This window comes from Streptomyces sp. NPDC013157 (assembly GCF_042899865.1).
In the GTDB taxonomy this organism is placed as follows: domain Bacteria; phylum Actinomycetota; class Actinomycetes; order Streptomycetales; family Streptomycetaceae; genus Streptomyces.
Genome location: NZ_JBIBAK010000003.1, coordinates 228,073 through 283,173 on the forward strand (window position 1 = coordinate 228,073; position 55,101 = coordinate 283,173).

55 protein-coding genes, 1 tRNA gene, 2 pseudogenes and 1 riboswitch (2 of these 59 cut by a window edge) are annotated in these 55,101 nt (G+C 71.7%); of the genes and pseudogenes, 17 read left to right on the forward strand and 41 right to left on the reverse strand.

Annotated features, from left to right (window positions below):
* Positions 1–339: the 5' portion of a LysR family transcriptional regulator gene (locus ACFY6U_RS11145; protein ID WP_390036914.1), read on the reverse strand. It extends 693 nt beyond the left edge of the window; the window shows 339 of its 1,032 coding nt (coding positions 1–339); its start codon is at positions 337–339; the stop codon falls past the left edge of the window.
* Between the two features lie 71 nt (positions 340–410).
* Here ACFY6U_RS11145 and ACFY6U_RS11150 point away from each other — a divergent pair, with 71 nt between their 5' ends.
* From ACFY6U_RS11150 to ACFY6U_RS11175, 6 genes and pseudogenes are all read left to right on the forward strand, one after another.
* Entirely contained in the window at positions 411–1,298 is an 888-nt protein-coding gene (locus ACFY6U_RS11150; protein WP_390036916.1) for an SDR family NAD(P)-dependent oxidoreductase, read from the forward strand.
* A 187-nt stretch (positions 1,299–1,485) separates the two neighbouring features.
* Positions 1,486–1,707 (forward strand): annotated as a pseudogene (locus ACFY6U_RS11155) (helix-turn-helix transcriptional regulator); the annotation flags it as partial.
* A gap of 142 nt (positions 1,708–1,849) precedes the next feature.
* Positions 1,850–3,253, forward strand: coding sequence for a glutamine synthetase family protein (locus ACFY6U_RS11160; protein WP_390036918.1), 1,404 nt, complete (start codon positions 1,850–1,852; stop codon positions 3,251–3,253).
* Positions 3,253–4,395 (forward strand): amidohydrolase family protein, encoded by a 1,143-nt coding sequence (locus tag ACFY6U_RS11165; protein ID WP_390036920.1) that lies wholly within the window; start codon positions 3,253–3,255, stop codon positions 4,393–4,395. The genes ACFY6U_RS11160 and ACFY6U_RS11165 overlap by 1 nt, the downstream gene beginning before the upstream one ends.
* Positions 4,396–4,437: 42 nt before the next feature.
* Positions 4,438–4,965 carry an NUDIX hydrolase family protein gene (locus ACFY6U_RS11170; protein WP_181808617.1) on the forward strand — a complete coding sequence of 176 codons (528 nt, stop codon included), beginning with the start codon at positions 4,438–4,440 and terminating at the stop codon, positions 4,963–4,965.
* An 83-nt stretch (positions 4,966–5,048) separates the two neighbouring features.
* Positions 5,049–6,169, forward strand: a pseudogene (locus ACFY6U_RS11175) (IS630 family transposase).
* 83 nt (positions 6,170–6,252) lie between these two features.
* On the opposite strand, the gene ACFY6U_RS11180 reads toward ACFY6U_RS11175, so the two are convergent.
* A complete protein-coding gene (locus ACFY6U_RS11180) occupies positions 6,253–6,612 on the reverse strand; it encodes a nuclear transport factor 2 family protein (RefSeq protein ID WP_390036922.1) in 360 nt (119 codons plus the stop codon).
* Positions 6,613–6,634: 22 nt separating this feature from the next.
* Positions 6,635–7,420: an SDR family oxidoreductase gene (locus tag ACFY6U_RS11185; RefSeq protein WP_390036924.1), complete on the reverse strand. Its 786-nt coding sequence runs from the start codon at positions 7,418–7,420 to the stop codon at positions 6,635–6,637.
* 108 nt (positions 7,421–7,528) lie between these two features.
* On the opposite strand from ACFY6U_RS11185, the gene ACFY6U_RS11190 reads away from it, so the two are divergent.
* Complete coding sequence (locus ACFY6U_RS11190) at positions 7,529–8,035, forward strand: winged helix-turn-helix transcriptional regulator (RefSeq protein WP_390036926.1); 507 nt, start codon at positions 7,529–7,531, stop codon at positions 8,033–8,035.
* A 140-nt stretch (positions 8,036–8,175) separates the two neighbouring features.
* Here ACFY6U_RS11190 and ACFY6U_RS11195 read toward each other — a convergent pair whose 3' ends face one another.
* Both ACFY6U_RS11195 and ACFY6U_RS11200 read right to left on the reverse strand, forming a co-directional pair.
* Entirely contained in the window at positions 8,176–10,272 is a 2,097-nt protein-coding gene (locus ACFY6U_RS11195) for a SpoIIE family protein phosphatase (RefSeq protein WP_390036928.1), read from the reverse strand.
* Between the two features lie 133 nt (positions 10,273–10,405).
* Complete coding sequence (locus ACFY6U_RS11200) at positions 10,406–11,314, reverse strand: TIGR01777 family oxidoreductase (RefSeq protein ID WP_390036930.1); 909 nt, start codon at positions 11,312–11,314, stop codon at positions 10,406–10,408.
* A gap of 415 nt (positions 11,315–11,729) precedes the next feature.
* On the opposite strand from ACFY6U_RS11200, the gene ACFY6U_RS11205 reads away from it, so the two are divergent.
* On the forward strand, positions 11,730–11,906 hold the full coding sequence (locus ACFY6U_RS11205; RefSeq protein WP_390036932.1) for a hypothetical protein: 177 nt from the start codon (positions 11,730–11,732) through the stop codon (positions 11,904–11,906).
* Positions 11,907–12,112: 206 nt separating this feature from the next.
* The gene (locus tag ACFY6U_RS11210; protein ID WP_390036934.1) at positions 12,113–12,574 is read left to right on the forward strand and encodes an aldehyde dehydrogenase family protein; all 462 of its coding nucleotides are present in this window, start codon (positions 12,113–12,115) and stop codon (positions 12,572–12,574) included.
* A gap of 44 nt (positions 12,575–12,618) precedes the next feature.
* Here the strand turns inward: ACFY6U_RS11210 and ACFY6U_RS11215 are convergent, their stop codons facing one another.
* The 6 genes from ACFY6U_RS11215 to ACFY6U_RS11240 are packed head-to-tail and all read right to left on the reverse strand — an operon-like array spanning position 12,619 to position 19,343.
* Positions 12,619–13,629, reverse strand: a complete 1,011-nt coding sequence (locus tag ACFY6U_RS11215) for an ABC transporter ATP-binding protein (protein WP_390036936.1) — start codon at positions 13,627–13,629, stop codon at positions 12,619–12,621.
* Complete coding sequence (locus ACFY6U_RS11220; protein WP_390036938.1) at positions 13,626–14,675, reverse strand: ABC transporter ATP-binding protein; 1,050 nt, start codon at positions 14,673–14,675, stop codon at positions 13,626–13,628. Before ACFY6U_RS11220 ends, ACFY6U_RS11215 begins: the two co-directional genes overlap by 4 nt.
* Positions 14,668–15,636: an ABC transporter permease gene (locus tag ACFY6U_RS11225; protein ID WP_390037618.1), complete on the reverse strand. Its 969-nt coding sequence runs from the start codon at positions 15,634–15,636 to the stop codon at positions 14,668–14,670. Before ACFY6U_RS11225 ends, ACFY6U_RS11220 begins: the two co-directional genes overlap by 8 nt.
* Before the next feature lie 2 nt (positions 15,637–15,638).
* On the reverse strand, positions 15,639–16,679 hold the full coding sequence (locus ACFY6U_RS11230) for an ABC transporter permease (RefSeq protein WP_390036939.1): 1,041 nt from the start codon (positions 16,677–16,679) through the stop codon (positions 15,639–15,641).
* Positions 16,676–18,415, reverse strand: a complete 1,740-nt coding sequence (locus ACFY6U_RS11235) for an ABC transporter substrate-binding protein (protein ID WP_390036941.1) — start codon at positions 18,413–18,415, stop codon at positions 16,676–16,678. The genes ACFY6U_RS11230 and ACFY6U_RS11235 overlap by 4 nt, the downstream gene beginning before the upstream one ends.
* Positions 18,416–18,446: 31 nt before the next feature.
* On the reverse strand, positions 18,447–19,343 hold the full coding sequence (locus tag ACFY6U_RS11240; RefSeq protein WP_390036943.1) for a proline iminopeptidase-family hydrolase: 897 nt from the start codon (positions 19,341–19,343) through the stop codon (positions 18,447–18,449).
* Between the two features lie 321 nt (positions 19,344–19,664).
* Here ACFY6U_RS11240 and ACFY6U_RS11245 point away from each other — a divergent pair, with 321 nt between their 5' ends.
* Positions 19,665–20,375, forward strand: a complete 711-nt coding sequence (locus ACFY6U_RS11245) for a FadR/GntR family transcriptional regulator (protein ID WP_390036944.1) — start codon at positions 19,665–19,667, stop codon at positions 20,373–20,375.
* Positions 20,376–21,023: 648 nt separating this feature from the next.
* Here ACFY6U_RS11245 and ACFY6U_RS11250 read toward each other — a convergent pair.
* A tRNA-Pro gene (locus ACFY6U_RS11250) sits at positions 21,024–21,100 on the reverse strand.
* Between the two features lie 141 nt (positions 21,101–21,241).
* Here ACFY6U_RS11250 and ACFY6U_RS11255 point away from each other — a divergent pair.
* A complete protein-coding gene (locus ACFY6U_RS11255; protein WP_390036945.1) occupies positions 21,242–21,943 on the forward strand; it encodes a transketolase in 702 nt (233 codons plus the stop codon).
* A 41-nt stretch (positions 21,944–21,984) separates the two neighbouring features.
* Positions 21,985–22,896, forward strand: a complete 912-nt coding sequence (locus ACFY6U_RS11260) for a transketolase family protein (RefSeq protein WP_390036946.1) — start codon at positions 21,985–21,987, stop codon at positions 22,894–22,896.
* Here the strand turns inward: ACFY6U_RS11260 and ACFY6U_RS11265 are convergent, their stop codons facing one another.
* From ACFY6U_RS11265 to ACFY6U_RS11305, 9 genes are all read right to left on the reverse strand, one after another.
* Positions 22,897–23,259, reverse strand: a complete 363-nt coding sequence (locus tag ACFY6U_RS11265; protein WP_390036947.1) for an MmcQ/YjbR family DNA-binding protein — start codon at positions 23,257–23,259, stop codon at positions 22,897–22,899. It lies immediately after the preceding gene.
* A 30-nt stretch (positions 23,260–23,289) separates the two neighbouring features.
* Positions 23,290–23,826, reverse strand: coding sequence for a GNAT family N-acetyltransferase (locus ACFY6U_RS11270; RefSeq protein ID WP_390036948.1), 537 nt, complete (start codon positions 23,824–23,826; stop codon positions 23,290–23,292).
* The gene (locus tag ACFY6U_RS11275) at positions 23,823–24,404 is read right to left on the reverse strand and encodes a helix-turn-helix domain-containing protein (RefSeq protein WP_390036949.1); all 582 of its coding nucleotides are present in this window, start codon (positions 24,402–24,404) and stop codon (positions 23,823–23,825) included. Before ACFY6U_RS11275 ends, ACFY6U_RS11270 begins: the two co-directional genes overlap by 4 nt.
* A 46-nt stretch (positions 24,405–24,450) precedes the next feature.
* The gene (locus ACFY6U_RS11280) at positions 24,451–25,353 is read right to left on the reverse strand and encodes a LysR family transcriptional regulator (protein WP_390036950.1); all 903 of its coding nucleotides are present in this window, start codon (positions 25,351–25,353) and stop codon (positions 24,451–24,453) included.
* An 88-nt stretch (positions 25,354–25,441) separates the two neighbouring features.
* A complete protein-coding gene (locus ACFY6U_RS11285) occupies positions 25,442–26,635 on the reverse strand; it encodes a glycine C-acetyltransferase (RefSeq protein WP_390036951.1) in 1,194 nt (397 codons plus the stop codon).
* A gap of 31 nt (positions 26,636–26,666) precedes the next feature.
* Entirely contained in the window at positions 26,667–27,695 is a 1,029-nt protein-coding gene (gene tdh / locus ACFY6U_RS11290; protein ID WP_390036952.1) for an L-threonine 3-dehydrogenase, read from the reverse strand.
* Between the two features lie 177 nt (positions 27,696–27,872).
* The gene (locus ACFY6U_RS11295; protein WP_390036954.1) at positions 27,873–28,244 is read right to left on the reverse strand and encodes a YybH family protein; all 372 of its coding nucleotides are present in this window, start codon (positions 28,242–28,244) and stop codon (positions 27,873–27,875) included.
* Between the two features lie 52 nt (positions 28,245–28,296).
* A complete protein-coding gene (locus ACFY6U_RS11300) occupies positions 28,297–29,010 on the reverse strand; it encodes an SDR family NAD(P)-dependent oxidoreductase (RefSeq protein WP_390036956.1) in 714 nt (237 codons plus the stop codon).
* A 132-nt stretch (positions 29,011–29,142) separates the two neighbouring features.
* Complete coding sequence (locus tag ACFY6U_RS11305; protein ID WP_390036958.1) at positions 29,143–30,072, reverse strand: LysR family transcriptional regulator; 930 nt, start codon at positions 30,070–30,072, stop codon at positions 29,143–29,145.
* 107 nt (positions 30,073–30,179) lie between these two features.
* On the opposite strand from ACFY6U_RS11305, the gene ACFY6U_RS11310 reads away from it, so the two are divergent.
* Positions 30,180–30,482: a muconolactone Delta-isomerase family protein gene (locus ACFY6U_RS11310; RefSeq protein ID WP_390036960.1), complete on the forward strand. Its 303-nt coding sequence runs from the start codon at positions 30,180–30,182 to the stop codon at positions 30,480–30,482.
* Positions 30,483–30,554: 72 nt separating this feature from the next.
* Here the strand turns inward: ACFY6U_RS11310 and ACFY6U_RS11315 are convergent, their stop codons facing one another.
* The 7 genes from ACFY6U_RS11315 to ACFY6U_RS11345 form a co-directional block, all read right to left on the reverse strand.
* Entirely contained in the window at positions 30,555–31,136 is a 582-nt protein-coding gene (locus ACFY6U_RS11315; protein ID WP_293992228.1) for a GAF domain-containing protein, read from the reverse strand.
* Between the two features lie 61 nt (positions 31,137–31,197).
* Entirely contained in the window at positions 31,198–31,797 is a 600-nt protein-coding gene (locus ACFY6U_RS11320; RefSeq protein ID WP_351495158.1) for an ATP/GTP-binding protein, read from the reverse strand.
* A complete protein-coding gene (locus ACFY6U_RS11325; RefSeq protein WP_217552435.1) occupies positions 31,775–32,146 on the reverse strand; it encodes a DUF742 domain-containing protein in 372 nt (123 codons plus the stop codon). The genes ACFY6U_RS11320 and ACFY6U_RS11325 overlap by 23 nt, the downstream gene beginning before the upstream one ends.
* A 2-nt stretch (positions 32,147–32,148) precedes the next feature.
* Entirely contained in the window at positions 32,149–32,583 is a 435-nt protein-coding gene (locus ACFY6U_RS11330; RefSeq protein ID WP_089107225.1) for a roadblock/LC7 domain-containing protein, read from the reverse strand.
* Positions 32,584–32,657: 74 nt separating this feature from the next.
* Entirely contained in the window at positions 32,658–35,045 is a 2,388-nt protein-coding gene (locus ACFY6U_RS11335; protein ID WP_390036963.1) for an ATP-binding protein, read from the reverse strand.
* Between the two features lie 416 nt (positions 35,046–35,461).
* Positions 35,462–36,622: a DUF4037 domain-containing protein gene (locus tag ACFY6U_RS11340; protein ID WP_390037620.1), complete on the reverse strand. Its 1,161-nt coding sequence runs from the start codon at positions 36,620–36,622 to the stop codon at positions 35,462–35,464.
* Between the two features lie 127 nt (positions 36,623–36,749).
* Positions 36,750–37,937 (reverse strand): MBL fold metallo-hydrolase, encoded by a 1,188-nt coding sequence (locus tag ACFY6U_RS11345; protein WP_390036965.1) that lies wholly within the window; start codon positions 37,935–37,937, stop codon positions 36,750–36,752.
* Positions 37,938–38,078: 141 nt separating this feature from the next.
* Between ACFY6U_RS11345 and ACFY6U_RS11350 the strand changes: the two genes are divergently transcribed.
* Positions 38,079–39,257, forward strand: a complete 1,179-nt coding sequence (locus ACFY6U_RS11350; protein WP_390036968.1) for a Glu/Leu/Phe/Val dehydrogenase dimerization domain-containing protein — start codon at positions 38,079–38,081, stop codon at positions 39,255–39,257.
* Between the two features lie 12 nt (positions 39,258–39,269).
* Here ACFY6U_RS11350 and ACFY6U_RS11355 read toward each other — a convergent pair whose 3' ends face one another.
* Positions 39,270–40,418, reverse strand: coding sequence for an MFS transporter (locus ACFY6U_RS11355; protein WP_390036970.1), 1,149 nt, complete (start codon positions 40,416–40,418; stop codon positions 39,270–39,272).
* The gene (locus ACFY6U_RS11360) at positions 40,415–41,026 is read right to left on the reverse strand and encodes a helix-turn-helix domain-containing protein (RefSeq protein ID WP_390036972.1); all 612 of its coding nucleotides are present in this window, start codon (positions 41,024–41,026) and stop codon (positions 40,415–40,417) included. The genes ACFY6U_RS11355 and ACFY6U_RS11360 overlap by 4 nt, the downstream gene beginning before the upstream one ends.
* On the opposite strand from ACFY6U_RS11360, the gene ACFY6U_RS11365 reads away from it, so the two are divergent.
* Both ACFY6U_RS11365 and ACFY6U_RS11370 read left to right on the forward strand, forming a co-directional pair.
* Positions 41,025–41,549, forward strand: coding sequence for a GNAT family N-acetyltransferase (locus tag ACFY6U_RS11365; RefSeq protein ID WP_390036974.1), 525 nt, complete (start codon positions 41,025–41,027; stop codon positions 41,547–41,549). The two genes, ACFY6U_RS11360 and ACFY6U_RS11365, sit on opposite strands and share 2 nt — an antisense overlap.
* Positions 41,550–41,591: 42 nt before the next feature.
* The gene (locus tag ACFY6U_RS11370) at positions 41,592–42,194 is read left to right on the forward strand and encodes a TetR/AcrR family transcriptional regulator (protein WP_390036976.1); all 603 of its coding nucleotides are present in this window, start codon (positions 41,592–41,594) and stop codon (positions 42,192–42,194) included.
* 44 nt (positions 42,195–42,238) lie between these two features.
* Here the strand turns inward: ACFY6U_RS11370 and ACFY6U_RS11375 are convergent, their stop codons facing one another.
* The 3 genes from ACFY6U_RS11375 to ACFY6U_RS11385 form a co-directional block, all read right to left on the reverse strand.
* On the reverse strand, positions 42,239–43,024 hold the full coding sequence (locus ACFY6U_RS11375) for an SGNH/GDSL hydrolase family protein (protein ID WP_351490655.1): 786 nt from the start codon (positions 43,022–43,024) through the stop codon (positions 42,239–42,241).
* A 181-nt stretch (positions 43,025–43,205) separates the two neighbouring features.
* Complete coding sequence (locus tag ACFY6U_RS11380; protein ID WP_390036979.1) at positions 43,206–44,147, reverse strand: peptidoglycan DD-metalloendopeptidase family protein; 942 nt, start codon at positions 44,145–44,147, stop codon at positions 43,206–43,208.
* 4 nt (positions 44,148–44,151) lie between these two features.
* Positions 44,152–44,312, reverse strand: a riboswitch (cyclic di-AMP (ydaO/yuaA leader).
* A 308-nt stretch (positions 44,313–44,620) separates the two neighbouring features.
* Positions 44,621–46,693 carry an alpha-galactosidase gene (locus ACFY6U_RS11385; protein WP_390036981.1) on the reverse strand — a complete coding sequence of 691 codons (2,073 nt, stop codon included), beginning with the start codon at positions 46,691–46,693 and terminating at the stop codon, positions 44,621–44,623.
* A 198-nt stretch (positions 46,694–46,891) separates the two neighbouring features.
* On the opposite strand from ACFY6U_RS11385, the gene ACFY6U_RS11390 reads away from it, so the two are divergent.
* Complete coding sequence (locus ACFY6U_RS11390; RefSeq protein ID WP_390036983.1) at positions 46,892–47,689, forward strand: tyrosine-protein phosphatase; 798 nt, start codon at positions 46,892–46,894, stop codon at positions 47,687–47,689.
* A gap of 21 nt (positions 47,690–47,710) precedes the next feature.
* On the opposite strand, the gene ACFY6U_RS11395 is transcribed toward ACFY6U_RS11390, so the two are convergent.
* The 8 genes in view from ACFY6U_RS11395 to shc are tightly spaced (at most 59 nt apart) and all read right to left on the reverse strand, a layout consistent with a single transcriptional unit that may run on beyond the window.
* Positions 47,711–47,833: a DUF6126 family protein gene (locus ACFY6U_RS11395; protein ID WP_293992196.1), complete on the reverse strand. Its 123-nt coding sequence runs from the start codon at positions 47,831–47,833 to the stop codon at positions 47,711–47,713.
* Positions 47,830–48,453 carry a helix-turn-helix domain-containing protein gene (locus ACFY6U_RS11400; RefSeq protein ID WP_390036986.1) on the reverse strand — a complete coding sequence of 208 codons (624 nt, stop codon included), beginning with the start codon at positions 48,451–48,453 and terminating at the stop codon, positions 47,830–47,832. Before ACFY6U_RS11400 ends, ACFY6U_RS11395 begins: the two co-directional genes overlap by 4 nt.
* A 59-nt stretch (positions 48,454–48,512) precedes the next feature.
* Positions 48,513–49,898, reverse strand: coding sequence for an aspartate aminotransferase family protein (locus ACFY6U_RS11405; protein WP_390036988.1), 1,386 nt, complete (start codon positions 49,896–49,898; stop codon positions 48,513–48,515).
* Positions 49,895–51,892: a 1-deoxy-D-xylulose-5-phosphate synthase gene (gene dxs / locus ACFY6U_RS11410; protein ID WP_390036990.1), complete on the reverse strand. Its 1,998-nt coding sequence runs from the start codon at positions 51,890–51,892 to the stop codon at positions 49,895–49,897. Before dxs ends, ACFY6U_RS11405 begins: the two co-directional genes overlap by 4 nt.
* Before the next feature lie 27 nt (positions 51,893–51,919).
* Positions 51,920–53,077: a flavodoxin-dependent (E)-4-hydroxy-3-methylbut-2-enyl-diphosphate synthase gene (gene ispG / locus ACFY6U_RS11415; RefSeq protein WP_390036992.1), complete on the reverse strand. Its 1,158-nt coding sequence runs from the start codon at positions 53,075–53,077 to the stop codon at positions 51,920–51,922.
* Positions 53,078–53,081: 4 nt separating this feature from the next.
* The gene (hpnH, locus tag ACFY6U_RS11420) at positions 53,082–54,104 is read right to left on the reverse strand and encodes an adenosyl-hopene transferase HpnH (RefSeq protein WP_132887281.1); all 1,023 of its coding nucleotides are present in this window, start codon (positions 54,102–54,104) and stop codon (positions 53,082–53,084) included.
* A gap of 5 nt (positions 54,105–54,109) precedes the next feature.
* A complete protein-coding gene (locus ACFY6U_RS11425) occupies positions 54,110–54,751 on the reverse strand; it encodes a 1-hydroxy-2-methyl-2-butenyl 4-diphosphate reductase (protein WP_351490674.1) in 642 nt (213 codons plus the stop codon).
* Positions 54,751–55,101, reverse strand: partial view of a squalene--hopene cyclase gene (shc, locus tag ACFY6U_RS11430; protein ID WP_390036995.1) — the 3' end only. It continues 1,641 nt past the right edge of the window; only the last 351 of its 1,992 coding nucleotides appear in the window; the start codon falls outside the window, past its right edge; its stop codon occupies positions 54,751–54,753. Before shc ends, ACFY6U_RS11425 begins: the two co-directional genes overlap by 1 nt.

Here is a 55,101-nt window from a genome sequence, read left to right on the forward strand (position 1 = left end):
GGCGTGCGGGACCAGCACGGCTCCCGCGGTGGGGTACCAGCCCAGACGGACCGTCCCGGCCTCTGCGGGCAGCCCGGACAGTTCCCTCGCCGCCGCCTCGATCTCGTCGAGCACGGTCGTGGCGCGCCGCATGACGACCCGGCCGGCCGCGGTGAGCCTTACTCCGTCACGCCGCCGCTCGAGGAGCTCCGCGCCCGAAGCCCGCTCGATCGCGGCGATCTGCCGGGACACCGCGGACTGGGTGTAGCCCAGCGAGGCCGCGGCGGCGGTGAAGGTTCCCTGATCGGCGACCGCGCGGAAGACCCGCAGCGCGGTCAGTGACACATCGTTGAAGTCCATGACGCTCACGCATACTAGCCGTGCGTAACTTTCGTTGGACTCATGGACGCGCCGTTCCTAGCGTGGGATGCATGAACGCTCCCCGCATCGCCCTCGTCACCGGCGCCAACCAAGGACTCGGCCGCGCCCTCACCGAAGGCCTCGCCGCCCGGCTGGGCCCGGACGACCTGGTTCTGCTCACCGGACGCGACCCGAGACGGGTGCCGGACGCCGCCGCCGAGGTCGCCCGCCGGCCCTCGACGCGCGCCCGCGTCGAGGGCCGGGTCCTGGACGTCACCGACACCGACGCGATCGACCGGCTCGCCGACGAACTCGGGGCCCGGTACGGCGGGGTGGACATCGTCGTCTCCAACGCGGTCGCCCGGGTCCTGCCCGAGGACTCGCAGTCCGAGCGGGCCGACGAGTTCATCGACGTCTCGAACACCGCCACCCACGCGGTCCTGCGCTCCTTCGGCGCCGTCCTGCGCCCGCGGGGCCGGCTGCTCGTGGTGGCCAGTTCGCTCGGCACCCTCGGCCACCTCGACCCGCGGCTGCACCACCTGTTCGACGGCGCGAGCCTCGACCAGGTCGAGTACGCCGTCGAGTCCTGGCGCAGCGCCGTCCACAACCGCACCGCCGCCGAGGCCGGCTGGCCCGTGTGGCTGAACGTGCCCTCGAAGGTGGCCCAGGTGGCCGCCGTCCGCGCGGTCGCCGCCGAGCGCCGCGAGCAGGACCTGGCGACCGGCACCCTGGTCGCCTCCGTCTGCCCCGGCATGGTCGACACGGCCACGTCCCGCCCCTGGTTCAGCGACTACAGCGGCGCCCAGTCCCCCGCCGAGGCCGCCCGTGCGGTGCTCGACCTCGTCTTCGCGGCGGATGTCGACCCCGGGCTCTACGGCGAGCTGATCCGCTTCGGCAAGCCGCTGCGCTGGCAGGACGGCACCCCTCCGGTGGAGCAGGACCGCCTCGTCAAGCCGTGAGCGCCGGATCCGGCGCCGTCTGTCGTCGCACGGACCCGTCGGCGCCGACCGAGTCCTCAGCCTCTGCCCAACGGGAAGAGTGCCCGTACCGTCCAGCCGCCCACCGCCCCGGACCCGGACCCGGACCCGCGTCCAGCGTGCCGCCTAGGGCGGTGACGCCATCCGTGATGCCGACGAGGCCGAAGCCGCCGCCAGGCCGGTCGACGCACCACCCGCCGAGCCCCTCACCGGCCGCGAGCTGGACGTGGTGCGGCTGGTCGCCGTCGGCCGCACCAACGCCGAGATCGCCGCCGAGCTGTTCGTCTCGCTGTCCACGGTCAAGACGCTTCCGTCCGGCGTCCAGCTCAAGCTGTCGGCCCGGAACCGGGTGGAGATCGCCGCGTTGGCCTGGCGCGACGGCCACGCCTGAGCGGGCTCCGGCACCGCACGCGCCGCCCTGGACTCCGTGGCCGCCGGGACCGACTCCCCGGCGCCGGTAGCGCAGTTCGGCGCGGTCGGCGTGAAACCCTGGCCGGGACGCGTGCATCCGAGCCCGTCGAGGAGGACGTCGTATGCCACCCCTGGTCGACCCCGTACCCGGCGGGAGCCCCGGCGATCTGGCCCGGGCCCATGCCCTCGCCCACGAGCTGTCCGCGCAGGGCGTGCGCGGGATCGTGCTGGCGTATGTGGACACCGCCGGGATCTGCAGGGTGAAGACCGTTCCCTGGCAGGGGCTGCAGCCTGCGGTGGCCTGGGGCGTGGGCATGTCCCCGGTGTTCGACACCTTCCTGGCGAACGACGCGATCGTGCGCACCGACGTGCTCGGCTCGCCCGACGGCGATCTGCGTCTCCATCCGGACCTGGACCGGCTGGTGGTGCTGGCCGGGCAGCCCGGCTGGGCGTGGGCGCCCGTCGACCGGGTCACTCAGGAGGGTGAACGGCATCCGGGGTGCAGCCGCACCTTCCTGCGCCGTGTCGTCGCCGACGCCGAGGAGCGGCACGGTGTCACCTTCAGAGCGGGCGTCGAGCTCGAGTGGGTGCTCGGCCGGGCCGCCGCGCCGGCCGACGAGTTCGCGCCGGCCACGTCGGGTCCCGCGTACAGCGCCGCCCGGCAGATCGAACTGAGCGACTACACCGCCGACCTGCTCGCGGCCCTCGAGAAGCAGGAGGTGCCGGTCGCCCAGCTCCACCCCGAGTACGCGCCCGGCCAGTTCGAGCTCTCCACCGGTGCCCTGGACCCGGTGGCGGCGGCCGACCAGAGCGTGCTGGTCCGGCAGACCGTCCGCGCGGTCTCGCAGAAGTACGGCCTGCGCGCCTCCTTCGCCCCGGCCGTCGTCGAGCGGGGCGTCGGCAACGGCGGCCACCTGCATCTCTCCCTGTGGCGCCATGGGGTCAACCTGCATGCCGGGGGCGATGCCCGGTACGGCATGACGGCCGCGGCGGAGTCGTTCATCGCCGGGCTGCTGACGCACCTGCCCGCGCTGACGGCGGTGACCGCGCCGAGCCCGGCCAGCTATCTGCGGCTCAGGCCCGCCCAGTGGGCGGGGGTGTACACGGCCTGGGGCCGGGAGACCCGCGAGACCGGGATCCGGGTCATCACCGGCACGGCCGGCCACCAGAGCCAGGAGGCCAACCTGGAGGTCAAGCCGGTCGACCTGGCCGCCAACCCGTACCTGGCGCTCGGCTGCGTCATCGCCGCCGGACTCGACGGGCTCGCCTCGGCCGCGCCGCTGCCCGAGGAGGTCACCGACGACCCGGCCCGGCTGATCCCGGACGAGGCGGTGGCCCGGGGCGTGCGCCGACTGCCGACCTCCCTTCCCCAGGCCGTCGAGGAGTTCCGCGAGGACGAGGTGCTGCGCACCGCGCTCGGCCCGGTCCTCGCGGACGCGGTGATCGCCGTACGCGAAGGCGAGACGGCGGCCGTCGCGGGGCTCGACGACGCCGGGGTGGCGGCGGCCTACCGCTGGAAGTACTGATGCCGGGTCAGGTCCGGGAGGCGCTCGACGCGCTCCCGCTCGTCGACCACCACTGCCACGGCGCGGTCACCGCCGACCTCACCGAGCCCGAGTTCGCGTCGCTGCTGACCGAGGGCGAGGCGTGGCCGGGCGTCTCGCCGTTCGACAGCCCCGCCGGCATCGCCGTACGCCGGCACTGCGCACCCCTGCTCGGCCTGGACCGGCACGCGCCCGTCGCCGACTACCTCGCGCGCCGGGCCGAACTGGGCTGGCAGGAGGTCAACCGCCGGTTCCTGACGGCCGCGCACACGGAGGCGTTCTGCGTGGACACCGGCTACGCCCCGCACCCGGTCACCTCCCCCGCCGAACTCGCGGCGGCGGCCGGCGCGCGTGCGTACGAGGTGGTACGGCTGGAGGGCGTCGCCGAGGCGGTGGCCGCACGGGGCATCGACGCGGCCGAGTACGCGGGCGCCTTCCGGGCGGCGGCCGAGGAGGCGGTACGGCGGCCGGGTGTGGTCGCGGTCAAGTCGGTGGCCGCCTACCGCACCGGCTTCGCGCTGGACCCGGCGCGGCCGACGGACGCCGAGGTGACCCGGGCGGCGGCGCTGTGGTTCTCCGGGGGCGGCAGGCTCACCGACCCGGTCCTGATGCGTCATCTGCTGTGGACCGCCGTCGGGCTCGGGCTGCCGCTCCAGCTCCACGCCGGTTTCGGGGACTCGGACCTTCGGCTGCACCACGCGGACCCGGCCCTGCTCACCGACTGGCTGCGGCTGACCACCGGCACCGTCCCGGTGCTCCTGCTGCACTGCTGGCCCTACCAGCGCCAGGCCGCCTACCTGGCGGCGGTGTTCGAGCACGTGCACCTCGATGTCGGGCTCGCGCTGCACCATGTGGGTCCGGCCCGGGCGGGCGCGGTGCTGGCGGAGGCGATGGAGATCACCCCGTTCCGCAAACTGCTGTACAGCTCGGACGCCTATGGTGTGGCCGAGTTCCACCACCTCGGTGCGCTGTCCTTCCGGCAGGGGCTGGCCGGAATGCTCCAGGCCCGGGTGGACGCCGACGAACTGAGCCCGACCGACGCGGTGCGGATCGCCGCCTGGACGGGACGCGGCAACGCCCGTCGTCTCTACGGACTTCCCGCATCCGACCCCGGCCGCGACTGACCGCGCGCCCTGTCCGGAAAGTATGATCAAGCAATGTCTGACATGACCGAAACCACGCCGGGTTGGCTGTCCTCCGACGAGCTGGAGATGGCGCGCGCCCGCATGCCGATCCTGTACGTGGAGGCCGTGCCCGTCCGCGTCGACGACAGCGGCGAAGTCACCAGCATCGGCCTGCTGCTCCGCATCGGCCCGGACGGAACGGTCAGCCGGACCCTCGTCTCCGGCCGTGTCCTGCACCACGAGCGGGTCCGTGACGCCCTGCTGCGCCATCTGGAGAAGGACCTCGGCCCGGTGGCGCTGCCCCGGGTGCCGGCCTCCCTGCAGCCGTTCACGGTGGCCGAGTACTTCCCGACGCTGGGCGTCACCCCGTACCACGACCCGCGTCAGCACGCGGTGTCGCTGGCCTACATCGTGCCGGTCACCGGTGACTGCCGGCCCCGGCAGGACGCCCTGGACCTGGTGTGGTTCAGCCCGCAGGAGGCCATGCTGGAGGCCGTGCAGAGCGAGATGCCAGGTGGTCACGGGGTGTTGCTGAAGCAGGCCCTGGCCCATGTGGGGTTCGTGAGCTAGTGCTCTGACCGCATAGGTTCGCCGGGTCGGCCGTCGTGGCGGTTGGATGTGCGGTGACGTCCGATCCGACCGCTGGAGGCGCGGTGGCCGAGCCTGTCCGCGTGCGCAGACTGACCGACCAGGAGGGGCAGAAACTGCAGCAAATCGTGCGCCGTGGCAGCACCAACTCGGTGCGCTATCGGCGCGCGATGATGCTGTTGGCCTCGGCCGGCGGGAACCGGGTGCCGGTGATTGCTCAGCTGGTGCAGGCTGACGAGGACACCGTGCGCGATGTGATCCACCGGTTCAACGAGATCGGTCTGGCCTGCCTGGACCCTCGGTGGGCGGGAGGCCGTCCCCGCCTGCTCAGTCGTGACGACGAGGACTTCGTCGTCACGACGGCCACCACCCGCCCCACCAAGCTCGGCCAGCCTTTCACCCGCTGGTCGCTGCGCAAGCTCGTCGCCTACCTGCGGAAAGTCCACGGCCGAGTGATCCGCATTGGCCGTGAGGCGTTACGCGGCCTGCTCGCCCGCCGTGGTGTCACCTTCCAGCGCACCAAGACATGGAAGGAATCCCCCGACCCGGACCGCGAGGCGAAGCTGGACCGGATCGAGGAGGTCCTTGGCCGCTTCCCGGACCGGGTGTTCGCCTTCGATGAGTTCGGCCCGCTCGGGATCCGGCCGACTGCCGGCTCGGGCTGGGCCGGACGGAAACATCCCGACCGAGTGCCGGCCACCTACCACCGCACTCACGGGGTGCGCTACTTCCACGGCTGTTACTCGGTCGGCGACGACACCCTCTGGGGCGTCAACCGGCGCAAGAAAGGTGCCGGGAACACACTGGCCGCGCTGAAATCGATCCGCGCCGCCCGGCCCGACGGCGCCCCGATCTACGTGATCCTGGACAACCTGTCCGCCCACAAAAGCGCCGACATCCGACGCTGGGCGAAGAAACACAAGGTCGAGCTGTGCTTCACCCCGACCTACGCCTCCTGGGCGAACCCGATCGAAGCGCACTTCGGACCGCTGCGGCAGTTCACCATCGCCAACTCCAACCACTCCAACCACACCGTTCAGACCCGGGCCCTGCACGCCTACCTCCGGTGGCGCAACGCCAACACCCGCCACCGCGACGTCCTGGCCGCCGAACGCAAGGACGCGCCCGCATCCGCAGCGAGAAAGGCATCCGCTGGGGCGGACGGCCCCTGCGATTGGCGGCCTGACCTGGCAGGGAGGCGAGTCGCCGAGATTGCGAGGCGAGCGGGGCTTTTCGCCTGAGGCGGCAACGGGTGGCGCCGGCAGGGACTCAGGGCTCGATGACGAGGCGTTCGATGAGGCCGTCGCGGAGTGTGAACTGGTAACGAAGATCGATGGTCCCGCCAGGGAAGTTGCCTTCGAGGTGGTGGGCGGCGATGTAGCGGGCTGCGCCGGTCTGCTGGGCGCCGGTGAGGTGGATGGTGTAGGTGAATTCGGTGGCCGATCGGTCGAGCCACTCCCTGATCGCCTCGATGCCCTCGTAGGTGTTGCCGTCGTCGATCACTGTGGCCTCGCGGGTGAACGCCGTGAGTGCGGTGGCGGTGTCGTGGGCGCGGTGCGCTGTCAAGTAGCGGGTGATCACCTCGGGCAGGGTGTCCGGGGTGCTGGTGCGGGGCTGGTTGTCGTTCATGACGCTCCTTGGGGTGGCGGGTTCAGACGGTGGGGGTGGTGCCGCCGTCGATGACGTGTTCGGCACCGACGATGGCCGAGGCGCGGTCCGAGACGAGGAAGGCGACGAGCTCGGCCACTTCCTCGGGCCGGTTGGGACGGCCCAGCGGGATGCCGCCCAGGGAGTCCATGAGCCGGCCCAGCGCCGCTTCCTGCGTGATGCCTGCGTCGTGGGCGATCCGGGCGACGAGGTTGTCGGCGGCCGAGGTCTGCACGAAACCGGGCGAGACGGTGTTGACGCGGACACCGTGCGGGGCGACCTCGTTGGCCAGGCCCTTGCTGTAGGTGGTCAGGGCGGCCTTGGCGGCGGCGTAGGCCAGGGTTCCGTTCCACAGCGGCATGCGGCGCTGGATCGAGGTGACATGCACGATCACGCCCTTACCTGTGGCGATCATGTGCGGCAGGAGTGCGCGGTCCAGGCGGACAGCGGCCAGCAGGTTCGTGTTCAGCTCCCTGGCCCAGTCGTCCTCGCCGAGCGCGGCGAACCCTCCAGCCGGCGCCTCGGACCCGCCGAGGGTGTTGACCAGGATGTCGACGCCTCCCACGCGGGCGTCCACCTCGGCGGCCACGTGGGCTGCGCCCTGGGCGCTGGACAGGTCGGCGGGGATGAACGCCTTCTCCGCGGCGTCGTCGGGGCGGCTGCGGGCCGTGACCAGCACGGTCGCGCCGGCCTGGGCGAGACGTCGGGCGATGGCGGCTCCGGTGCCCTTGGTGCCGCCGGTGACCAGAGCGCGTCGGCCTTCGAGGGATTCGCTGATGGATGTGGTCACGGTGTGCTCCGTTCCCGGGTGCGGGCGCAGAAGGCGCCACTCCCATTATTACTGCTAAAATAGAAGCTACTAACTTCGACTTTAGCAGTGACTGAGGGGATGGCCACCATGGCAAGCCGGATCAGGCTGGAGGACCGGGAGTGCCCACTGTCCACGACGGTGGAACACGTAGGCGAGTGGTGGACGCTGCTGATCCTCCACGACGCTTTCGACGGCTACACGCGCTTCGACCAGTTCCAGGAGAGTCTGGGTATCTCCTCCAGCATGCTCACCACCCGGCTGAAAACCCTCGTCGCCGACGGACTGCTGCAGCGCCGGCCCTACCAGACCAACCCCGTACGCCACGAGTACGTCCTCACCGAACTCGGGCGTTCCCTGCGGCCGGTGATCGTCGCCCTGGCCGCGTGGGGCAACTCCCGCCTCACACCTGCCGAACGCAGCATGATCCTCATCGACGCGGACAGCGGCGAGGAAGTCGAGCCTGTCGTCGTTGACGCCAAGACGGGCCGCCGGCTCGACGACAGCGACAGCTACGTCTTCACCGCAGGCCCTGCAGCCAGCGACGCCATGCGCCACCGATATGCGACACGACCGACCACCCCCGCGGGGGCGTAATGCCGCTCCAAGCCAGCAGCGTGGCCCAACCGGTGAACCTTCCCGGTCACAGCACTAGGGAGCCGCCCGCGACCCGGCCGGTGGGCCGCCGAGGGGGTTCGACGTCGACGGATCCGGCAGGACATCCCGGCTTCGGCCTGTCACCTGTGGAGTATCGACGTGGCCCGGCCCCGGACTTCGGCCTGCCCGGAGCCGTTCGGGATGTCCTGCTCGGTCCAGATGCACTTGGCGTCGCTGAGGTAGCGGGCGCCCCAGCGCCGGGACAGCGCGGCGACCAGCTGGAGGCCGCGGCCGCCCTCGTCGGTGTAGGTGGCGTGGCGGATGCGCGGGGTGGTGAGGCTGCCGTCGTAGACCTCGCAGGTCAGCATGCGGCTGCGCAGCAGCCGCATCCGCATGGGGCCCCTGGCGTGCCGGATCACGTTGCCGACCAGCTCGCTCACCAGGAGCTCGGTGGTCGTCGACAGGTCGTCCAGGCCCCACCGGGAGAGCTGGCCGCGGACGAGTTCACGGGCCTGGCCGGCCGCCCGGGGGTCGTCGGGCAGGCCGAAGGAGGCGATGTCGTCGGCGGGCATGGCGCGGGTGTGGGCGATGAGCAGGGCCGCGTCGTCGGTGGTCCGCTCCCGGTCCGGGAGCAGCTCCGAGACGACCGTGTCGCACAGTTCCGCCAGGCCCCGGGCGTCCTCCTCCTGGTCGGCGCCGGTGAAGCGCGCGGGCCGGACCGCGGCCCGGCGCAGGACGCGCAGCAGCTCGGCCAGTCCCTGCTCGGCGTCCTGGGCGTCGGACTCGATGAGCCCGTCGGTGCACAGGACGACCAGGCTGCCGTCCGGGAGCACGAGTTCGTGCACGGCGAACGGCGGGGTGGCGGCTCCGAGCGGCGGATCGGGGCTCACGACGGGGCTGAGCACGGTGCCGTCGGGATGCACGAAGACCGGCGGCGGATGCCCGGCGAGGGCGTAGCAGCAGGTCCGGCCGACCGGGTCGTAGACGGCGTAGAGGCAGGTGGCGTAGAAGTCCTCGCCCAGGTCGCTGACCAGGTCGTTGAGGTGGCCCAGCAGTTCGTCCGGGGCCATGTCGAGGTCGGCCAGGGTGCGTACGGCGGTGCGCAGCCGGCCCATGGTGGCGGCCTCGGCGATGCCGTGGCCCATCACGTCGCCGACCACCAGGGCGACCCGGTCGGCGGAGAGCGGGATCACGTCGAACCAGTCGCCGCCCACCTGCTCGCCCCGGCCCGCCGGCAGGTAGCGCGCGGCCGCGACGGCGCCGGGCAGCCGGGGCAGGGTCCGGGGCAGCAGGGCGCTCTGCAGTTCCTGCGCGCGGGCGTGTTCGAGGTCGTACAGGCGGGCCCGCTCCAGTGCCTGGCCGACCAGAGCACCGAGGCCGGTCAGGCGGGTGCGTTCCTCCGCGTCGAAGGGGCGCGGCTGGTTGTAGGACAGGATGGACACACCGATGGCCCGCCCGGAGGCGATCAGCGGCAGGAACGCCCACGCCATCTTCGGCGAGGTCCCCATCAGGATCCTGTCCGTGACGGCGGGATAGCGCTCGTACATCTGGGCCGGCGACTCCATGAACTGCGGCCTGTGGGTCCGGAGCACGTCGGTGACGGGCAGGCCGGCGTTGAGCGGGCCCTCGAACCGTTTCAGGTAGTCGGCGGGGTAGCCGACCTCGCCGACCCTGGTCAGCCGGCCGTTCTCGAACACGGAGACGACCAGTCCGTCGGCGCAGAACGGTGACAGGACATGCTGCGCCACGGCCTGTACGACGTCCTGGACGGTCACGGCCTCGGCGAGCGTCGCGGTCAGCTCCTCCGTCCGGACCGTGCGCTCGCGCCCGGGCGCGGGTTCCCCGTGCGGAGGCTTCCCGTCGGCGTGCTCCAGGCGCTCCGCGGTCCAGGCCGCCACCGCGTGCAGGAAGGACAGCTGCACGTCGTCGGGCCCGCCGCTGCCGGACAGCAGCACCGAGAGCGCGCCGACTGGCCCGTGGGCCCCGGTCAGGGGGACCGCCACCGTGCCGGCCGCGCCGGTCCCGAGGCTGTCCCCGGCCACCCGGACGAGGACACCGCGGCGCAGCGCGCGGGCCGGCGGTACGTCCTCTTCCTCGTCCAGCTCCGCCCAGGCCCGCGCCGTCCCGGCGTCGACACCGTCCACCGCCACCAGGGTCAGCCGGCCGGCGCCGGGATCCCACCGGTGCAGCAGGGCGCCTTGTCCGCCGACACCTGCCGTCGCCTGCCGAAGGGCCAACGCCAGTGTCCGCGCCCGCGCACCCGCGGCCGGGGACGGGTCGGGTTCGACCCCTTCCGGACGGTTCGGGCACATAACGACAGGTTAACGCGGCAGGTCGGGGCGACCACCGGGGCCGGGTATGGCCGCCTGGCTAGCCCTGGTGCAGGGCGGCGCGCAGCGCCTCGTCGATACGGGGCTGCCGGAACGTGAAGCCCGCCTTCAGCAGGCCCTCCGGGACGGCCCGGCAACTGCCCGTGATGCCTTCGGCGAACTCGCCGAGGACGGTGCGCAGCGCGAAGGCGGGGACGGCCGCGAGGGCGGGCCGGTGCAGGATCCGGCCCGTCGCACGGGTGATCTCGCGGTTCGTCAGCGGTTCGGGGGCCGTGAAGTTGAGGGGGCCGGCGACGTCCTCGTGGTCGATCGCGTGGCGCAGGGCGGCGATGTGGTCGGGCAGCGAGATGAACGGCCAGAACTGGTCACCCGAGCCGAGCCGGCCGCCGAGGCCGTACCGGAAGAGCGGGAAGAGCTTGCCCCAGGCGCCGCCGTCGGCGGAGACGACGAGACCGGTACGCGGGTGCACGACGCGGACGCCGGCCCGCTCGGCCGGCGCGGCGGCGGCCTCCCAGCCGACGCAGACGGAGGCCAGGAAGTCGTTTCCGGCCGGGTCGGACTCCGTGACGACACGGTCGCCGGTGTCGCCGTAGTAGCCGGTGGCCGAGGCCGAGATCAGCACCCGGGGCCGCTCGGCGGCCTCGGCACAGGCGTCGGCGATGGTCTGCGTCCCCTGGAGGCGGCTGAGCCTGATCTCCTGCTTGTACGCCGCGGTCCAGCGCCGGTCGCCGACCCCGGCACCGGCGAGGTGGACCACGGCGTCGACGCCGTCCAGGACGGCCGGGTCCAGCCGGGCGCCGGGCTCCCACGCCGCGGATTCGGTGCCGTCCGCCGCCCGGGCCACGGTCCGGCCGCGGGTCAGACGCAGCACGCGGTGTCCGTCGGCGAGGAGGGAACGGGTGAGGGCGGAACCGATGAGTCCGGTGGATCCGGTGATCGCGACGCGCATGACGTTCTCCGATGAGCGAATGTTTGAGAGTTCAAACTCCCGGTCGTCATACTACTCCGGCCGGATGTCCGCACGGCGTAAGCGACCGGGCCACCGAGGTCGGCCCGGAGGCCCTGTCTCTCCCCCGACGGCCGCTCGACCGGACAGGCGCGCTGCCCCCTCCACCCCGAGTCGGTCGGTCCGCACCCCGAGGGTGGGCCCTCTGCGCGGGTGAGGTCATCCATGGCCTGGATGGCCGGCTATACGGGATTCGGATCGCGCGGAGGACGGCGGGCGGCCGGCGGACCGCCCATAGTCGTGCGTACCCCGCACGCCGCTGTCCGGACAGCCGCTGTCGTGCGGCCGTCCCCTGCATGCCGTGCACCTCTCGGCGCCCGCAGGCATGCCCGCTCCGCTCACCGTTCCTGGAGTCGTGATGCCCGGTTCCGTTCCGCCGCCGTCCGCCACCGCGGCCGCCGACACCGCCCCGCCGCCCATGGCCGTCTCCGCCCCCGCCCATCTGCTGCGGGTGGCCCTGCTCCTGGATCATCGCCACCCGCCGCGTGCCCTCGACCATGATGGAGGGGAGCTGTTACACGCTGAGCCGTGCTGAGCTGTGCTGAGCGGTGCGGTGTTCGCCGGCGTCGAAGGCCGTCCAGCAGTCGGATGCGGGGGCGCACGCATGGACGATCGCCAGCAGCACTCGTCGCCGAGGTCGCGGACGCCTTCCGCTCGGTGCGGGTGGGGTTGTGGAACCAGCCGGTCGACATGGGCCCCTGATCAACGCCCGGCAGGAGAAGAGGGTGCTGGACTACCTGGTTGATCAGCCGGGAAGAGGGCGGCGAAGTGGTCGTGGGGGGCGGCAAGCTCACCGGCGAGCTGTACGACAGCGGATACTTCGTCGAACCCGCCCTCTTCGACCGGGTCACCCCTGGGATGCGCATCGCCCAGGAGGAGATCTTCGGCCCGGTGCTCTCCGTGCCCGCCTACGAGGACGAGGAGAAAGCGGTCGCGGTCGCCAACGGCACCCGGTACGGACTGACCGCCACCGTGTGGACGCGAGACATGACCGAGCGGGGACATCGGCGCTTCCTTCGGCGGCTACAAGCACAGCGGCTTCGGCTGCTCCATGGGCCCCGACTACCTGGAGGACTGGGCCCAGGTGAAGCCAGTGGTCACCAGCGGCGGCTGCAGGGCCACTCGGGAGGGTATCCGCATCGCCGACGGGACCGACGCCCCGGACGAGGTCCGCGCGATGGCCGCCAGGCACCACGACGATGAGCAGCTCTTCGCCCTGGTGTCCCTGATCGCGGCCATCGCTCCGTTCAACCGGCCAGCGGGAAGTGGCAGGCCACCTGGCGGCCGGCGGCGCCCGGTGCGAGCCGTGGGCGTTCCGTCGCGCACCGCTCCTGGGCGTAGGGGCAGCGGGTGCGGAACGGGCAACCTGTGGGTTTGTCCACCGGGTTGGGCACCTCCCCGGTCAGGACGATCCGCTCTCGGGGCGGCCCGTCGTCCGCGAGCGTCCCGTCGTCGATGTCCGGGACCGCCGACAGCAGGGCCTGGGTGTACGGGTGCGCGGGGGCCGTGTACAGCGCCTCCGTCGCGGCGAGCTCGACGATCTCGCCGAGGTACATGACGGCGATCCGGTCCGACACGTGCCGTACGACTCCGAGGTCGTGCGCGATGAAGACGTAGGTGAGGGCGAACTCCTCCTGGAGGTCGGCGAACAGGTTCAGCACCTGGGCCTGGATCGACACGTCGAGCGCGGACACCGGTTCGTCTGCGACGATCAGCTTCGGGCTGGTGGCCAGGGCCCGCGCGATGCCGATGCGCTGGCGCTGGCCGCCGGAGAACTCGTGCGGATACCGGTCCAGATGGGCCGCCGCCAGTCCTACGACGTCGAAGAGCTCGGCGACCCGCCGGCGCACCGCGCCCGCGTCGCCGTACCGGTGTACGAGCAGCGGCTCGGCGACGATGTCCCCGGCGCGGCGGCGGGGGTTGAGGGAGGCCTGCGGGTCCTGGAAGACCAGTTGCATGCCCGGCCGCAACGGGCGCAGGCGGCGCGTGGAGAGGGTGGAGATGTCCTGCCCGTCGAACTCGACCCGCCCGCTGGTGAGTTCGGTGAGCCGGACCAGACAGCGGGCCAGCGTGGACTTGCCGCAGCCCGACTCGCCGACGACACCGAGGGTCTCGCCGCCGCGCACCTCCAGAGAGACACCGTCGACGGCGCGCAGGACCCGGCGCGCGCCCCGGAGGGGGTAGTGCTTGGTGATGTCCGTGGCGCGCAGCAGTACGTCGTGCGCGGGGACGGTCGTACCGTCCTGTGCTGTCGTCACGACGCCACCTCCGCGTCCTGGTCCCTGCCTTGCTTCCCGTCGGCCGCTCGTGCGGTCAGCCGCAGTCCCGCGCGGTCGTCCGGTGCGAGCCAGCACGCGTCCAGGTGCGAGGCGTCCTCGCCGCCGGGAGTCAGCACGGGCCGCTCCGCGCACCGGTCGTGGCGAAACCGGCAGCGCGGGGCGAACGCACAGCCCTCCGGAAGGGCACCGGGCGAGACCGGCACGCCCGCGATGGTGGGCAGCCGCCGCAGCCGGGGGCCGCCCACGCGGGGCACCGAGTCCAGCAGGCCCCAGGTGTACGGGTGCCGCGGGCCGTGGAACACCGCCCGCCGCGGGCCCTCCTCGGCCACCCGGCCGCCGTACATGACGAGGACCCGGTCGGCGATCTGCGAGACCACGCCCATGTCATGGGTGATGAGCACCATGGCCGAGCCGCGGGCGTTCAGCTCCCGCATCAGATCGAGGATCTGCGCCTGGACGGTGACGTCCAGCGCCGTGGTCGGCTCGTCGGCGATCAGCAGCGCGGGATCGCAGGAGAGGGCCATCGCGATGACCGCGCGCTGGCGCATGCCGCCGGAGAACTCGTGCGGGTAGGCATGCGCCCGGGAAGCCGCGTCGGGGATGCCCACGTCGGAGAGCAGCCGTACCGCGCGGGCCCCGGCCTCCTTGCGGGAGACTTTCTCGTGTGCCCGGATCTGTTCGGCGATCTGCCAGCCCACGGTGTAGACGGGGGTCAGGGCGGTCATCGGGTCCTGGAAGACCATGGCGATCTCCCGGCCGCGCACCGCCCGCATCTCCTTGTCGGGCAGGGTCATCAAGTCCCGTCCCCGGAAGCGGACTTCGCCCGACACAGTGACGTTCGGGTTGGTGAGCAGCCGCAGCACGGCCAGCATCGACACGCTCTTGCCCGAGCCCGACTCGCCCACCACGCCCAGGACCTCGCCGGGCGCGACGGAGAAGGAGAGTCCGTCGACGGCGGTGACCAGGCCTTGGCGGGTGCGGAACCGTACCCGCAAGTCTCGTACGTCCAGCAGGGGTTCAGGCATGGCGGGCCCTCGGGTCGAGTCGCGCGTACAGGATGTCCACCAGGGCGTTGGCGAGGACTACGAAGAACGCCGCGTACAGCACGGTCCCCATGATCACCGGCAGGTCGAGGTTCTGGAGGGCGTCGTAGGTGAGCTTGCCGATGCCGGGCAGTCCGAAGACCACCTCGGTCAGCAGCGCGGCCCCGCCGACGAGCGCACCGAAGTCCAGGCCGAACAGCGACACGATCGGGATGAGGGAGCAGCGCAGCGCGTGCCGGAGCAGGATCCGCCGTTCCGAGAGGCCCTTGGCACGGGCCGTGCGGACGTAGTCCTCGCCCAGCGCGGTGACGACCTCGCCGCGCAGCAGCCGGGCGTAGATCCCGGCGTACAGCAGGGCCAGGGTCAGCCAGGGGAAGAGCATGTGCAGTGCCCACTGACCGGGGTTCTGGCTCAGGCCGACATAGCCGGGCGGCGGTACCCAGGAGAAGAGGGAGTCGTGGAACTGCCTCTGGGTGAGGAGGTTGACGACCTCGCCGAGCCAGTAGGCCGGCAGGGAGACGCCGACGACACCGACCAGCATGATCAGCGGGTCGGCGGCCCTGCCGCGCAGGGTCGCCGCCGCCGTGCCCATGAGGATCCCGGCCGTCATCCAGATCAGGGCCGCGCCGATGACCAGAGAGAGGGTGACCGGGGTGGCCTGCAGGATCTGCGGGATCACCTTGGAGCCGCGGTTGACGAACGACTCCAGGTCCCGGTCGATCAGCAGGTGCCGCATCATCAGCAGATAGCGGACGGGCAGCGGCCGGTCGAGGCCGAAGGAGTGCCGCACCTGGGCGAGGGTGGCCGCGTCCGCGTTGCGGCCCGCGATCCGGGCCGCCGGGTCGACGCCCGGGGTGGCGAAGAAGATCAGGAACACCATCACACTGATCGCGAACATCACCAGCAGGGCCGAGCCGAAGCGTTTGAGGGCGAAGACGAGCATGGTCACACCCCTCCGCGCAGCCGGGCGCCCGGGTCGAGGGCGTCGCGCACCCCGTCGCCGAGGACGTTGAGCGCGGCCGTGGTCAGCGCGATCAGCAGACCGGGGGCGATGGTCACGGTGGGACGGGTGTAGAGCAGTCCCAGACCGTCCTGGATGATCGTGCCCCAGCTGGCGTCGGGCGGCTGGACACCCACCGACAGGAAGGACAGCGCCGACTCGGTCAGCATCGCCAGCGCGGTCATCAACGGCACGAAGACGATGGCCGTGGGGACGACGTTCGGCAGCACCTCGCGGCGCAGGATGCGCAGGGTGGGGGCGCCGGAGCCGATGGCCGCCTGGATGTACTCCTTGTTCCGCAGCACCAGCACCTGCCCGCGCAACGGCCTCGCGATGTACGGCACGTAGATCGCTGCGATGATCGTGATCGGCAGCCAGAGGCTGCCGGCCTCCACGGTGACAGGGCCCAGCTTGAGGCCGTTCGTGAGCAGGACCACCGACAGACAGATCGCCAGCAGGTACACCGGGAACGCCCAGATGACATCCAGGATCCGGGAGATGACCGAGTCCACGACCCCGCCCGCGTACCCGGCGACCACACCGACGGCCGTCCCGACGGCGCAGGACAGCAGGGCCGCCGTCACCCCGATGAACAGGCTCGTGCGGCCGCCGTACAGCAGGCGGGCCATGACGTCGCGGCCCTGGTTGTCGGCGCCGAGGAAGTAGTGGGCGGGGTCCCAGGTCGGGCCGATGGGCGTGACGCCGAGGCCGAGGCCGGTGCTGCTCGGGGTGAGCACCGGCACGGTCTTGCCGTCGATGACCGTGGTGCCGGAGACATGGGACTGGAACGGGTCGGTGTGGGCGATGTGGTCCGCGTACAACGGTGCGCACAGAGTCGCCAGCACGACGAGGAGCAGGACCGCTGCGGCGGCCAGCGCCGACCTGTTGCGGAGCAGGTCGGCGGCGGCCGTCCGCCAGGGGCCCTGCGAGCGCCGGGCCCCGGTCGACGGGGCAGGGTTCACCGCGGGGGCGGCTGCGAGGGTCATTTCACCCACAGTTGCCCGAGCAGCATGTAGAACTGCTTGCTGAACTGGTAGTTGCCCACCCGGGTCGAAGTGAAGTCGATCAACTTCGGGTTGATCAGCGGGACCACCGGCGACTCACCCATGATCTCCTGGTCGATGGCGCCCCACTGCTTGTCCGCGGTCGCCTGGTCGGTCTGCGCGGTCTTGATCGCCGTCTGCATCTTGGCGTCGACGCCCTTGTCGCAGAACCCGGAGATGTTGATGCTTGAGTCGCTGCCGGGGTGGTAACTGGCGCAGGACAGCAGGACGTTGAGGAAGTCGGAAGGCGCCGGATAGTCCTGGTACCAGGACGTGAGGGCCAGCTGCACCTTGTTCTTGGTGTTCTGGATGTAGGTGAACTGGATGTTCGCCGACAGCGGCTTGAGCGTCGCCTTGTAGCCGAGTTGGGTGAGCAGGCTCTGGAGGTACTGCCCGATCGATTTGTTGACGTCGTCGTCCTGGACGACGATCCCGACCTCCTGACCGGCCGTACCGGACTTCTTCACCAGCTCCTTGGCCTTGGCGAGGTCCGCGGCCTTCCAGGTGGTGCCGCCGCCCTTGGTGTAGTCGCACGTGTCGACGTGTCCGGGGAAGCCCGGCGGGAGGATCGTGCAGGCGGGGGAGGCGAGGTTCGCGCCGCCGTACAGCCGGACGACGGCGGACCGGTCGACCGCGTAGTTGATCGCCTGGCGGGCCAGTTTGTTGTTGAACGGCGCCATGTTGACGTTGAGAGTGGCGTACCAGAACGCGGTCAGCGGATTCACATGCGCCTGGGAGGCGTACTTGGTCCCGATCTCGTTGAGGCGGTCGGCGGGCGGCGGGTCGTACATCCAGTCCGCCTGGCCGTTCTCCACGGCGGTCACCTCCGACTCGACCGTCTGGCCGAAGGTGTAGTCGATGTCGTCCGGGTAGCCCTGCGGCTGCGCCTCGCGCGACCATTCCTTGAAGTGCGGGTTACGCACCAGCTTCAGCGCCCGGTTGGGGTCGTACGACGCCGCCATGTACGGGCCCGTCGTCGGGAGCGGCTTGGTACCCGCGTCCTTCGCCGGCGAGTCCTTCGGGACGATGCTGGCGTGCGGGACGGCCAGCTTGTACGCGAACTCCGGGTCGGCGGCGGTCAGGTTGATGGTGACCGTGCCCGTTTTCGCGTCGCCGACCACGCCCTTGGGCAGGGTGCAGGAGGCCGGCGTCTTCAGACAGGCGTCGGCGCCGACGATGCCGTTGTAGAAGGTGCCCGCGGTGGGGCTGGAGACCTTGAAGATCCGTTCGAAGGACGCCACCACGTCGTCGGTGGTCAGGGCCTTGCCGTTGGAGAAGGTGACGCCCTTGCGGAGCGTGAAGGTGTAGGTCTTGCCGCCGTTGCTGACCTTCGGCATGGCGGTGGCCAAGTCCGGGACGACGGTGAAGGACTCCTGCCCGTTCACCTTCTTGAAGGCCAGCAGTCCGTCGTACATCGACTGGTACAGCTGCCAGTACTGAAGTGTGTAGTTGACCTGCGGGTCGAAGCTGCCCGCCGCCGCGTGGGCGACCAGCTTCAGAGTGCCGCCCTTGTGCTGTGACTGGAAGGCGGCGGAACTCGAGCCGGAGGCGGAGCTGCTCGGGTCGGAGGAGGATCCGTCGTCGGAGGACGAACAGGCGGCGGCGGTCAGGGCGAGCGCGACGGTGGCGGCGGCGAATGCGCTCCGTCTGGCGCGGTGCAGTAGGGCGCTGCGAGGCATGGCTGTGAACTCTCCCGGTCTCGGTCGGGGATCAGTCGGTGGAGTCGAGGAACTCGCCGACGACCCGGAGGTAGAGCTCCTCCTCCTCGACGTGCGGCATGTGGCTCGAATGCTCGAACATGTGCCAGCGCACATCGGGGATGCGGTCGGCGAAGGGGCGGAGGGTCTCGGGAGTGGCCTCGTCGAACCGTCCCGACACCAGCAGGGTCGGTGCCTCGATCAGGTGCAGCCGGTCGATGACGGACCAGTCCTTGAGAGTGCCGACGACGTGGAACTCGTTCGGGCCGTTCATCGTGTGGTACACGGTCGGGTCGGCCTCGATGTTGTCCCAAGTCGCCTGGACCTCTGGCGGATTGGGGGTGAGGCGGCAGACATGGCGGTTGTTGAAGACCTGTTCGGCCGCCCGGTAGTCGGGGTGGTCCGTGGTCCCGGCCTCCTCATGGGCGAGCAGGGTCCGCCGGACCTCCTCCGGCAGTTCGGCGCGGAGTTCGGCCGCCGCCTTGAGCCACAGCTCCATGGACGCGGGGGAGTTGGCGATGACCAGACCTCGCAGCCCGGGTGGGCGGCGCACCGCGTGCTCGGCGGCGAGCATGCCGCCCCAGGACTGGCCGAGGATGTGGTACGCATCGGCGATACCCAGTTCCCTGAGCAGGTTGTCGAGTTCGTCGAGGAAGAGCTGGACGGTCCAGAAATCGGCCCCCTCGGCGGGCAGATGGGTGGAGTGTCCGGTGCCGAGCTGGTCGTAGTGGATCACAGAGCGGCCCTGTCGGGAGATGCCCGCGATGCTGAGGGTGTAGTTGTGCCCGGCGCCGGGGCCGCCGTGCAGGACCACCAGGGGTGTCCTGCCCGGTTCACCGGTGATCCGGTACCAGGTGGAATAGCCGTTGAAGTCGGCGGTTCCGGTGTGGTTCGGTTCGGGGATCGCCACGGGAAGCCTCCCAGACCGGCCGGAATCAGCCGACCGCTGTCTGAAAACGTCGGGGGTGACGGATGAGTGAGATAGTGATGGGGAAAAAGGTCAGCCCACAAGACCTTTTGGTCGGGCCAGGGCAAGACGTAACGGCGGGTTTACGTGGGTCGCCTGCGTTTACAGAAGCGACGATTTTCGGGAGGACACCTGACATCCGCATCAGAGCCGGCAGAGTCACCTGACTCGCTCGGGCCTTCGGGAAGCGGTGATGAGTACGCGCGCCTGATCGACCGCGTCCTCCTCGGCGGCAGCCTCTCGTCCACGCTTCGCCCGGTACGGGTGACCTCGGCCGTCGACGAGGTCGCCGACCGGCTCCTCACCGCGATCGCCGTGGGCGACTTCCTGCCCGGCGAACGGCTCCCGGCCGAGCGCGAGCTCACCGGGCTGCTGCACGTCAGCCGCCCCACTGTGCGCGAGGCCGTCGGGCGGCTCCAGGCCCTCGGGATCATCGAGATCCGCCGGGGCCGCAACGGCGGGGCGTTCGTGCAGGACAGCTGGAGCGAGTCCTCCGGGGCCGCGGTCCGACGGACCCTGCTGCCCCGCTGGGAGGAGTTCGAGCAGCTCTTCGACCTGCGCGGGCTTGTGGAGGGCATGGTGGCCGCGACGGCCGCCCGGCGCCGGCGGCCCGAGGACCTGGCGCCGATGCGGGAGGCCCTGTCCGCGCATCTCTCCGCGAGCACGCCCCGCGAGGAGCAGGCCGCCGACAGCGCCTTCCACCGCGCCATCTGCGAGGCCACCCATAACGCCCAGATCACCCGGCTCAGTCGCGAACTGCTGACCCGGATCAGCCTCGGCTTCCCGATCGAGCCGTGGGGAAAGGGCGAGCGCAGCCACTTCCACCGGGCGGGTGAAGGGCACGCCGCCCTCTACGAGGCGATCGCGGCGGGAGAGCCGGAGCGGGCGGAGGAGATCGCCCAGGAGCACTTCATGATCAGCGCGGAGATGATCCGGGGGGTACTGGCACGGGTGAGCGGGGAACGGGCTGGGTGAGGGAAGGGCGTGGCGAGGCCGAGCGGGCGGAGGGGACGGTCACGTCCCCGAAGACGAGGAGCATCGTTCCCTGTACTCGCCCTTGCCCGCGCACGACGCCGCACCATTGCTCTCCGACGTACCCGGACCCGCGCGGAACGTACGCGCGTGCCCCGCCCGTCTGACGGCCTGCCCACGGTGACCGCCCATGACACCGCCACCGGCCATTCGGGCTCGCCACAGCCGGGAGCGGACCTCGCTCACCCCTGAGTCCCTAGCCGCCACCCTCACCATCGCCGCCGGCGTCCCCTCACCGAGGTCGCCAAGACACTGCGCCACTCCACCCTGTTCACCACGGCCAACACATACAGCCACCTCACCCAGCTAGCCGCCCGAAAAGCCGTCGACACCATCGAGCGGACCCTCACACAAGCCGAACAGAGAGCCGGCCGGCAGGCCCGGCAGAAGCAGCTGCGATCACCACGCACCACATCCAACGGCTCCGTGAAGCCCTCCATCGGCTCCGCTCCCGCGCCCCGCCGTCCTTCAGCGCCACCGCAGCCCAGCCCCGAACCCGGCCTGCGACCACACTGCGACCACCAGCCGTCCAGAAACGCGAAAGGCCGCCCTCCCGCAAACGAGAGAACGACCTCCGACCTGCAACAAAGCTGGTCGGGACGACAGGATTTGAACCTGCGACCCCTTGACCCCCAGTCAAGTGCGCTACCAAGCTGCGCCACGTCCCGATGCCCGTCTGACCTGGGGTTTTCCTGGTCGAAACGTGCAGGGAAAGAATACCGCACTCGGCTCGGTGGTCGTGCACGCATTTCGTCCGGGGCGGGTGATCGCTTGACCTCAAGTTTGGTTGAGGTCGCACGATCCACGGTATGACGACCACCGAGGAACAGACACGCGGGCATGCCGGTCTGCCCGTCCTGATGAGCCTGATGACCGGCGACGAGAAGCACGGACCGGCCGCGACCTCCACGCTCGACGTGCTGTGGGTGCTCTACGACCGGGTGCTCAGGGTGACCCCGGACCGGATCGACGACCCGGCCCGGGACCGGTTCCTGCTGAGCAAGGGGCACGGGCCGATGGCGTACTACGCGGTGCTCGCCGCCAAGGGCTTCGTCCCGGTGGGGTGGCTTTCGGGCTTCGGCTCCTACGACTCCCCCCTCGGTCACCACCCCGACCGCACCCTCGTCCCGGGCGTCGAGATCGGCAGCGGTTCACTGGGGCACGGGCTGCCGATCGGGGTGGGGACGGCTCTCGGCCTGCGCCTCCAGGGGGTGGACGAGCCCCGGGTGTGGGTGCTGACCGGGGACGCCGAGCTGGACGAGGGCAGCAACCACGAGGCGATCGCCTTCGCCGGGCCCGCCGGTCTGGAGCGGCTGCACACCGTCGTCGTCGACAACTCCTCCGCCCGGCACGCCCGGCCCGGCGGGATCACCGCGCGCTTCGAAGCGGCCGGCTGGTCGGCGATGACCGTCGACGGACGCGACCACGAGGCGCTGTACGAGGCGTTCACCGCCCCGCATCCGGGCCGCCCGCACGTGGTGGTGGCCCGTGTCGAGTCCAAGTCCCTCTGACCGGCCGTCCGGCACTTCGCACAGGAAGGGCACTGTTTTCCATGGACACCATGCGTGACCGTTTCGTCCCCGTCGTCTCCCGGCTCCTCGACGAGGATCCGCGGGTCGTGGTCGTCCTCGCCGAGATCGGCGCGGCGACCCTGGAGGAGACACGCCGGCGTCATCCCGACCGGGTGATCAACGTCGGCATCCGCGAGCAGTTGCTGGTCGGGGCGGCGGCCGGGCTGGCGCTGACCGGTCTGCGGCCGGTGGTGCACACCTTCGCCAGTTTTCTGGTCGAGCGGCCCTTCGAGCAGGTCAAGCTGGACCTCGGCCACCAGGACGCCGGTGCGGTGCTGGTCAGCGCGGCCGCCTCCTTCGACTGGCCCGCGGGCGGCTACACGCACATGGCGCCCGGTGACGTGGCGCTGCTCGACACCCTCGACGGCTGGACCGTACACGTGCCGGGGCATCCCGACGAGGCGGAGACCCTGCTGCGGCACGCGGTGGCCGCGGGCGACGAGAAGGTGTACGTGCGCCTGTCCGCGCAGGCCAACCGGGAACCGCTTCCGGTCGACGGACAGCGTGTCCGTACCGTCCGTCAGGGCCGCTCCGGCGTGGTCGTCGCCGTCGGCCCGATGCTGGACGCCGTCCTGGACGCCACCGGAGACCTGGACGTCACGGTCCTGTACGCGACGACGGTGCGTCCCTTCGACGCCGCCGCGCTGCGCCGGGCCACGGAGTCGGCGGGCACGGACGTCGTGCTGGTCGAGCCGTACCTGGCGGGGACGTCCACGCCCGCCGTGAGCGAGGCGCTCGCCGAGGTGCCGCACCGGGTGCTCGGGCTGGGCGTGGGACGGCGCGAGCTGCGGCGCTACGGGACGGTCGAGGAACATGTGGCCGCGCACGGGCTGGACGCGGGGAGCCTGCGGGACCGGATCACCGCGTTCGTCGGGGCACCGGCCCGCGGGTGATCAGCCTTCCTCGCCGAGCAGCCCCAGCTCCGGGTAGGAGTCCAGGAGCCGGGGCGGGGCGGCCTGCCGCCAGGAGTCGGCGAGGATGTCGCGCAGCTCGCCCTCGTCCTCCAGTGCGGCGAGCCGGACCCGGACCCAGGCGAACTGGGCCTCGTGATCGGCGATCCAGAACTTGCCGGGCTCGGCGAGCACCAGTTCGTCGCGCTCCTCCTTGGGGCAGCGCACGGCGATGGAGGTCTCGTCCTCGGGCAGCGTGGCGAACATCTTCCCGGCGACCCGGAACGTGGGCATGCTCCAGGCGATCTTCTCGCTGGTGTCCGGCAGGGACAGGGCGACACGGCGTACGTCTTCGGCTTCCGGCATGCCCCGAACCGTAGCCCGCGCCACTGACAGTCACCTGCCCGGAGCGTCCACGTGCTTGTAGTAGAGGGTCGTCGGGCGCAGTACGCCGGTGGGGTCGAGGGCGTAGTCGGGGATGACCCCGGCGCGGGTCCAGCCGGCCGAGCGGTAGAGGTGTTCCGCGGGGCTGTCCGTCTCGGTGTCCAGATGGAGCAGGGTGATCCCGGCGGCGGCCGCGGCCTCCTCGGCGACGGCCAGCAGCCCGCGTCCGATGCCCTGGCCCCGCGCCTCGCGGTGGACCATCAGCTTCACCAGCTCGGCGCGGTGCGGGCTGTTGGGTTTGCCGGGGTAGGGGAAGGCGAGGCCGACCGTGCCGACGGTCCGGCCGGTGCCGTCCAGCGCGGCCCAGACGGCGAGCTGCCCTGCGGCCACGGCGGCCACCCGCTCCCGCCACCAGGCGACTGCCCGCTCCCGCTCGAAGGGGGCGAGGAAGCCGACGGACGCCCCACCATTCACGGTGTCGGCCAGCAGCTCGGCCAACTCCCCCACCCGCTGGGACAGTTGATCCGCCTTCAGACGCAGTGTCCTCATGGCCGCACCACCGCCAGCACGTACCGCGTCTGCGCCGGTCCCGCGCACCGGAACCGGGTCGGCCCCCACACCCGCAGCCGCAGGCAGTCCCCGGCGTCCAGGAGATGCTCGGCTCCCTCCGCCGTCACCGCCAGGCACCCGTCGAGCACCCAGATGTGCTTCTCCAGGCCGGGCAGCGGCGGCCGGTCGTAGGCGATGTCCGCCCCTGCAGCGAGCCTCCCTTCGACGAGTTCGCCGCGCAGCCCGCCGTGCGGCGGCGACACGGACCGGCGTACGAAACCGGAGGCGCGGTCCTCCCACACCTGCTGCTCGGCGGCGCGCAGCACAGGCGCGGGTGCCGCCTCGACCTCGCTGAGCAGCTGTGACATGGTCCGGCCGTAGACGTTGCAGAGGCGATTGAGGAGGGCTGCCGTCGGGCTGGTCTCGGCCCGTTCGGCCCGGGACAGGGTGGACTTGCCGACTCCGCTGCGCTCCGCCAACTCGCCCAGGGACCAGCCGTGTTCGGCCCGCAGTTCGGCGAGGCGGCGGCCGAGCCGGGCGTCGACAGGGTCGGGGGCGACCGTCGCTTCACGTTCCATATCCGGGACGATATCCCTGATATGGAACGCCGGCGTTAAGGAAGGCTCACAGCCCCGCCGCCTCGCTCAGGGCGTCGAGCACCGGGCGGATCAGCGGATGGTCCTCGGCTCCGCGCCGTACGGCCGCAAAGACGCGGCGGGTCGGGGCGACGCCGTCGACGGGGCGTACGACCACACCGGTCAGGTCCATGCCGCGCAGCGCGCTGCGCGGGACGAGGGCCACCCCCGCGTCGGCCGCGGCGAGGGCCACCACGGCCCGGAAGTCGTCGGAGGAGTGTTCGAGGCGGGGCTGGAAGCCGGCGCTCTCGCAGGCCAGGACGACCACGTCGTGGCAGGGGTTGCCGGGGTACGGGCCGATCCAGGCGTCCTTGGCCAGTTCGGCGAGAGGAACCTCGCAGGCCTCGGCCAGCCGGTGGTGGAGCGGGACGACGGCGTCAAACGGCTCGGCGTACAGCGGCACGTGGGTGAGCCGGGGGTCGTCGGCGGGCGGGGCCCCTCGGTACTCGACGGCGACCGCGACGTCGACCTGCCGGTCCAGGACCATCGGGAGGCTGGCGTCGCCCTCGGCGTCCTGGACCCGGATGCGGATGCCGGGGGCGATGCGGGCGAGGTGGGCCACGGCCGGGGCGACCACCTCGGCGATGCCGGTGGCGAAGGCGGCGACGGTGACCGTGCCGGCCTCGCCGGATCCGTAGGCGGCCAGCTCGGCCTCGGCCCGCTCCAGCTGCGCGAGGACCGCGTTGGTGTGGGCGAGCAGGATCTCGCCGGCCGCGGTCAGCCGTACGCCCTTGGCGCTGCGCTCGACCAGGCGGTGGCCGGTCTCCTGTTCGAGTGCCGTCAGCTGTTGGGAGACGGCCGAGGGGGTCAGATACAGCGCGGCGGCAGCCGCAGTCACCGTGCGGTGGTCGGCCACCGCACGGAGGATGTGGAGCCGCCGCGCTTCGATCATGAGGTTGATTATCGCAATATGTCCGAGCCACCCGGACCGTCGGTGCCGTTCAGCCCTTCGGTGCCGCTCAGCCCGCCAGTTCCCTTGTTCAGCCCGCCAGCTCAGCGCGGGCCGCGACGAAGGCGTCCACCGCGCGGTTGACGTCGTCCGTCGAGTGGGCGGCGGACAGCTGGACGCGGATCCGGGCCTGCCCCTGCGGGACCACCGGGTAGGAGAAGCCGATCACGTACACGCCCCGCTCCAGCAGCAGCTCGGCCATCCGGCCCGCCTGTGCCGCGTCGCCGATCATCACGGGGGCGATGGCGTGGTCGCCGGGGAGGATGTCGAAGCCCTCCTCGGTCATCCGGCGGCGGAACAGGGCGGTGTTCTCGGCGAGCCGGACCCGCAGGTCGTCCGCCGCCTCCAGCAGGTCGAGGACCTTCAGCGAGGCCGCCGCGATCACCGGCGCGAGGGTGTTGGAGAAGAGGTAGGGGCGGGAGCGCTGGCGGAGCAGGGCGACGATCTCGGCGCGGGCCGCGACGTAGCCGCCGGAGGCGCCTCCGAGGGCCTTGCCGAGGGTGCCGGTGATGATGTCGACGCGGTCCATCACGCCGTGCAGCTCGGGGGTGCCGCGGCCGGACGGGCCGACGAAGCCGACGGCGTGCGAGTCGTCGACCATGACCATCGCGTCGTAGCGGTCGGCGAGGTCGCAGATCTCGCGCAGCGGGGCCACGTAGCCGTCCATGGAGAACACGCCGTCGGTGACGACCAGCCGGCGCCGGGCGCCCTGCGCCTCCTTCAGCTGCCGTTCCAGGTCGGCCAGGTCGCGGTTGGCGTAGCGGAAGCGGCGCGCCTTGGAGAGGCGGATGCCGTCGATGATGGAGGCGTGATTGAGGGCGTCGGAGATCACCGCGTCCTCCTCGCCGAGGAGGGTCTCGAAGACACCGCCGTTGGCGTCGAAGCAGGAGGAGTAGAGGATCGTGTCCTCCTGGCCGAGGAACGCCGACAGGCGGGCCTCCAGCTCCTTGTGGACCTCCTGGGTCCCGCAGATGAAGCGGACGGAGGCCATGCCGTAGCCCCAGCGGTCCAGTGCCTGGTGGGCGGCGGCGATCACCTCGGGGTGGTCGGCGAGGCCCAGGTAGTTGTTGGCGCAGAAGTTGAGGACCTCGCCGGGGCGCCCGCCCGCGGTGACGGCGACGGTCGCGGACTGCGGGGTGCCGATCACGCGCTCGGGCTTGTGCAGGCCGGCGGCGCGGATCTCGTCGAGGGTGGCGCGCAGGTCGTCGCGCACGGAGTCGAACATGCCAGAAGCTCCCAGGGAATGACGCGAGGAATTACACGGTCCAGTCGAGGATGACCTTGCCGCCGCGGCCGCTCGCCGCGTCGGCGAAGGCCGCCTCGAAGTCGCGGTAGCCGTAGCGGCCGGTGATCACGGGGGCGAGGTCGAGTCCGCCTTCCAGGAGGACCGACATCGCGTACCAGGTCTCGAACATCTCACGGCCGTAGATGCCCTTGATGGTGATCATCGAGGTGACGATCCGGGCCCAGTCGACGGGGAACTCCTGGGCGGGCAGACCGAGCACCGCGATACGGCCGCCGTGCGTCATGTTGGCGATCATGTCGCGCATGGCCTCGGGCCGGCCGGACATCTCCAGGCCCACGTCGAAGCCCTCGCGCAGGCCCAGCTCCCGCTGTCCGTCGGCGATATCGGCCTGCGACACGTTCAGGGCGAGGCTCACGCCGATCTTGCGGGCGAGGTCGAGGCGCTCCTCGCTGACGTCGGTGATCACGACGTGCCGGGCACCGGCATGCCGGGCCACGGCGGCGGCCATGAGACCGATCGGCCCCGCGCCGGTGATCAGGACGTCCTCGCCGACCAGCGGGAAGGAGAGGGCGGTGTGCACGGCGTTGCCGAACGGGTCGAAGATCGCGGCCACGTCGAGGTCGACGGGGACCCGGTGCACCCAGACATTGCCGGCGGGCAGCGCGACGTACTCGGCGAACGCGCCGTCCCGGCCGACGCCCAGACCGACCGTGGCCCGGCACAGGTGGCGCCGCCCGGCCTGGCAGTTGCGGCACTTGCCGCAGACGAGGTGGCCCTCGCCGCTGACGCGGTCGCCCGCCTTGATGTCGGTGACGTCCCGGCCGGTCGCCACGACCTCGCCGACGAACTCGTGCCCGACCACGAGCGGGGTGGTGATCGCCTGCCGGGCCCAGCCGTCCCAGGCCCGGATGTGCAGGTCCGTGCCGCAGATGCCGGTCCGCAGGACCTTGATCAGTACGTCACCGGGACCGACCGTGGGCTCCGGCACGTCCGTGAGCCACAGCCCGGGCTCCGCCTTCTCCTTGACCAGCGCCTTCAACGCTACGGCTCCTGTGCGTGAGGTCCCGGCCGCGGGGACGCCGAAGCGGCCCGCGGCCGGGGAGGGGGGTGGAATCTCACAGCAATCTGCCGCACCCCGGCGCATCGGTCCATCGAGGATTTCTTAAGCGCCGCCACAGCTCGGCTTCACACCCCCGGAACACCCGGCAGGAGACGGCTAGTCGAGCCGGGAGACCTGGTAGTGGGCGATGTGCCAGTCCTCGCCCGTCCGGGTGACGAGGACGGAGAGTTTCACGTCCAGCGGGGGCCGGTCCGTGAAGGAGAACTCGACGGCCAGGTAGCCGAGGACGACGCCGTCGGCGGGCCGCCGGGTCTCCAGGACGCGGTACGCCGCCTTCATCCCGAGGGGCTGCGAGTCGTAGTAGGCGGCGACGCCCTGCCGTCCGACGCTGTAGGGGTGCAGGCCCTGGAAGACGGCGTCCTCGGTGAACTGGGCCGCGACGCGCTCGGGTCGGTGTGCGTCGACGGCCGCCTTCCACCGGTCGAGGACCCCGGTCAGGATCGCCGTGTCGTCCGCCGTGCTGGTCATGTCCGCTCCTTTGGGTGTTTCCGGGCGAGGTGCTGGGTGACGTGCCGTGCCGTCAGTGTCCGGCGCTCATACCGCCGTCGACGTGCAGGATCTCGCCGGTGACGAACGGCGCGGCCTCCAGGAAGAGCACCGCGTCGACGATGTCGCTCACCTCACCCATCCGGCCGACCGGGTGCAGGGCGGCGAGGAACTCGTGGGTCTCCGCCGGGTGCATGGGAGTCTTGATCGTGCCGGGCGACACCGCGTTGACGCGGATGCCACGGGTGGCGTACTCGATCGCCAGGGACTTGGTCGCGGACTGCAGGCCACCCTTGGTCAGCGAGGCCAGGACGGAGGGGACCCGGGCGTCCGCGCTGTCGACCAGGCTGGTGGTGACGCTGACGACGTGCCCGCCGCCCTGGGCCAGCAGGTGCGGGACCGCCTGCTGGGTGAGGTGGAAGAAGCCGGCGATGTTGATGCCGGTCACGGCGGCGTAGTCCGCGGCGGTGTAGTCGGTGAAGGGCTTCGCGACGAAGATGCCCGCGTTGTTGACCACGGTGTCGATCCGGCCGAACCGCTCGACGGCGGCGGCCACGACCCGCGCGGCGGTCGCCGGGTCCGCGATGTCGCCCTGGACGGTCAGGACGTCGGCGTCGTCGGCGGGGGCGATGGTGCGCGAGGTGGCGACGACCGCGTAGCCGAGCTTGCGGTAGCCCTCGACGAGGGCGGCGCCGATACCCTGGGACGCACCGGTGACGATCGCGACCTTCTGCTGCTGCGTGCTCATGATGATGACCTTCTCCGTAGTGGCTGACCGGTCACTAGCCGACCGGTCGACTATTTGGAAGGTAGGCCGGGCCCGTCGCAGGTGCCAGGATCGGTTTCCTCCTGGCTGGGAGGCGCAGCCTCCCAGCGCAGCTCAGCCGTGGAGCGCGTACGGGTCGCCCGCGGGCAGCCAGGCGTCCGGGGCGTGGATCCCGAGGTCGCCGACGCCGTCGCACAGGGCGTCGACGGCGGCCAGGACGCCGGCCCGGTCCTCGCTCGCGCGCCAGACCAGGGACCAGGTCCAGTACACCTTCGGCGCGACGATCTCGCGGCGGACCAGGTCGGGCGGGAGCGGAGCGGTCTGGCCCTTGGGCGAGTTGAGGACGGGCCGGGTACAGCGCCGGACGTGGTCGAAGTAGGCGGGGCCGGTGACGGCGCCGTCGGAGATGCGCACCGGACGGGCGCCGACGGCCTGCGTGAGCTCTTCGGCGTACACGTTCCAGGAGGCCCAGGAGGTGACGTCCTCGTCGATCAGGATGTCGGTGTCCCGGGCCGGCAGGTCGCTCGTGTCGGTGCCCTTGGCGACGGCGTACAGCCGGTCCGCGCCGATCAGCCGGGCCCGCAGCCCGAGCCGTTCGAGGTCCTCGGCACGCACCCAGCAGACGGCCAGATCCAGGCTGCCGTCGGCGACCCGGGCGGCCTGGGTGTGGGACGGCGCGACCCAGGCGTCCACATGCACCCGGGCCACCGCGGCCGTCCGCGAACCCAGGTCCGGTGGCAGCCAGTTGACGTAGCCGAGCCGTACCGCCTGGGAGCCCGAGAGGCGGCCCGCCCGGCGCTTGAGGTCGTCGGCCCGCTCCAGCAGGTCCCGGGTGTGCGGGAGCAGCGCGGCGCCGGCGGGGGTGAGGGAGACCGAGCGGCGGTCCCGGTCGAACAGCCGGACGCCCAGGTCCCGTTCGAGCGCCTTGATCTGCTGGGAGAGGGAGGGGCCGGCGATGAGCAGCCGCTCGGCGGCCCGGCCGAAGTTCAGCTCCTCGGCGACCGCGACGAAGTACCGCAGCTGGCGCAGTTCCACGCGCGTCATGCTACGCGCGCTGGGAGGCCGCGCCTCCCAGCAGCGAGTCGGCCGGTCGTGGCGGGGGTGCCGGCGGCGGCGCACGATGGACTCACCAACGACGGAGGGAGCACATCGTGCGAGAGTTCCTGGTCGAGATCACCACGCACATCCCCGAGGGCACGGGCCAGGACGAGGTCGACCGGCGGCGGGCCGCGGAGGCCGTGCGGGCGGGGGAACTGGCCGCGACCGGTCACCTGGCCCGGCTGTGGCGGCCGGTGGGCGAGTTGCGCAGCATCGGCGTCTGGCGGGCCGCCGACGAGGAGGAACTCCACGAGAAGGTGCTTGGCACCCTGCCACTGCGCCCGTGGATGTCGGTCACCGTCACTCCGCTGGAGTCCCACCCCAACGACCCGGGCCGGGTCGAGGACGCCCGATGACCCCCGCCGCGGGCATGGGTCAGGACACGGAGGTAATAGACCAGTCGGCTGGTAGAAGGGCTGTTCCCGTCGTCACAGCAGCGGCAGACCGTCTGCCTCGCGGCGCTCGATGCGGGCCACCAGCTCGGCCGCCGACGACTTGATGGTCTCCAGACCGGGCCGGCCCCAGGGCCGCGGCTCCACGTCGACCACGCACACGGTGCCGAGCACCGTCCCCGTGCTGTCGATCAGCGGGGCGCCCAGGTAGGAACGGATGCCGAACTCGTCGACGACCGGGTTTCCCGCGAACCGCGGGTAGTCGCAGACGTCCTCCAGGACCAGCGCCTTGCGCCGGACCACCACATGGGGGCAGAAACCATGGTCGCGGGGCAGCTCACGGCCGAGGACCGGGGTGCTGCCGTCGGGCCGTACCACGGGCGGCGCCACGTCCGGCAGGTGCAGGCCCGCGAAGAACTGACGGTTCAGGTCGATGAAGTTGACCATGGCGTACGGCGCCCGGGTGACCTCTGCGAGCCGGTCCGCGTAGGCGTCGAGGGCGGGGTCCGGGTCCGCGCCCAGGCGCAGTTGGCCGAGGCGCCGGGTGCGCTCGGGGGCCTCCTTGTCCTCCGGCGTGAGCAGCAGCCGGCCGGCCGGGCGCGGTGGGTCGTACCTCATCCGCGGGCTCCGTCGCAGTGGACGTGGGTCATATACGGGCTCCGTGAGGGGTGTATGGGGTTCACATGTGGGCGCCGTGGCTCGGCGCGGAGACCGGAGCGTGGGCGATGAGATGGCGGACGAGGGTGAGCAGGGTCTGGACCCCGGAGCTGGAGATACGGGCGTCGCAGCGGACCACCGGGACCTCCGGGTCGAGGTCGATGGCGGCGCGCACCTCCTCGGGGTCGTAGCGGTAGGAGCCGTCGAACTCGTTGATGGCGACGATGAAGCCGAGGCCGCGCTCCTCGAAGAAGTCGACGGCCGCGAAGCAGTCCTCCAGGCGCCGTGTGTCGGCGAGGATGACCGCACCGAGCGCGCCCTCGGACAGCTCGTCCCACATGAACCAGAACCGCTCCTGTCCGGGCGTGCCGAACAGGTAGAGCACGTGCTCCGGGTCCAGGGTGATGCGGCCGAAGTCCATGGCCACGGTCGTCTCGACCTTGTTCTCGATCCCGTCGAGGCTGTCGGTCGCGGCGCTGACCGTGGTGAGGAGTTCCTCCGTGGACAGCGGCGCGATCTCGCTGACCGCGCCCACGAAGGTGGTCTTGCCGACCCCGAACCCACCGGCCACCAGGATTTTCAGCGCGGTGGGGAAGGGATCAGAGCTGTCGTCGTAGTCCATCGAGCACTGCCTCCAGGAGGGACCTGTCAGTGGGGTTGTGGTGGAACACGGGGGGCTTGGCGGTCAGCGCCCCGCAGTCGACCAGGTCGGAGAGCAGCACCTTGGTGACCACGGCGGGCAGTTTGAGGTGCGCGGCGACCTCGGCGACCGAGACGGGGGCCCGGCACAGGTCGAGGGCCTGTGCGTGTTCGAGGCCGAGGTAGCCGAGGGGCGTGGACCCGGTCGCCATCACCTGCGACATGAGGTCGAGGGCGATGCTGGGCTCGGTCCGGCCGTTGCTGACCGTGAACGGGCGCACGAGGCGTCCGGCCGCGTCGTCGAGCCAGGGCCCGTCGCCGGCTGCCGCCACCCTCAAGGCCTCATCGCCGTGGATTCGACGGCGTGCTGCCGGGGCGCGGTGACGAGGTACGGGCGGACGCTCTTGACCAGCATCGCCATCTCGTAGCCGAGGACGGCGGCGTCGGCCTCCCGGCCCGCCAGCACGGCGAGACAGGTGCCGGAGCCGGCGGTGGTGACGAACAGCAGCGTCGAGTCGAGTTCGACGACGACCTGGCGGACGTCCCCGCCGTCGCCGAACCTGACGCCCGCGCTGCGGCCGAGCGAGTACAGGCCGGAGGCGAGCGCCGCCATGTGGTCGGCGCTGTCCGGGTCTAGGCCGTGGACGGACTTCACCAGTCCGTCGCAGGACAGGAGCACCGCACTGGTGGTGTGCGGCACGCGCTGCACCAGGCCGCTCATCAGCCAGTCGAGGTCGGATACCTGGGCGGTCGGCGCATCGCTCGCCATGGTGGATCGACTCCTTGGGGTACGAAGATCAGCGGGAGCGCTGGGGGTGGGGGTGGGGGTGGGAACGGTGCTGGTCATCCGGCCGGTGCGCTCCCGTCGGGCCGGGCGGTGAATTCGGAGGTGTGCACCGGGCGCAGGGCCTGGGAGTACGACTGGGACCGGGACGCGGACTGGGTGTCGGCGGGGTCCCGGTGTGCTCGGCTCATGTGCGTGGGGGCCATGTGGTCTGTGGGGGCCATGTGGTCCGTGGCCGCCGGGTGGCCTGTGGCCATGTGGCCCGAGGTCGTGTGGCTGGAGGCCATGTGCCCCGGGGCCAGGGGGTTCGGGGCCAGGGGGTCCGGGGCCAGGGGTTCTGGGGTCATGCGGTCCCGGGCGGACTGGTCCGGCGCCGTGTGGTCGGGAGCTGTGTGGTCGGAAGCGGTGTGGCCCGGGGTCAGGTACCCGGACTCCACGTGTGCCGCCTCCATATGCGCGGCCTCCATGTGCGTTGCGTCCATGTGCGTGGCATGGGACGTGTTGGGCGGCCGATCGCCGGATCCGTCACCGGCGCCCATGTCGGCGAAGCCCACGGTGGTGAATCCGTTATGGGGGGACGCGCCATGTGCCCCGCCCACAGGCTGGGCGGCGGTCGGCTCCCCCTCGGTGGCCTCCAGGTGTTGCTGGGCCTCGGCGAGGCCGATGCCGCGCTGGAAGGCCGCCATCAGGCCGGGGTCGTGCCCGGCCGGGTTCTCGTTCTCCTGGCGGGGCGCGGGGCCGCCGCGCAGCTGGGGAACGATGTGCTCCTGCGCGCGCCGGCGCGGCAGTTGGGGCTTGCCCATCGTGCCGCGCACGGCGCCGACCCGCGGTACCGGCGGGGCACCGGCGTGCTCGGCGACCGCCGGCCGGTCCTCGGGCCGGATGCCGGGCAGCGCCTCGGCGGGGTTCGGGCGTGTCTCCTGGGCACCGCGCACCGGCAGCGGCGCGGGCGCGCTCCCGTGCTGCGCGTGCCGGCGCCGTCCGCCGGCGGCAGCCGTGGCGGGACCCTGCTGCTGCCCGGGCCCTCGGCCGGCCGGCGGCCCGCCCGCGGTGGCCCTGCTTCCGGCTCCGGTGTCCGGCCCGGCGGCGGCGCCTCCCGGGACGCCCGCCGGCGTCCCGGTGCCGTCGGACGGCCGGGCTCTCCCGGCTCCGGGCGCACCGGTCGGCGCCCCCGGCGCACCGCCCCCGTGCGCCGGGTCGCGCGGCTGCGGTACCGAACCGGGAGTCCCGGGTAGGCCCGGTGCCGTACCCAGCAGGCCCTGCGGGACGACGAGTACGGCCTGGACGCCGCCGTAGATGTTGGTCTGGAGACGGACGTTGATGCCGTGGCGGCGGGCGAGCTGGGAGACGACGAAGAGGCCGATGCGGCCGTCGGCCAGCAGGCTGGCGACGTTGACCTGGTCGGGGTCGGCGAGCAGGGCGTTCATCTTGGACTGTTCACCGACCGGCATGCCGAGTCCGCGGTCCTCCACCTCGACCGCGAGGCCGGAGGTGACGAGGTTGGCGCGGAGCAGCACCTGGGTGTGCGGGGCGGAGAACACCGTGGCGTTCTCGACGAGTTCGGCGAGGAGATGGATGACGTCGGCGACGGCGTGCCCGCGCAGTTCGCCGTCGATCGGCGGGACGAGCTTGACCCGGGAGTACTGCTCGACCTCGGCGATGGCGGAGCGCAGCACCTCCGTCATGGAGACGGGGTTGCTCCACTGCCGCCGGGACACGGCGCCGCCGAGGACGGCGAGGTTCTCGGCGTGCCGTCGGATCCGGGTGGCCAGGTGGTCGACGTGGAAGAGGCCCTTGAGGAGGTCCGGGTCCTCGATCTCGTTCTCCAGTTCATCGAGGATCGAGATTTCCCGGTGCACGAGGGACTGAAGCCGCCGCGCCAGGTTGACGAAGACCTCCAGCTTCTGTTCGCTGCCGGCCTGGCTGGAGAGCTGGGCCGCCTGGACGACGGCGGTGACGGCGCCGTCGTGCGCGCGGGACAGGTCGGCGGCGAGCAGCTCGAAGTCGTCCGCGTCCCCGGGCGGTCCTCCGCGCGGCTTGCGCGGGGGCGGGGTCTCGCCGCGGCGCAGTGCGTCGACGAGGGCCAGCAGATCTGCCTCGCCGCGTGCGGCGTTGCGGCGCAGGACGCCCACACGGTCGCTGACCGAGCGGGCGGCACGGCCCGCGGCCACGGCGGCGATCACGATGCCCGCGGCCGTCACCGAGACCGCTCCGGCGAGCACGGCCAGCAGGGTGAGGCTGGGCCGGGCGCCGGTGGAGCGGACGGTGAACAGGACGGCCGCACAGCCGCTGAGCGCCACCGCGACCGGGGGCAGCACCGCCAGTCGCATAAGCTGAGGCCGTATGTGGGTCTCGGGCAGCGCGGGAACGGGTCGGGCGACCGGTCGTCCATGCCGGCCGCCCTCACGGCGGTCGGCACGGGCGGCCGGTGCGCGGAGGTGAGACATCTGCGTCCTCGTACTGGTCCGTCGGGCCTGGTTTCTCGCGCGGGTCGCGCGAGTCGGGCATGCGCCATCGCGGTGCCGGGCGTGGGGACCGCAAAAGAATTCGGCCCCGTGTCGTCCGACGGACACTCACAGTAGTCGCCGACGCATCATGTGCGGTGGGCAGTTGACAAAGTCCCCCGGAGATGGTCCCGCTCTGGTATGAGCCGTCGTACGAAAGACCGATAACCCCCTCACCGCCCCACCCTCGAACAGTCAACCGACGATCCGACCTGCTCAGAAACGGTCAGACACAGAAGATGCGGGTCGCGGCTTCCGGCGCTCCGCCCCACCCGCCTCCCCTCGGTGCGCGCACCCTCGGCCGGCCCGCCGGGGCGGCCACAGGGTCGTCCGCACCCCCTCCACCACCCCCCAGAGCGTCACCCACGGTGACCGTCTTGGCTCCGGCGGTCCTTCGTCGGGGCGCGGGGCGGGCCGTCGTGGGTGTCGATGCCCGTCACGGCGTCGGTCGCGGCCCGGGCCAGGTCCGGGCGGCTCAGGAGGTCCGCGCTGTCGATGAACTGGTCCACCGCGCCGGCCCTGCGCAGCTCCCGTATGTCCGGGTCCTTGATGCGGGCGGTGAGGGCCCGGGTGAAGCGGTCGGCGCGCAGCACCCGGTAGGGGCGGGAGTGGTAGGGGCGCGTGGCCGGGTCGACCCGGTCGGTGAGTTCCAGTTCGTTGTGCAGGTGGGCGACGATCTCGTACGCCTGCGCCAGGTGACGCTCGCGCAGGTGCCAGTCGGTGGCGGCGAGAACGGCGGTGAGTTCGGAGGTGAGCCGCGGGGCCGCGGGGGTGCGGGCGAAGGCGCTGCCGAGCCATTTGCCGTACGGCGGGTAGCGCCGGTCCATCAGCAGGCAGAGCCTCATGAGGTCGCGGACCAGGCGCGCGGCCTCGACGGCGGAGCCCAGCTCGTCGCCGACCTCGCCGCAGCGGCCGACGAAGGCCTCCTCCTGGGAGACGCGCTGCCACTGGCAGGCGAGGACGTGGAGCCAGAGGTCGTGGGGGTACCAGCGCAGGGCGGCGCGGGCCGGGGTGAGCGTGTGGAGGCCGTCGTGGAAGACGGCGCCCGCGGTGACCTCGGCGAGGAGCTGGGTGGGCAGGGCGAGCCAGTCGGTCGGGGTGACCCCGGAAGCGGGGTCGAGGCCGAGGGTGGCCCGGAACCAGGAGGAGACACCGGTCACTTCGACGCGGTGGTGTACGGGACCGTCGGTGACCCGCATGACGCCGATGTCCCGGTCCCCCGTGGCGGCGAAGTGGGTGGGCCAGCCGTGGAAGGTCTTGGGGAGGTGTTCGGCGAGCACATGTCTGATGCGTCCGGCGTGGCGGTTCACATCGTGGGAGTGGAGGAAGAGCTGGAGCCGCGGGCCCCATTCGTGGTCGGCGGAGCGCTCGGTGTCGTAACCGAGCACCTCGGAGCCCGCGCCGATGCGGGCGGCGGAGTGGGGTATGCCGGGAGCGGCCTCCTCCAGGAGAGGACGGACGACCTCGGTGTAGAAGCGCCGGGAGAGCTCGAGTCCCGGTAAAAAAGCGGGACTTGGCATATGTGCATGGCTCATGACGGTGCCCCTGCCCAGGTTGTGCAGGGGCATGCACGCCACTTTCACGTCACCACCACAGCGGTGCCGAAATCACCGGTCTTTCGTCACGTTCCTCACCGACAGCCAGTCGTCACAGTTCGCCCGCGAGACCGAGGTCCCCCTGCCCGGGGGCGCCCTCCGGCCGCTTCTCGCGCTGCCAGGGCCTGGCGACCGGCGCCGAGACCGCACGCCACCAGGGGTCCGCGGGCAGCTTGCCGGACGGCTCGAAGGGCTCGCCGGGACGCGGCAGCGCGACCGCCTGGCCCGCCTCGTCGCCGGCGTCCTTGGTCCACTCCCCCGGCTCGGCCCAGGCGTGCGGGGCGAGGTTGAAGGTTCCCCAGTGGATCGGCAGCAGCACGCCGTGCGGCTGGCCGCCCTGGAGGTCGAGGTGGGCGCGCATGCCCTCCTGGGGCGTCATGTGTATGTCGGGCCAGAACTCGCTGTACGCACCGATCTGGATCATCGTCACGTCGAAGGGGCCGTGGTCGGCGCCGATGTCCTTGAAGCCGTCGAAGTAGCCGGTGTCACCGCTGTGGTAGATCCGGTGCTCCTCGCCCGCGACGGCCCAGGACGCCCACAGGGTGTGCTGGGTGTTGCGCAGTCCCCGGCCGCAGAAGTGGCGGGCGGGGGTGGCCGTCAGGGTGAGTCCGCCGACCTTGGTCTCCTCGTGCCAGTCCAGCTCGCGCAGCCGGTCGGCGGGCACTCCCCAGTGTTCGAGGTGGGCGCCGACGCCGAGCGGCACGGCGAACACGGTGTCCGTGTCTGCCAGCGCCTTGATGGTCGGTAGGTCGAGGTGGTCGTAGTGGTCGTGCGAGATGACCACGACGTCGACCGGGCCGAGCGCGGCGAGCGGCAGCGGCACCGGGTGCAGCCGCTTGGGCCCGGCGAACGGGAACGGGGAGCAGCGTTCGCCCCAGACGGGGTCGAACAGGACGCGGTGTCCGTCGATCTCCGCGAGGACGCTGGAGTGGCCCATCCACGTCACCCGCAGGCCGGTGGCGGCGGGCCGGCCGAGGTCGGCGACGGTGGTGGGGTGCACCGGGACCGTGCCCCGGGGGGCTCTGCGGGCGCGCTGCTCCTTCTCGAAGTAGGTCTTGGCGAACTCCAGCATCGACCCCGAGGGCCGCATCCGGGTGGTGCCGCCGGGGTTCTGGAAGACACCGTCCGCGAAGTGCGGGGAGCCCTGGATACGGGCCAGGCGCGCGCCGCCGGGGTCCGCGCCGAAGGCAGCGGGCCGCAGCACGCGGAGCCCGGAGCTCAGGGAACGCAAACCGGTCACGGTACCTCCAGTGGTGTCGCCGAGGTCCCCATTATGGTCGGCCTTTCGGACAGTCGGCGTTGACACCGCACCGTCCACCTCCCGATACTGACCCACTGTTCAGTAACACCGCTTCTTCACACCGCTCCCGAGGAGCCCCCCGTGACCGCTCCCCTGATGTCCCTCGTCTGGACCGACCACGTCACCGGCCGCCAGGGCTTCCTGGTCGTCGACCGGCTGGTGCGGGGCGTGGCCAGCGGCGGTCTGCGGATGCGGCCCGGCTGCACCCTGGAGGAGGTGACCGGGCTCGCGCGCGGCATGACGATGAAGGAGGCCCTGCACTACAACCCCGAGGGCCGCTACATCCCGCTGGGCGGCGCCAAGGGCGGCATCGACTGCGATCCGCAGGACCCGGGGTCGTACGCCCTGCTCGTCCGCTACCTGCGCGCCATGCGGCCGTACGTGGAGGGTTTCTGGACCACCGGCGAGGACCTCGGGCTCACCCAGGACCTGGTGGACCGGGCGGCGGCCGAGGCGGGGCTGGTCTCCTCGATCCAGGCCGTGTATCCGCTGCTGGACGACGAGGCGGCGGCCCGGCGGCGGCTGGCGGACGCCTTCGCCGTCGAGGTGGACGGGATCGGTCTCGACGAGCTGGCCGGCGGCTGCGGGGTCGCCGAGTCGGCGCTGACGGCGCTGGACCGGGCCGGGGTGCCGTACGCGGGGACGCGGGTCGCCGTGCAGGGCCTCGGCACGATGGGCGGGGCCACGGCGCGGTTCCTCGCCCGCGCGGGGCTCACGGTCGTGGCGGTCGCCGACATCAAGGGCACGATCGCCAACCCGGCGGGTCTGGACGTGGAGGCGCTGCTGCGCGCGCGGGACGCCTACGGCACCGTCGACCGCGCGGCGCTGCGCCCCGGGGACGTGGAACTGCCGGGCGACGCCTGGCTGTCCGCCGACGCGGAGGTGCTGGTGCCGGCGGCGGTGTCGTACGTGGTCGACGCGGCCAACGCGCACCTGGTCACCGCCCGCTGGATCGTGGAGGCGGCGAACATGCCGGTGCTGCCCGAAGCGGAGGAACGGCTCACCGCGCGCGGGGTGACCGTGCTGCCGGACGTGGTGGTCAACTCGGGCACCAACGCCTGGTGGTGGTGGACCCTGTTCGGCGACGTCGGCCCCGACGCCGACGAGGCGTTCGCCCACATCCGCCGCTCGATGCGGGCTCTGGTGGAGCTGATGCTGGACCGTGCGGAGTCCGACGGCACGACTCCGCGGGCCGCGGCCCACGCCCTGGTGACCGACCGGCTGCCGGTGATCGCGGAGCGGTTCGGCTGGTACCGGTGACGCGACACGCCGTCAGCGGCGTCCGAGAGCGGCGGCGAGCAGCAGCGCGCTCAGGACCGTGAGGCTGGTGCCCCGCCGTTCGAGCGCGGCGAGCAGGGGCGCCGCGACGGCCGTGCCGAGGGCGCCGATCGTGAAGTACACCACGAGGTAGACGCTGCTGAGGCTGCCGGAGCGGGCGGAGTCGAGGGCGATCACGCGGCTCTGGTCGGCCGCCTGGGCGGCGAAGCAGCCGGCGTCGAAGAGGGCGAGGCCGAGGGCGGTGCGCCAGGGGGTGTCCAGGCCCGTGGCCAGCAGGGCGGTGCCGGCCGCGGCGGCGAGTACGGCGGCGGTGATCACCGTGCGCGGGCCGTACCGGTCGGTGAGGCGGCCGGTGAGCGGGTGCGCGGCGAGGCCGAGGAGCCCGGCCAGGCCGTAGAGGCCGATGGCGTCCGGTCCGAGCGAGTGCGGCGGCTGGGCCAGGGCCAGGGTGGGGCGATCCAGACGAGGTTGAAGGCGAAGTACCAGAGCGCGCCGGTGGTCACCGCGCGCCGAAGCCCCGGCTGATGCAAGAGCAGCGGCGGGAGGGCTCTCAGGGGGGGCGCGGTAACCGCGGGAGGCGTCCGGCCGTTGCCGGGGCGGGAGCGTGGCGGCGGCGAGCGCGCCGAGCAGCGCGACGGCGGCGAAGACGAGGAGCATCCGCCGCCAGCCGAGGGCGTCGGTGAGGGCGCCGCCCGCCGGCCGGCTGAGCAGGATGCCGGCCGACATGCCGGCGGCGACGAGGGCGACGCCGGTCCCGCCGCGGCCCCGCGGGGCGTGCCGGCCGGCGATGTTGCCGGCCTGGGCGGCCGCACTGGCGGCGGCGCCGACGAGCAGGTAGGCGGTCAGCAGTACGAACTCGTCGTGCGCGGTGGCGGCGAGCCCGAGGGCGGCGGCCAGGGCCGCGAGCTGTGCGGCGACCAGGCGGTTGGGGGCGACGTGGTCGGTGAGCGGGAGCAGCAGGGCGAAGCCGGTCATACAGCCGGCGAACGCGGCGGTCGGCACCAGGCCGATCACGGAGAGCGGCACGTCCAGGTCGGTGGCGACCGCGGTGAGCGCGGGCTGCACGGCGTAGTTGTTCGCGATCGCCGTCCCGGCTGTGGCCGCCGGCAGCAACGTGCCGCCACGGGGCAGCGGCCGGCTCACGGCCGGGTGTCGCGGGTGAGGACGACGGCGTAACGGCACTCGGCGTCGGTGGTGTTGGCGAAGACGCGCTCGGCGGGTGCGCCGAGTTCGACGGTGTCGCCGGCGTCGAGTTCGTGGACCGTGTCGCCGTCGTGGAAGGTGAGCTTGCCGTCGAGGACCCAGACGAGCTGCCGTACGAAGGCGAAGGCCGCGGCCGGGTAGGGCACCCGGGCTCCGGCGGGCAGCCGGATCTCGGCGATCTCCGCCGGGAAGCGCGGGCCGGTGATCTGGCGGCGCCGGTAGCCGGTGCCGGGGTCGCGCCACTCGGCGGCGTCGGCGCCGCGCCGCACGCCCGGGGTGTCGGCCAGGGGTTCCTGTGCGCCCTGCATGCCCTCGGCGAGGGCCAGCAGCGAGGCGACGCCGATCTGGAAGGCGGCGGACAGCTTGCCGAGGACGACCGCGGTGGGGCTGCTCTCGCCGCGTTCGATCCGGCTGATCATCGCCGGGGAGACACCGGAGGCGTCCGCGAGCTGCGCCAGCGTCCAGCGGCGGCGCTCCCGTTCGGTGCGGACCCGGGCGGCGATCTGCCGCACCAGCGGGTCCACCGGTGGTTCTACTATGTTGGACATGAATCCAATATACGAGAGATGCGTGGTGGCGGTGCGCCCGGCCCGTCCAGGTGACGAGGAGGCCGTCCGCGCGATCCGCAATCACGCGATCGAGCACTCGACGGCCCTGTGGACCGAGACCCCGCAGTCACCCGCCGAGGGCGCGGCCTGGTTCGCCGCCCACCTCGAACGTGGCTCGGCGCTCGTGGCCGAGGTCGCCGACGCGCCGGGAGAGGTGGCCGGGTTCGCGGTCTACGGCGCGTGGCGCGCCCTGGACGGCTACCGGCACACGGTGGAGGACTCCGTCTACGTCCGCGAGGGCAGCCAGGGGCTCGGCATCGGCTCCGCGCTGCTTGGCCCGCTCATCGCCGCGGCGCGCGAGGCCGGCCACCATGTGATGATCGCCGGCATCGAGGCCCGGAACGCCGCGTCGATCCGGCTGCACGACCGGTTCGGGTTCGAGCACGTCGGCACGGTCCGGGAGGTGGGCACCAAGTTCGGCCGCCGGCTGGACCTGACGATCATGCGGCTGCCGCTGGCCTGAGACGGCGACGCGGACGGGGGAACGACCGATTAGGGTGACCGCGTGGCGAGAGTGCGGTTGAGCGTGGCCGAGCGGCGGGAGGAACTGCTGCGGGCCGCCATCGAACAGATCGAGGCGCGGGGCGTGGCGGCAGTGCGGATCGCCGATGTGGCCTCGGCGCTCGGGGTGAGCAACGCGCTGGTGCTGTACCACTTCTCGACGAAGGAGAAGCTGGTCGCCGCCGCCTTCACCTACGCCGCCGAGGACGACCTGGCGCATCTGCGCAAGCTGCTGGGCCGCCGTACGTCGGCGCTGCGCCGGCTGCGGGCCGCGGTGCGCTGGTACGCGCCGACCGGGCAGGCCAAGGGCTGGCGGCTGTGGATCGAGGGCTGGGCGGTGGCGTTGCGCGAGCCCGCGCTGCGGGACGTCACCAAGGGCCTGGACCAGCAGTGGAAGGCGGCGATCGCCGAGGTCATCGCCGAGGGGGTGGCCGCGGGCGAGTTCGGGTGCCCCGACCCCCCGGCTGCGGCGCTGCGGCTGACCGCGCTGCTCGACGGGCTCGCCGTCCAGCTGACGTCGTATCCCGGTGCCGTGGCCCGGTCCAGAGCCCAGGAGTGGGCCGACGAGGCGCTGGCGCGCGAACTGGGGCTGCCCGGGCAGCAGTAAGGGGCGGCCCGCAATGCGGCCACCCCTTACCCGCCGGTTCCGCCTCAGGCCACGGATGCGATCCGCATCTTGATGTCGTCCGGGGAGAGCGCTCCCTTGGCCGTCACGTGGTCGCCGGACGACTCCCCGCGCAGCCGGCGCCCGATCCAGGGGACGAGGTACTCGCGGGCCCAGTGCACGTCGTCGCGGCGGACCTCCAGGGTGCCGCGGGGCGGCAGCGGGGGCCACGGCTGGTCCGGGTCGGCCGGCACCTCGACGCCGAGCACCTGGCCCGCACGCAGCGCCACGCGTGTGTGCCCCTCGGGAGAGAGGTGCAGCCGGTCGTCGTCCCAGGCCCGCCGGTCCTGAATGGTCTTCAGGGACCACAGGTCCAGGACGGGGCAGCCGTACCGGTCGGCGATGGCCCGGACATGTCCGTTGTACGTGGCGATCTTGCCGCGCATGTGCTTGAGGACGGGCACGCCCCGGGTGTCGAAGCCGGTGGTCACCAGCACCGTACCGACGGCCTCGGTCAGCCGGGCCACGGCCCGCTCGAACCGCTCGGCCACCTCGTCGGGGTCGGTGCCGGGGCGGATGATGTCGTTGCCGCCCGCACAGAAGGAGACCAGGTCCGGGGCGAGTTCCAGGGCCTGCGGCACCTGGTCCGCCACGATCTGGTCGAGCAGTTTCCCGCGCACGGCGAGGTTGGTGTAACCGAAGTCGCCCTCGGGCCGCCGGTCGGACAGCAGTACCGCGAACCGGTCGGCCCAGCCGACGAACGCCCCGTCGGGGCCGGGGTCTCCCACGCCCTCGGTGAAGCTGTCCCCCACCGCCGCGTACGACCCGATCACTGATGCATTGTCATTCTTCGAATCGTCTCCCACGTCGGACCATGATTCACCTTCGGTTGTGACCTACGCGACCGTAATAAGGGGTTGACGCTCGGTGAGATAAGACACCTTTAAATACTTTGCCAACCTTGGAATAAGGCCCTGAACACCGACGTTGAAGCGTCGGTCGCGGGGCCCCGGGTCAGCCGACGGCGACACCCTTGGAGCGGAGATAGGCGACCGGGTCCACGTCCGAGCCGTAGTCGGGGGTGGTGCGGATCTCGAAGTGCAGGTGCGGGCCGGTCACGTTGCCGGTCGCGCCGGAGAGACCGACCTGCTGGCCCGCGGTCACGGTCTGGCCGACCGAGACGGAGAGGGCGGAGAGGTGGCCGTACTGCGCGTAGTAGCCGTCGGCGAGCCGGATGACGACCTGGTTGCCGTAGGCGCCGCCCCAGCCGGCCGTGACGACCGTGCCCGCGCCGACGGCCTTGACGGGGGTGCCGGTCGGGACGACGAAGTCGACGCCCGTGTGGTAGCCGCTGGACCACATGCTGCCGGCCACGTGGTAACCGGTGCCGACGGCGCCGGCGGCGACCGGGAGGTTGAAGCCGGAGGTGGTCGCGACCGAACCGTCGGAGCCGTCCGCGGAGGAGGCCGAGGACGAGGAGGAGGCCGAGGACGAGGAGGGGGAAGACGACTGCGGGTTCGACTGCGTCTGCGGACGGGAGCCGGAGTCCGTCGTCGTGGCGTGCCGGCCACCGAGGGTCAGCTTGAGTCCGGGGTGGATCAGCGAGGGGTTGTCGCCGACCGCCTGCCGGTTGTCGGCGTAGAGCCGGTGCCAGCCGCCGCGGACGTTCTGCTCGCGGGCAATCTTCGAGAGATAGTCACCGGGCACCACCGTGTAGATGCGGTGCGCGAAATGCGCGGCGCCGGAATTCCCCGCGGGCGCCTCCTTCACCGCGGTCTTCCCGATCACGGGAAGCGTCTGGGTGGCCTTTTCGGAAACGGACTGCGTAGTGGCCGCGTGGGCGCCGGTGGCCCCCATGAGCGGCAGAGCCAGCGCGGCGCCACCGGTTCCGGCGACGGCCATCGAGCGGGTGAAACGCTGGGACTTGGGGCGGCGGTGCTTACCCTTCGCGGGCATGGCGCATTCCTCTCCTGCGCCTGCGAGGTGAGCTGTCGGGTTCGGGCTGGAGCTGCCCGGCCACGGCGGAAAGCGTGGCTGCACCCCTAGCCGTCCCGGGAACCGGAACAGGCGGTCTTACCTGGTGGGTCCCCCGCTCCTGCCGGGCACGGGTGAGTGTGTGTGGGGACTCCGGGCGGCGGCAGGATTCGGCGTTCCGACCGGATGTGTGGCGAACGTAAACGAGTAGGACGGACGTGGACAAGCATCCGGTTTCCGGCCGTCCGGGTTTCACTTGATCCGTTACCGGAAATCCCGGTCACCCTCCGTGAATTCCGGTCTGTTCGCTTTTCCAATCCGCTTACGGAACACCAGGATTACGTGAGCATGACGCGCGACGGACGGTCACGAATATGACGCTCCTCACGCACGTCATGCCACGTCCCCTTATTACACGCCGAGTTGTAATGAAGACGCCAATTCGGGTATACGTGTCAGATCCGGCGAAGCCGGATGACTGCCGCATCCAGGTCGCCCTTCAGTCCGGTGCGCAGCCCGTGGTGCAACAGGACGGCACCCCGGTGCACTTCGCCCGTTTCGCGGCATTCGTATGACGCTGTCGGATCGAGCCCCTGCAGCCTCAGCGCCGGCGCCGGCTCGCCGTAGCTCTGGGCCTGCAGCCAGGCGAGGACGACGGTCTCGTCGCCGAGCGTGTACTGCACCGCGCTGAGCCCGCCGGCCGGCGGCCGCAGCCGGAACTGATCGCCGCGCTGCACCTGGGGCCGGATCTCCTTGTAGAGCTCCACCCAGCGGCCGGCCTCGGCGAGCTCCTCCTCGGTCCACTGCGAGAGGTCGCCGCCGATGCCGAGCGCACCGGCCATGGAGCTGACGAACCGGAAACGCAGGCTGCTGACCCGGCCGTTGAGCTGGTGGTTCGGGCTGTCGGTGACCCAGGCCGACATCACCCGGGCGGGGTGGATCTGGCTGAAGCCGTGCTGGATGGCGAGCCGGTCCAGCGGGTCGGTGTTGTCGGAGGTCCACACCTCGTCGGTACGGCTCATGATCCCGAGGTCGATCCGCCCGCCGCCGCCGGAGCACGACTCGATGGCCACGTTCGGGTGGGCCGCCCGGATCCGGTCGAGCAGGGCGTACAGCCCGCGCACGTGGTCGACCCACAGGCGCTGCGGGTAGGGCTCGCCGGGCCAGCCCGCGTCCGTGAAGCAGCGGTTGAAGTCCCACTTGACGTAGTCGATCGGAGCGCTGGACAGCAGGGCGTCGAGCTGCTCCCACAGGTACTCCTGGACGTCCTCGCGGGCGAGGTTGAGGACGAGCTGGTTGCGGAGTTCCGTCCGCTTCCGTCCCGGCTGGTACTGCACCCAGTCGGGGTGTGCCCGGTACAGGTCGCTGTCCGGGTTGACCATCTCGGGCTCGACCCAGATGCCGAACTGCATGCCGAGGGCGTGCACGTAGTCGGCGAGCGGCTTGAGACCCTTCGGGAAGCGGTCCGGGTTGGGCGTCCAGTCGCCGAGCCCGGCGCGGTCGCTGGTGCGGGCGCCGAACCAGCCGTCGTCCACCACGAACAGCTCGACGCCGATCGCGGCGGCCCGGCGGGCGAGGGTGGCCTGCTGCTCCTCGGAGATGTCGAAGGTGGTGGCCTCCCAGGAGTTGAACAGCACCGGCCGGTCCTGATCGGCGTCCGGGATGATGTACGCCCGCTGGTAGGCGTGCCAGGCGCGGCTCGCCCCGCCGAAACCGCCGTCGGTCCACAGGCCCGCGAAGACGGGGCTGGTGTACGACTCGCCCTCGGCCAACATCAGCAGGCCCGAGTCGTCGTAGCCGGCGCCGCCGGTGATCTGCACGCGCGCGTCCGGGAGCTGAGCGACCGCGATCCGCCAGGAGCCGGACCAGCCGAGGGCGCAGCCCCAGACCTCGCCGCGCTCCTCGGTGGCGTCGGTGTCGAGGGCGACCCAGGGCAGGTGCTGGTGGCCGGTGTGGCCGCGGCGGCTGCCGATGACCTTCTCGCCGTAGGTGAGCGGGGTGCTGGTGAGCCGGGACTCCGCGGCCCAGCGGCCGTGCAGCTGGGAGAGCCGCCAGCCCTCACGGTCGGGGAGCGTCCAGGTGGCGGGGTCGGCGCGCAGCAGCTCCACGCGCGTGTGCCCCTCGTTGTCGACGGTCACCCAGCGCTCGACGACGTCGCCGCGCATCCGGTAGTGCAGGGTGATGACGATGCCGTCGTCAGTGAAGCGCAGCCGGAGCTCGTCCTCCTCGACCTCGTAGGAGTCGAAGGCCCACTCGGTGCCCCGGCGCTCCTCGGTCCGCACGGACAGGGCGGGGCGGACGAAGCGGGGGCCGCCCTCGACGGGATACTCCTCGCGGCCGTCCAGCGGGGACTCGAAGGGCCAGTAGCCGGGCAGCCCCCGGGTGCCGAGCTCCTCGGCGTCGGCGAGCCGGATCCTCGGCCCCCAGTGCAGGTGGAGCAGTTCGTCGGACTCCGTCAGATGCAGCGCGTAGCTGCTGGCGGGGCCCGACAGGAGCCAGGTACGACCATTTTCGGCGATGTCCACCATCGAGAAACCTCACACAGGTGCCAACAGATCCGCTCAAGCCCCAACATCATCAAGGGCCGCGGGCTCCGGAAGCAAGGGCCACGGGCCGCCGAGACGACGCCTGTGGACAACTCATTGCCCGTGGAAACCGATGTCGTATGGTCGGTCCAGTGCCCGTCGACGAGCAGCGCCGACGGGGCCGACCGGGAGGAGCCCCCCGTGACGCAGCAGGTCCCGTCGACCGAGCCCGAGCTCGCCGGCGTGCGCAACTTCCGTGACGTGGGTGGCCTGCCGACCGTGGACGGGCGCCGGGTGCGGCCGGGCGTGCTGTTCCGCAGCGGCCATCTGGCGCACGCGACGGAGCAGGACGCGGAGTTCCTCGCCTCGCTCGGCCTGCACACGATCTTCGACTTCCGCAACGCGGCCGACCAGAAGCTGGAGGGCCCGGACGTCGAGCTGCCCGGCGTGCGGAACCTGAACCTGCCGCTGACCGACCCGGCGCACGGCGCGGACTTCTGGAAGATGGTCCGCGAGGGGGAGATCGACCAGCTGCGCGGGCTCCTGGGCGACGGCAGGGCCGCGGCCCGGATGGTCAGCTCGTACCGCACCATCGTCAAGGACCGCACCGACGAGCACTCGCGCGTGCTGCACGCGCTCGCCGAGGACAGCGTCCCGGCACTGATGCACTGCGCGGCCGGCAAGGACCGGGCGGGCATCTCCATAGCGGTGACGCTGCTGGCGGTGGGTGTGGAGCGGGACGCGATCCTCGCCGACTACCTGGAGTCCAACGCCAAGCACCGCCGCTACAAGGTGCGGCGCAGCGGCGGCGGGGACGGCGCCTACAGCCCCGAGGTGATGGACCTGCTCAGCCCGCTCTTCGACGCCCGCGCGGAGTACCTGACGGCGGCCTTCGAGAGTATCGCGGAGATGTGGGGCGACGTCGACACGTACCTGGAGCAGGGCCTGGAGCTGGCCCCGGAGACCCGGGAGCGGCTGCGTGAGCGTCTGCTCGACTGAGGCCGGGCGGAGGGCGGCGGCTCAGCCCTTGCCGCCGAGGGCGAACAGCAGGTAAAGGAAGCCGGCCAGAGCGTGCCCGACGGCCAGGTAGATGACCAGCCGGATCCACAGGGACCGGGGGAACTTCTCCTCGATATTGCTCACGGCAGCTCTCCAGTGATCGGTCCCAGGCACAGCGCGGCCGTGGGACTCTGCAGCAGGGTGTGGACGAACAGGAGCTCGACCCCGTCCTGGTCCTCGGCGGCGAGCCGGTGCGGGGTCAGGGAGTCGAAGTGCGCGCTGTCGCCGGGCGCGAGCACATGGGTGGTGTCACCGAGGCGCAGCCGGAGCCGGCCGCGCAGGACGTGCAGCCACTCCTCACCGGGGTGCACCCGCACGATGTCGCCCTGGGTGCCGTACGGCACCCGGACGCGCAGCGCCTGCATCCCCCGGCCGGACGCCCCGGCCTGCCAGTAGGTCCAGCCGCCGGCGCGGGTCGGTTCCATGTCGCCGGCGCGCACGATCGCGTCCCTGTCGGCGACGGTCTCCCCCAGCAGATCCGATACCGTCGTACTGTAGACACGCGCGAGCGCGAGCAGCATCGGCAGCGAGGGCTGCCGTTGTCCGGTCTCCAGGCGGGACAGATGCGCGGGCGACAGCCCGGCGTCGCGGGCGGCGGCCTCCAGGGTGAGACCGGCGCGGCGGCGCAGGGCGCGCAGCTGCGGGGCGACGGCAGGCAGGTCGTCGACCGGCCCGCCCGCCCGCTCGTTGTCGGAGGAGCTCATGCCTCCATTCAGCCGCAGCTTTGCCTGAGGGGCAATTTTCTTGCCTCAGAGGCAAAAGGCTAGCGGTTGGCCACCGCCTGCTTGATCAGCGTCTTGCCGAAGTCCCACATCAGGCCGCCACCGCTGTGGGCGTCGTCCATGACGTCCGTGAAGGCGTCCACGAAGCGGTCCACGTCCGACTCGTCGAGGACCAGCGGCGGGATGAGCTTGATCACCTCCAGGTGGTCGCCGGACACCTGGGTGAGGATCCGGTGCCGCTGCAGCAGCGGTACGACGACCATCTGGGCGAACAGGCCCTTGCGGGCCGCCTGCAGCATGGTCCAGCGGCTGCGCAGCTTCAGCGAGCTGGGCCGGCCGAACTCGATGCCGATCATCAGGCCCCGGCCGCGCACCTCGGCGAGCAGCTCGTACTTGTCGGTCAGCGCGGCGAGCCGGGACTTGAGCTGCTCCCCCACGGCCCGGGCGTTGGCGACGGTCTGTTCGTTCTCCATGACCGACAGGACGGCGAGCCCGGCGGCCATGGCCTGGGCGTTGGCGCCGAAGCTGGCCGAGTGGACCAGGACACGGTCCATGGAGGAGTAGACCTTCTTGAAGATCCAGTCCTTGCCGAGGGTGGCCCCGACCGGGACGTACCCGCCGGACAGCGCCTTCGCCACGCACACCAGGTCCGGCTCGACGCCGTCCTCGTGCTGGTAGGCGTAGAAGTCGCCGGTGCGGCCGAGGCCGGTCTGCACCTCGTCGGCGATCAGCAGCGCCTTGTGCCTGTGCAGCAGCTCCTGCGCGGCGCGCAGATAGCCGGGCGGTGCCTCGTGCACGCCCTTGCCCTGGATCGGCTCGACGATCAGGGCGGCCACGTCGCCCTTCTTCAGCTCGCGGGCGAGCGCGTCGAGATCGCCGAGGGGTACGGCGGTGTCGGGCAGCAGCGGGGCGAAGCCGTCCCGGAAGCCGTCCTCGCCGTTGACCGACAGCGAGCCGGTGGTCAGGCCGTGGAAGGCGTGGTCGCAGTAGAGGACACGAGGTCTGCCGGTGGCGAAGCGGGCGAACTTCAGGGCCGTCTCGACCGACTCGGTGCCGCTGTTGCCGAAGAACACCCGGTCCAGGTGCGGGCTGTGCACGAGGAGCCGCTCGGCGAGCAGCCCGGGCAGCGGCTGGCAGTCGAAGCGGGTGAGGTCGGCCAGCCGGGCGTCCAGGACGTCGTGCAGGGCCTTGCGGACGACGGGGTGGTGGCGGCCCAGCCCCATCACCCCGAACCCGGCGAGCATGTCCAGGTAGTCGTTGCCGTCCGCGTCCCAGAAGTGCGCACCCTCGGCCCGCTCGTAGACCTTGTCGAAGCCGATGGTGTGCAGCATGCGCGGGAGCTGGTGGTTGAGGTACTTCGCATGCAGCTCGTAGCGCTCGGCTCCGCGCTCGGCCAGCAGTGCGCCGAGGTCGAACTCCGTACTCATTGCCTCTCCTTGTCAACACCCTCGGCATCAGCGCCCCTCAGGGGCGCGGGGAACTGCGCGACCAGCCCGGACGGCGCCGCACCCGCCACACGACCCCCCGCGGCACCCCCGTAGGCACCGTCGGCCCCCCGCCCCGCGAGGCTCGCCCCGATCCGCCCCGCGATCTCCACCGGCGTGAGCCCGATGTCGGCCAGCACCTCCGCCCGCTTCGCATGCGCCAGGAACTGCTCCGGAATCCCGAACCGCCGCACCGGCACGTCCACTTCCGCGTCGCCCAGCGCCAGCGCCACCGCCGCGCCCACCCCGGCCGCCCGGCTGTTGTCCTCGACGACGGCCACCAGATCGTGCCGGGCCGCCAGCACCGGCAGCGCGGGATCCACGGGCTTGACCCAACGGGGGTCCACCACCGTGCAGTTGATCCCCCGGGCAGCCAGCAGCTCCGCGGCCTGCAGGCACACCGGCGCCATCACGCCGACCGCGACCAGCAGCACCGCCGCGTCCTCCCCGCGGTGCAGGACGTCGATCCCGCCGACCCGGTCGACCGCCGGGATCTCCGGGCCCACCGACTCCTTCGGGAAGCGGACCAGGGTGGGCGCGTCGTCCACGGCGACCGCCTCGCGCAGCTGGAGCCGCAGCTGTTCGGCGTCGCGCGGGGCGGCGATCCGCAGGCCGGGGACCACCTGGAGGACGGACATGTCCCACATGCCGTTGTGCGACGCCCCGTCGACTCCCGTCACACCCGCGCGGTCCAGGACGAAGGTCACCCCGCACCGGTGCAGCGCCACGTCCATCAGCAACTGGTCGAAGGCACGGTTCAGGAACGTGGCGTAGACGGCGACGACCGGGTGCAGTCCGCCGGTCGCGAGGCCGGCCGCCGAGACCGCCGCGTGCTGCTCGGCGATGCCCACGTCCCACACCCGGTCGGGGAAGCGCTCGGCGAACTTGCCGAGGCCGACCGGGTGCAGCATGGCCGCGGTGATCGCCACGACGTCGTCCCGCTCCTCGCCGATCCGGACGATCTCGTCGCCGAACGCCGAGGTCCAGGAAGGGCCGTTGGACGGCGCGAGCGGCTCGCAGGTGAGCGGGTCCATCACGCCGACGGTGTGGAAGTGGTCCTCCTCGTGGGCGAGGGCGGGCTCGTAGCCGCGCCCCTTCTCCGTGAGGCAGTGCACGAGCACCGGCCCGTGGAAACGTTTCGCGCGCCGGAGCGCCGACTCGACGGCCTTGATGTCGTGGCCGTCGATCGGGCCGACGTACTTGAGGCCCAGGTCCTCGAACATGCCCTGCGGGGCGAAGGCGTCCTTGAAGCCCTTCTTGGCGCCGTGCAGGGACTCGTAGATGGTGTTGCCCACGAGCGGGGTGCGCAGGAGCACGTCCTTGCCCCAGGCCAGCACCTGCTCGTAGCTGTCCGTCGTGCGCAGCGTGGCGAGGTGGTTGGCGAGACCGCCGATGGTGGGGGCGTACGACCGCTCGTTGTCGTTGACGACGATGATCAGCGGCCGGTCCTTGGCGGCCGCGATGTTGTTGAGCGCCTCCCAGGCCATCCCGCCGGTCAGTGCGCCGTCGCCGATCACCGCGACGACATGGCCCTTCTCCCCCTGCACCTGGCGGGCCTTGGCCAGGCCGTCGGCCCAGCCGAGCGCGGTGGAGGCGTGGCTGTTCTCGATGACGTCGTGCTCGGACTCCTCGCGCGAGGGGTATCCGGACAGGCCGCCCTTGCCGCGCAGCTTGGAGAAGTCCTGACGGCCGGTCAGCAGCTTGTGGACGTAGCTCTGGTGGCCGGTGTCCCAGAGGATGCGGTCGGCCGGGGACTCGAAGACCCGGTGCAGCGCGACGGTCAGCTCCACGACGCCCAGGTTGGGCCCGAGGTGGCCGCCGGTCCTGGCGACCGCGTGCACCAGGAACTCGCGTATTTCTTCGGACAGTTCGCCGAGTTCCGCCTCGGACAGCGCCTTCAGGTCGCGTGGTCCCCGGATGGTCTCCAGAATCGTCACGCTCGGCCCCCTCTCGGTCCGTGCTGTTCAGCTCACCGTGACGGCGGGTGCTCCGGACCCGGCGCCGTCCTGCTCCATCTGCTCGGCGATCTTCATCGCTTCCTCGATGAGGGTCTCCACGATCTTCGACTCGGGCACGGTCTTGACGACCTCGCCCTTCACGAAGATCTGGCCCTTGCCGTTGCCGGAGGCGACCCCCAGGTCGGCCTCCCGTGCCTCGCCGGGACCGTTGACCACGCATCCCATGACGGCGACGCGCAGCGGCACCTCCATGCCCTCAAGACCTGCCGTCACCTCGTCTGCCAGCTTGTAGACGTCGACCTGGGCGCGCCCGCAGGACGGGCAGGAGACGATCTCCAGGCGCCGCTGCCTGAGGTTCAGCGACTCCAGGATCTGGATGCCGACCTTGACCTCCTCGGCGGGCGGGGCGGACAGCGAGACGCGGATCGTGTCACCGATGCCCTGCGAGAGCAACGCCCCGAAGGCGACGGCCGACTTGATCGTGCCCTGAAACGCCGGGCCGGCCTCCGTGACGCCGAGGTGCAGCGGGTAGTCGCACTGGGCTGCCAGCTGCCGGTACGCCTCGATCATCACGACCGGGTCGTTGTGCTTGACGGAGATCTTGATGTCCCGGAAGTCGTGCTCCTCGAAGAGCGAGGCCTCCCAGAGAGCGCTCTCGACCAGCGCCTCGGGGGTCGCCCTGCCGTGCTTCTCAAGGAGCCGGCGGTCGAGCGAGCCCGCGTTGACCCCGATGCGGATCGGGGTCCCGTGGTCCTTGGCGGCCCGCGCGATCTCCCGCACCTGGTCGTCGAACTTCTTGATGTTGCCGGGGTTCACGCGGACCGCGGCGCACCCGGCCTCGATGGCCGCGAAGACGTACTTCGGCTGGAAGTGGATGTCCGCGATCACCGGGATCTGGGACTTCCGCGCGATCGTCGCCAGGGCGTCCGCGTCGTCCTGCGTGGGGCAGGCGACGCGGACGATCTGGCAGCCGGACGCGGTGAGTTCGGCGATCTGCTGGAGGGTGGCGCCGATGTCGGAGGTGCGGGTCGTGGTCATCGACTGCACCGACACCGGGGCCCCGCCGCCGACCGCCACGGGCCCGACGTGGATCTGCCGGGACACGCGCCGCTCGGCGACCGGCCGGGCCGGGACCTCCGGGAGGCCCAGGGAAACCGCGGTCATGCCGTCACTCCCGGTTCCCGGAGACCGTCTCGCGCATCGCGCGGAGCGACTCCTTGAGCGACCCCATGGTGGCGAGGACGGCGGTGGGCTCGTAACCGCAGTGCGCCATGCAGTTGGCGCAGCGCGGGTCCTTGCCGCGGCCGTACTTGTCCCAGTCGGTCTTCTCGATGAGTTCGCGGTACGTCGGCACGTACCCGTCACTCATCAGGTAGCAGGGGCGCTGCCAGCCGAAGAGCGAGTAGTTCGGGATCGCCCAGGCCGTGCACGGGAAGTCGACCTTGCCCTCCAGGAAGTCCAGGAAGAGCGGGGAGTGGTTGAGCCGCCACTTCTTGCGGTTGCCGCCCGCGAAGGCCTTCTTGAAGAGCTCGCGGGTCTGTTCCACGCCGAGGAAGTGCTCCTGGTCGGGGGCCTTCTCGTAGGCGTAGGCGGGCGAGATCATCATCTCGTCGACCTTGAGGTCGTCGTTGAGGAAGTTGAGCACCTCGATGATGGTCTGCGGGGTGTCCGTGTTGAAGAAGGTCGAGTTGGTGGTCACCCGGAAGCCGCGCCGCTTGGCCTCCTTGATGGCCGCCACCGCCTCGTCGAACACGCCTTCCTTCGCGACGGACTCGTCGTGCCGCTCGCGCAGCCCGTCGATGTGCACCGCGAAGGCGAAGTAGGGCGAGGGCGTGAACTTGTCCATCTTCTTGCGCAGCAGCATGGCGTTGGTGCACAGGAAGACGTACTTCCGCTTCGCCACCAACTGCCGCACGATCTCGTCGATCTGAGGGTGCATCAGGGGTTCGCCGCCCGCGATGGACACCATCGGCGCACCGGACTCCAGCACCGCCCCGACCGCCTGCGCGACCGGCATGCGCTGCTTCAGCACCCCCGCCGGGTGCTGGATCTTGCCGCAGCCCTCACATTTCAGGTTGCACGCGAAGAGGGGTTCCAGCTCCACGATCAACGGGAACTTGTCCCGCTTGCGGAGCTTCTGTTCGGCCAAGTAAGTAGCGACCTTGATCGACTGACGCAGCGGCATGGCCATCTGGCTCACCTCCGGGGGAGCAGCAAAGAACGGTGCCATTCGAAGAAAGCTGGAAGAACGGATCGAAGAACGCGGAAAGCAGATATTCCACCGCGCACCGTGCCGATCCGGACGAGTTCATGTTCAGGAGCGTCCACGACCACCCTGACGGCCGCAACCGGGCGCTCGCCCGCGTGCACGGCGCTCAGGAGCGTGGCCGCCGATTCCATGTCGACCGCGATTGCGCCGGTCGCGAGCAGATCCGACCGCTCGTGACCGCGGACGACGTGATCGGAGCCGGTGACGGGTCCGGTGTGGACGGTGCGGCCGGGCAGGGTCCGTACGAGTTCCTTCACGAGGAGTTCGGTGCCCACGCACGGGACGCTGCCGCGGGGGTCCCGGGTCTCCTCGGCGACGACCAGGTCGCCGGGGTGCATGCCGGGGGCGAGTCCCGCGCAGAAGCCCGTCGCCAGGACCGCGGCACCGGCCAGCGCGGGGTCGGCCAGGACCCGGGTGACGGACCGTTCCGCCGCCCGGGGGCCCATGCCGGTGCGCAGCACGGTGACGGGTCCGCCCGCGCCCCCGCGCTCGCCGGCGCGCAGGGCGAGGTGCTCGATGCCGAGTGCGCAGGCGATCAGCAGCGGGGCCGGCGCGGGCGTGGCGCTCATCAGTCCCCCTCTGCCTCGGGGGTGGGCTCGCCGTGCACGTAGCGGCCGAGCGCGGTGAGCGGGAAGACCTGCCGGTAGAGGTGGTAGTTGATGGAGAAGTCCCAGGGGAAGCCGGTGCCGGTGAAGTACGGCTCGTCCCAGGAGCCGTCCTCGTGCTGGGTCTCGGCGAGCCACCGGACACCCCGCTCGACGGCCTTGGCGTCCTTCTCCCCCGCCGCGAGCAGCGCCATCAACGCCCACGCGGTCTGGGAGGCGGTGGAGGCGCCGCGGCCGCTCCAGTCGCCGGCGTACTTGTAGGAGCGCAGGTCCTCGCCCCACCCTCCGTCCTCGTTCTGGACCTGCTCCAGCCA

Bases quoted from the DNA above. Each gene is read 5' to 3' on its own strand.
- ACFY6U_RS11275 (WP_390036949.1), bottom strand. From the start codon at position 24,404: ATGGAACGTGAAGCGACGGTCGCCCCCGACCCTGTCGACGCCCGGCTC.
- ACFY6U_RS11235 (WP_390036941.1), bottom strand. From the start codon at position 18,415: ATGCCTCGCAGCGCCCTACTGCACCGCGCCAGACGGAGCGCATTCGCC.
- ACFY6U_RS11335 (WP_390036963.1), bottom strand. From the start codon at position 35,045: ATGTCTCACCTCCGCGCACCGGCCGCCCGTGCCGACCGCCGTGAGGGC.
- ACFY6U_RS11220 (WP_390036938.1), bottom strand. From the start codon at position 14,675: ATGCCTGAACCCCTGCTGGACGTACGAGACTTGCGGGTACGGTTCCGC.
- ACFY6U_RS11200 (WP_390036930.1), bottom strand. From the start codon at position 11,314: ATGCGCGTCGCGATCACCGGATCCACCGGACTCATCGGTTCCGCCCTC.
- ACFY6U_RS11295 (WP_390036954.1), bottom strand. From the start codon at position 28,244: ATGACCAGCACGGCGGACGACACGGCGATCCTGACCGGGGTCCTCGAC.
- ACFY6U_RS11160 (WP_390036918.1), top strand. From the start codon at position 1,850: ATGCCACCCCTGGTCGACCCCGTACCCGGCGGGAGCCCCGGCGATCTG.
- ACFY6U_RS11365 (WP_390036974.1), top strand. From the start codon at position 41,025: ATGAATCCAATATACGAGAGATGCGTGGTGGCGGTGCGCCCGGCCCGT.
- ACFY6U_RS11180 (WP_390036922.1), bottom strand. From the start codon at position 6,612: ATGAACGACAACCAGCCCCGCACCAGCACCCCGGACACCCTGCCCGAG.
- ACFY6U_RS11280 (WP_390036950.1), bottom strand. From the start codon at position 25,353: ATGATCGAAGCGCGGCGGCTCCACATCCTCCGTGCGGTGGCCGACCAC.
- ACFY6U_RS11400 (WP_390036986.1), bottom strand. From the start codon at position 48,453: ATGAGCTCCTCCGACAACGAGCGGGCGGGCGGGCCGGTCGACGACCTG.
- ACFY6U_RS11380 (WP_390036979.1), bottom strand. From the start codon at position 44,147: ATGCCCGCGAAGGGTAAGCACCGCCGCCCCAAGTCCCAGCGTTTCACC.
- ACFY6U_RS11225 (WP_390037618.1), bottom strand. From the start codon at position 15,636: ATGCTCGTCTTCGCCCTCAAACGCTTCGGCTCGGCCCTGCTGGTGATG.
- ACFY6U_RS11150 (WP_390036916.1), top strand. From the start codon at position 411: ATGAACGCTCCCCGCATCGCCCTCGTCACCGGCGCCAACCAAGGACTC.
- ACFY6U_RS11360 (WP_390036972.1), bottom strand. From the start codon at position 41,026: ATGTCCAACATAGTAGAACCACCGGTGGACCCGCTGGTGCGGCAGATC.
- ACFY6U_RS11425 (WP_351490674.1), bottom strand. From the start codon at position 54,751: ATGAGCGCCACGCCCGCGCCGGCCCCGCTGCTGATCGCCTGCGCACTC.
- ACFY6U_RS11205 (WP_390036932.1), top strand. From the start codon at position 11,730: ATGCCCGGTTCCGTTCCGCCGCCGTCCGCCACCGCGGCCGCCGACACC.
- ACFY6U_RS11165 (WP_390036920.1), top strand. From the start codon at position 3,253: ATGCCGGGTCAGGTCCGGGAGGCGCTCGACGCGCTCCCGCTCGTCGAC.
- ACFY6U_RS11285 (WP_390036951.1), bottom strand. From the start codon at position 26,635: ATGTTCGACTCCGTGCGCGACGACCTGCGCGCCACCCTCGACGAGATC.
- ispG (WP_390036992.1), bottom strand. From the start codon at position 53,077: ATGACCGCGGTTTCCCTGGGCCTCCCGGAGGTCCCGGCCCGGCCGGTC.
- ACFY6U_RS11340 (WP_390037620.1), bottom strand. From the start codon at position 36,622: ATGCCAAGTCCCGCTTTTTTACCGGGACTCGAGCTCTCCCGGCGCTTC.
- ACFY6U_RS11385 (WP_390036981.1), bottom strand. From the start codon at position 46,693: ATGGTGGACATCGCCGAAAATGGTCGTACCTGGCTCCTGTCGGGCCCC.
- ACFY6U_RS11300 (WP_390036956.1), bottom strand. From the start codon at position 29,010: ATGAGCACGCAGCAGCAGAAGGTCGCGATCGTCACCGGTGCGTCCCAG.
- ACFY6U_RS11230 (WP_390036939.1), bottom strand. From the start codon at position 16,679: ATGACCCTCGCAGCCGCCCCCGCGGTGAACCCTGCCCCGTCGACCGGG.
- ACFY6U_RS11265 (WP_390036947.1), bottom strand. From the start codon at position 23,259: ATGCCGGAAGCCGAAGACGTACGCCGTGTCGCCCTGTCCCTGCCGGAC.
- ACFY6U_RS11305 (WP_390036958.1), bottom strand. From the start codon at position 30,072: ATGACGCGCGTGGAACTGCGCCAGCTGCGGTACTTCGTCGCGGTCGCC.
- ACFY6U_RS11170 (WP_181808617.1), top strand. From the start codon at position 4,438: ATGACCGAAACCACGCCGGGTTGGCTGTCCTCCGACGAGCTGGAGATG.
- ACFY6U_RS11260 (WP_390036946.1), top strand. From the start codon at position 21,985: ATGGACACCATGCGTGACCGTTTCGTCCCCGTCGTCTCCCGGCTCCTC.
- ACFY6U_RS11270 (WP_390036948.1), bottom strand. From the start codon at position 23,826: ATGAGGACACTGCGTCTGAAGGCGGATCAACTGTCCCAGCGGGTGGGG.
- hpnH (WP_132887281.1), bottom strand. From the start codon at position 54,104: ATGGCCATGCCGCTGCGTCAGTCGATCAAGGTCGCTACTTACTTGGCC.
- ACFY6U_RS11190 (WP_390036926.1), top strand. From the start codon at position 7,529: ATGGCAAGCCGGATCAGGCTGGAGGACCGGGAGTGCCCACTGTCCACG.
- ACFY6U_RS11320 (WP_351495158.1), bottom strand. From the start codon at position 31,797: ATGGACTACGACGACAGCTCTGATCCCTTCCCCACCGCGCTGAAAATC.
- ACFY6U_RS11315 (WP_293992228.1), bottom strand. From the start codon at position 31,136: ATGAGGTACGACCCACCGCGCCCGGCCGGCCGGCTGCTGCTCACGCCG.
- ACFY6U_RS11330 (WP_089107225.1), bottom strand. From the start codon at position 32,583: ATGGCGAGCGATGCGCCGACCGCCCAGGTATCCGACCTCGACTGGCTG.
- ACFY6U_RS11405 (WP_390036988.1), bottom strand. From the start codon at position 49,898: ATGAGTACGGAGTTCGACCTCGGCGCACTGCTGGCCGAGCGCGGAGCC.
- ACFY6U_RS11255 (WP_390036945.1), top strand. From the start codon at position 21,242: ATGACGACCACCGAGGAACAGACACGCGGGCATGCCGGTCTGCCCGTC.